General features: G+C 40.1%; 52 protein-coding genes and 1 tRNA gene (1 of these 53 running past the window's edge). 22 read left to right on the top strand and 31 right to left on the bottom strand.

The genetic code is table 11. From position 1 onward, the window contains the following. The 3 genes from CWB85_RS07335 to CWB85_RS07325 all read right to left on the bottom strand — a co-directional run. Positions 1–1,779 carry the 5' portion of a TonB-dependent receptor gene (locus CWB85_RS07335; RefSeq protein WP_016709344.1) on the bottom strand. Its footprint begins 1,194 nt before the window's first position, so only the first 1,779 of its 2,973 coding nucleotides appear in the window; its start codon is at positions 1,777–1,779; its stop codon lies off the left edge, out of view. A 279-nt stretch (positions 1,780–2,058) separates the two neighbouring features. Then, complete coding sequence (locus tag CWB85_RS07330) at positions 2,059–3,189, bottom strand: GGDEF domain-containing protein (RefSeq protein WP_138554544.1); 1,131 nt, start codon at positions 3,187–3,189, stop codon at positions 2,059–2,061. Positions 3,190–3,302: 113 nt separating this feature from the next. Then, positions 3,303–4,196 carry a TIGR01777 family oxidoreductase gene (locus CWB85_RS07325; RefSeq protein WP_016709346.1) on the bottom strand — a complete coding sequence of 298 codons (894 nt, stop codon included), beginning with the start codon at positions 4,194–4,196 and terminating at the stop codon, positions 3,303–3,305. 159 nt (positions 4,197–4,355) lie between these two features. On the opposite strand from CWB85_RS07325, the gene CWB85_RS07320 reads away from it, so the two are divergent. After that, the gene (locus CWB85_RS07320) at positions 4,356–5,396 is read left to right on the top strand and encodes an AI-2E family transporter (RefSeq protein WP_016709347.1); all 1,041 of its coding nucleotides are present in this window, start codon (positions 4,356–4,358) and stop codon (positions 5,394–5,396) included. Between the two features lie 44 nt (positions 5,397–5,440). Here CWB85_RS07320 and CWB85_RS07315 read toward each other — a convergent pair whose 3' ends face one another. The 5 genes from CWB85_RS07315 to CWB85_RS07295 all read right to left on the bottom strand — a co-directional run bounded on the left by CWB85_RS07315 (position 5,441) and on the right by CWB85_RS07295 (position 8,632). Further along, a complete protein-coding gene (locus CWB85_RS07315; RefSeq protein ID WP_138554543.1) occupies positions 5,441–5,854 on the bottom strand; it encodes a hypothetical protein in 414 nt (137 codons plus the stop codon). Continuing rightward, a complete protein-coding gene (locus CWB85_RS07310) occupies positions 5,841–7,178 on the bottom strand; it encodes an ATP-binding protein (RefSeq protein WP_016709349.1) in 1,338 nt (445 codons plus the stop codon). The genes CWB85_RS07315 and CWB85_RS07310 overlap by 14 nt, the downstream gene beginning before the upstream one ends. Further along, positions 7,172–7,846 carry a response regulator transcription factor gene (locus CWB85_RS07305; protein ID WP_016709350.1) on the bottom strand — a complete coding sequence of 225 codons (675 nt, stop codon included), beginning with the start codon at positions 7,844–7,846 and terminating at the stop codon, positions 7,172–7,174. Before CWB85_RS07305 ends, CWB85_RS07310 begins: the two co-directional genes overlap by 7 nt. A 3-nt stretch (positions 7,847–7,849) precedes the next feature. After that, a complete protein-coding gene (locus tag CWB85_RS07300) occupies positions 7,850–8,113 on the bottom strand; it encodes a PepSY domain-containing protein (protein WP_016709351.1) in 264 nt (87 codons plus the stop codon). A 216-nt stretch (positions 8,114–8,329) separates the two neighbouring features. Further along, the gene (locus tag CWB85_RS07295) at positions 8,330–8,632 is read right to left on the bottom strand and encodes a YciI family protein (protein ID WP_016709352.1); all 303 of its coding nucleotides are present in this window, start codon (positions 8,630–8,632) and stop codon (positions 8,330–8,332) included. 213 nt (positions 8,633–8,845) lie between these two features. On the opposite strand from CWB85_RS07295, the gene CWB85_RS07290 reads away from it, so the two are divergent. Beyond that, the gene (locus CWB85_RS07290; protein ID WP_016709353.1) at positions 8,846–10,270 is read left to right on the top strand and encodes a sodium-dependent transporter; all 1,425 of its coding nucleotides are present in this window, start codon (positions 8,846–8,848) and stop codon (positions 10,268–10,270) included. Positions 10,271–10,347: 77 nt separating this feature from the next. On the opposite strand, the gene CWB85_RS07285 is transcribed toward CWB85_RS07290, so the two are convergent. Continuing rightward, positions 10,348–10,989 (bottom strand): CPBP family intramembrane glutamic endopeptidase, encoded by a 642-nt coding sequence (locus CWB85_RS07285; protein WP_016709354.1) that lies wholly within the window; start codon positions 10,987–10,989, stop codon positions 10,348–10,350. Positions 10,990–11,049: 60 nt separating this feature from the next. Continuing rightward, complete coding sequence (locus CWB85_RS07280) at positions 11,050–11,643, bottom strand: inner membrane-spanning protein YciB (RefSeq protein WP_138554542.1); 594 nt, start codon at positions 11,641–11,643, stop codon at positions 11,050–11,052. Between the two features lie 175 nt (positions 11,644–11,818). Between CWB85_RS07280 and CWB85_RS07275 the strand changes: the two genes are divergently transcribed. Both CWB85_RS07275 and CWB85_RS07270 read left to right on the top strand, forming a co-directional pair. Then, positions 11,819–12,088, top strand: coding sequence for an HU family DNA-binding protein (locus CWB85_RS07275; RefSeq protein ID WP_016709356.1), 270 nt, complete (start codon positions 11,819–11,821; stop codon positions 12,086–12,088). 137 nt (positions 12,089–12,225) lie between these two features. After that, a complete protein-coding gene (locus CWB85_RS07270; RefSeq protein ID WP_138554541.1) occupies positions 12,226–12,804 on the top strand; it encodes a type 1 glutamine amidotransferase domain-containing protein in 579 nt (192 codons plus the stop codon). A gap of 35 nt (positions 12,805–12,839) precedes the next feature. Here the strand turns inward: CWB85_RS07270 and trpA are convergent, their stop codons facing one another. The 6 genes from trpA to CWB85_RS07240 are packed head-to-tail and all read right to left on the bottom strand — an operon-like array spanning position 12,840 to position 19,485. Next, positions 12,840–13,670 carry a tryptophan synthase subunit alpha gene (gene trpA / locus CWB85_RS07265; RefSeq protein WP_016709358.1) on the bottom strand — a complete coding sequence of 277 codons (831 nt, stop codon included), beginning with the start codon at positions 13,668–13,670 and terminating at the stop codon, positions 12,840–12,842. Continuing rightward, positions 13,667–14,851 carry a tryptophan synthase subunit beta gene (gene trpB, locus CWB85_RS07260; RefSeq protein WP_029216190.1) on the bottom strand — a complete coding sequence of 395 codons (1,185 nt, stop codon included), beginning with the start codon at positions 14,849–14,851 and terminating at the stop codon, positions 13,667–13,669. The genes trpA and trpB overlap by 4 nt, the downstream gene beginning before the upstream one ends. A gap of 7 nt (positions 14,852–14,858) precedes the next feature. Then, positions 14,859–16,223, bottom strand: a complete 1,365-nt coding sequence (trpCF, locus tag CWB85_RS07255; protein WP_138554540.1) for a bifunctional indole-3-glycerol-phosphate synthase TrpC/phosphoribosylanthranilate isomerase TrpF — start codon at positions 16,221–16,223, stop codon at positions 14,859–14,861. Next, complete coding sequence (gene trpD, locus CWB85_RS07250; RefSeq protein WP_138554552.1) at positions 16,216–17,244, bottom strand: anthranilate phosphoribosyltransferase; 1,029 nt, start codon at positions 17,242–17,244, stop codon at positions 16,216–16,218. Before trpD ends, trpCF begins: the two co-directional genes overlap by 8 nt. 53 nt (positions 17,245–17,297) lie before the next feature. After that, positions 17,298–17,915 carry an aminodeoxychorismate/anthranilate synthase component II gene (locus tag CWB85_RS07245; RefSeq protein WP_016709362.1) on the bottom strand — a complete coding sequence of 206 codons (618 nt, stop codon included), beginning with the start codon at positions 17,913–17,915 and terminating at the stop codon, positions 17,298–17,300. A 1-nt stretch (position 17,916) separates the two neighbouring features. Continuing rightward, positions 17,917–19,485 (bottom strand): anthranilate synthase component 1, encoded by a 1,569-nt coding sequence (locus CWB85_RS07240; RefSeq protein WP_016709363.1) that lies wholly within the window; start codon positions 19,483–19,485, stop codon positions 17,917–17,919. A gap of 420 nt (positions 19,486–19,905) precedes the next feature. On the opposite strand from CWB85_RS07240, the gene rnm reads away from it, so the two are divergent. The 5 genes from rnm to CWB85_RS07215 all read left to right on the top strand — a co-directional run bounded on the left by rnm (position 19,906) and on the right by CWB85_RS07215 (position 23,502). After that, positions 19,906–20,763, top strand: coding sequence for an RNase RNM (gene rnm, locus CWB85_RS07235; RefSeq protein ID WP_016709364.1), 858 nt, complete (start codon positions 19,906–19,908; stop codon positions 20,761–20,763). Continuing rightward, entirely contained in the window at positions 20,756–21,376 is a 621-nt protein-coding gene (locus CWB85_RS07230; protein WP_016709365.1) for an L-threonylcarbamoyladenylate synthase, read from the top strand. The genes rnm and CWB85_RS07230 overlap by 8 nt, the downstream gene beginning before the upstream one ends. A 12-nt stretch (positions 21,377–21,388) precedes the next feature. Continuing rightward, entirely contained in the window at positions 21,389–22,222 is an 834-nt protein-coding gene (locus CWB85_RS07225) for a segregation and condensation protein A (protein ID WP_138554539.1), read from the top strand. Positions 22,223–22,365: 143 nt separating this feature from the next. Further along, positions 22,366–22,920, top strand: a complete 555-nt coding sequence (locus CWB85_RS07220) for a cytochrome b (protein WP_016709366.1) — start codon at positions 22,366–22,368, stop codon at positions 22,918–22,920. 3 nt (positions 22,921–22,923) lie between these two features. Then, the gene (locus CWB85_RS07215) at positions 22,924–23,502 is read left to right on the top strand and encodes a YceI family protein (RefSeq protein WP_138554538.1); all 579 of its coding nucleotides are present in this window, start codon (positions 22,924–22,926) and stop codon (positions 23,500–23,502) included. Between the two features lie 36 nt (positions 23,503–23,538). On the opposite strand, the gene CWB85_RS07210 is transcribed toward CWB85_RS07215, so the two are convergent. Beyond that, positions 23,539–24,396 (bottom strand): TIGR02285 family protein, encoded by an 858-nt coding sequence (locus CWB85_RS07210; RefSeq protein WP_029216192.1) that lies wholly within the window; start codon positions 24,394–24,396, stop codon positions 23,539–23,541. Positions 24,397–24,524: 128 nt separating this feature from the next. Continuing rightward, positions 24,525–24,692: a hypothetical protein gene (locus CWB85_RS22470; RefSeq protein WP_016709369.1), complete on the bottom strand. Its 168-nt coding sequence runs from the start codon at positions 24,690–24,692 to the stop codon at positions 24,525–24,527. A gap of 416 nt (positions 24,693–25,108) precedes the next feature. Between CWB85_RS22470 and CWB85_RS07205 the strand changes: the two genes are divergently transcribed. The 6 genes from CWB85_RS07205 to icd all read left to right on the top strand — a co-directional run bounded on the left by CWB85_RS07205 (position 25,109) and on the right by icd (position 35,499). After that, positions 25,109–25,690 (top strand): dienelactone hydrolase family protein, encoded by a 582-nt coding sequence (locus tag CWB85_RS07205; protein WP_138554537.1) that lies wholly within the window; start codon positions 25,109–25,111, stop codon positions 25,688–25,690. A gap of 49 nt (positions 25,691–25,739) precedes the next feature. Further along, complete coding sequence (locus CWB85_RS07200) at positions 25,740–26,696, top strand: acetoacetate decarboxylase family protein (RefSeq protein WP_138554536.1); 957 nt, start codon at positions 25,740–25,742, stop codon at positions 26,694–26,696. A 10-nt stretch (positions 26,697–26,706) separates the two neighbouring features. After that, positions 26,707–28,941 (top strand): NAD(P)-binding protein, encoded by a 2,235-nt coding sequence (locus tag CWB85_RS07195; RefSeq protein ID WP_138554535.1) that lies wholly within the window; start codon positions 26,707–26,709, stop codon positions 28,939–28,941. A 118-nt stretch (positions 28,942–29,059) separates the two neighbouring features. After that, positions 29,060–31,330 carry a TonB-dependent receptor gene (locus tag CWB85_RS07190; RefSeq protein ID WP_138554534.1) on the top strand — a complete coding sequence of 757 codons (2,271 nt, stop codon included), beginning with the start codon at positions 29,060–29,062 and terminating at the stop codon, positions 31,328–31,330. A gap of 30 nt (positions 31,331–31,360) precedes the next feature. Then, positions 31,361–34,063: a 7TM diverse intracellular signaling domain-containing protein gene (locus tag CWB85_RS07185; protein ID WP_138554533.1), complete on the top strand. Its 2,703-nt coding sequence runs from the start codon at positions 31,361–31,363 to the stop codon at positions 34,061–34,063. Between the two features lie 176 nt (positions 34,064–34,239). Then, positions 34,240–35,499, top strand: a complete 1,260-nt coding sequence (gene icd, locus CWB85_RS07180; RefSeq protein ID WP_138554532.1) for an NADP-dependent isocitrate dehydrogenase — start codon at positions 34,240–34,242, stop codon at positions 35,497–35,499. A gap of 1 nt (position 35,500) precedes the next feature. Here the strand turns inward: icd and CWB85_RS07175 are convergent, their stop codons facing one another. Together CWB85_RS07175 and CWB85_RS07170 are read right to left on the bottom strand one after the other, a co-directional pair. Next, positions 35,501–35,950: a hypothetical protein gene (locus CWB85_RS07175; RefSeq protein WP_138554551.1), complete on the bottom strand. Its 450-nt coding sequence runs from the start codon at positions 35,948–35,950 to the stop codon at positions 35,501–35,503. A 300-nt stretch (positions 35,951–36,250) separates the two neighbouring features. Then, on the bottom strand, positions 36,251–36,994 hold the full coding sequence (locus CWB85_RS07170; protein WP_138554531.1) for a YciK family oxidoreductase: 744 nt from the start codon (positions 36,992–36,994) through the stop codon (positions 36,251–36,253). A gap of 230 nt (positions 36,995–37,224) precedes the next feature. On the opposite strand from CWB85_RS07170, the gene CWB85_RS07165 reads away from it, so the two are divergent. Then, positions 37,225–39,687: a VolA/Pla-1 family phospholipase gene (locus tag CWB85_RS07165; protein ID WP_138554530.1), complete on the top strand. Its 2,463-nt coding sequence runs from the start codon at positions 37,225–37,227 to the stop codon at positions 39,685–39,687. Positions 39,688–39,781: 94 nt separating this feature from the next. Then, a complete protein-coding gene (gene sohB, locus CWB85_RS07160; RefSeq protein WP_138554529.1) occupies positions 39,782–40,798 on the top strand; it encodes a protease SohB in 1,017 nt (338 codons plus the stop codon). A 76-nt stretch (positions 40,799–40,874) separates the two neighbouring features. On the opposite strand, the gene CWB85_RS07155 is transcribed toward sohB, so the two are convergent. Then, positions 40,875–42,206: a dicarboxylate/amino acid:cation symporter gene (locus CWB85_RS07155; protein ID WP_016709378.1), complete on the bottom strand. Its 1,332-nt coding sequence runs from the start codon at positions 42,204–42,206 to the stop codon at positions 40,875–40,877. A gap of 205 nt (positions 42,207–42,411) precedes the next feature. Between CWB85_RS07155 and CWB85_RS07150 the strand changes: the two genes are divergently transcribed. Both CWB85_RS07150 and topA read left to right on the top strand, forming a co-directional pair. Beyond that, positions 42,412–46,392: an Ig-like domain-containing protein gene (locus tag CWB85_RS07150; RefSeq protein WP_138554528.1), complete on the top strand. Its 3,981-nt coding sequence runs from the start codon at positions 42,412–42,414 to the stop codon at positions 46,390–46,392. Between the two features lie 249 nt (positions 46,393–46,641). Further along, on the top strand, positions 46,642–49,329 hold the full coding sequence (topA, locus tag CWB85_RS07145) for a type I DNA topoisomerase (RefSeq protein ID WP_016709380.1): 2,688 nt from the start codon (positions 46,642–46,644) through the stop codon (positions 49,327–49,329). Between the two features lie 128 nt (positions 49,330–49,457). On the opposite strand, the gene CWB85_RS07140 is transcribed toward topA, so the two are convergent. Then, entirely contained in the window at positions 49,458–49,700 is a 243-nt protein-coding gene (locus tag CWB85_RS07140; protein WP_016709381.1) for a hypothetical protein, read from the bottom strand. A 215-nt stretch (positions 49,701–49,915) separates the two neighbouring features. On the opposite strand from CWB85_RS07140, the gene CWB85_RS07135 reads away from it, so the two are divergent. After that, positions 49,916–50,464: a TIGR00645 family protein gene (locus CWB85_RS07135; protein ID WP_016709382.1), complete on the top strand. Its 549-nt coding sequence runs from the start codon at positions 49,916–49,918 to the stop codon at positions 50,462–50,464. Between the two features lie 104 nt (positions 50,465–50,568). Here the strand turns inward: CWB85_RS07135 and CWB85_RS07130 are convergent, their stop codons facing one another. From CWB85_RS07130 to CWB85_RS07120, 3 genes are all read right to left on the bottom strand, one after another. Beyond that, complete coding sequence (locus tag CWB85_RS07130) at positions 50,569–51,009, bottom strand: hypothetical protein (RefSeq protein WP_016709383.1); 441 nt, start codon at positions 51,007–51,009, stop codon at positions 50,569–50,571. A 193-nt stretch (positions 51,010–51,202) separates the two neighbouring features. Beyond that, positions 51,203–52,135 (bottom strand): M14 family metallopeptidase, encoded by a 933-nt coding sequence (locus tag CWB85_RS07125; protein WP_138554527.1) that lies wholly within the window; start codon positions 52,133–52,135, stop codon positions 51,203–51,205. Between the two features lie 101 nt (positions 52,136–52,236). Continuing rightward, the gene (locus CWB85_RS07120) at positions 52,237–52,803 is read right to left on the bottom strand and encodes a hypothetical protein (RefSeq protein WP_138554526.1); all 567 of its coding nucleotides are present in this window, start codon (positions 52,801–52,803) and stop codon (positions 52,237–52,239) included. 449 nt (positions 52,804–53,252) lie between these two features. Here CWB85_RS07120 and CWB85_RS07115 point away from each other — a divergent pair, with 449 nt between their 5' ends. After that, positions 53,253–54,527 (top strand): sensor domain-containing diguanylate cyclase, encoded by a 1,275-nt coding sequence (locus CWB85_RS07115; protein WP_138554525.1) that lies wholly within the window; start codon positions 53,253–53,255, stop codon positions 54,525–54,527. A gap of 55 nt (positions 54,528–54,582) precedes the next feature. Here the strand turns inward: CWB85_RS07115 and CWB85_RS07110 are convergent, their stop codons facing one another. From CWB85_RS07110 to CWB85_RS07085, 6 genes are read right to left on the bottom strand one after another with little or no spacing between them, the layout of a single operon-like run. After that, positions 54,583–55,284 (bottom strand): pseudouridine synthase, encoded by a 702-nt coding sequence (locus tag CWB85_RS07110; protein ID WP_138554524.1) that lies wholly within the window; start codon positions 55,282–55,284, stop codon positions 54,583–54,585. A 2-nt stretch (positions 55,285–55,286) separates the two neighbouring features. Next, a complete protein-coding gene (locus CWB85_RS07105) occupies positions 55,287–55,616 on the bottom strand; it encodes a TusE/DsrC/DsvC family sulfur relay protein (protein ID WP_016709387.1) in 330 nt (109 codons plus the stop codon). A 3-nt stretch (positions 55,617–55,619) separates the two neighbouring features. Further along, entirely contained in the window at positions 55,620–55,886 is a 267-nt protein-coding gene (locus tag CWB85_RS07100) for a DsrH/TusB family sulfur metabolism protein (protein WP_016709388.1), read from the bottom strand. Next, positions 55,883–56,239 carry a sulfurtransferase complex subunit TusC gene (gene tusC, locus CWB85_RS07095; protein WP_138554523.1) on the bottom strand — a complete coding sequence of 119 codons (357 nt, stop codon included), beginning with the start codon at positions 56,237–56,239 and terminating at the stop codon, positions 55,883–55,885. Before tusC ends, CWB85_RS07100 begins: the two co-directional genes overlap by 4 nt. After that, positions 56,236–56,589, bottom strand: coding sequence for a sulfurtransferase complex subunit TusD (gene tusD, locus CWB85_RS07090; RefSeq protein ID WP_016709390.1), 354 nt, complete (start codon positions 56,587–56,589; stop codon positions 56,236–56,238). The genes tusC and tusD overlap by 4 nt, the downstream gene beginning before the upstream one ends. Positions 56,590–56,644: 55 nt before the next feature. Continuing rightward, positions 56,645–57,310: a Bax inhibitor-1/YccA family protein gene (locus CWB85_RS07085; RefSeq protein WP_138554522.1), complete on the bottom strand. Its 666-nt coding sequence runs from the start codon at positions 57,308–57,310 to the stop codon at positions 56,645–56,647. Between the two features lie 253 nt (positions 57,311–57,563). Here CWB85_RS07085 and CWB85_RS07080 point away from each other — a divergent pair. Next, a tRNA-Ser gene (locus CWB85_RS07080) sits at positions 57,564–57,654 on the top strand. Positions 57,655–57,671 lie beyond the last annotated feature (17 nt).

Raw genomic sequence — 57,671 nt, 5'->3', positions numbered from 1 at the left:
TGTGTAATTGTACTGCACAAATGCTGCTTTGATATCTTCTTCAATTGTACGATTGGTTGCGTATGCACCATCAGCTGCAAAATTGAACCCATACTGCTCTGCCGCCCAATAACCAATTTGTGAAGCGCTGCCAGTAAAGCCTTGATCAAATGAGCCACTGGTATCGTAATCATCAAACTCAGCTAAGAAATTCGTCGGATCTAAATAGCCATCGGGTAATTCACCAGGGTTTTCAATGCCCCAGTTACCCATGGTATTACGAGTAAGTGATTGTAGTGAATGGCTTTCCATTGAGCGTGATTCAATACCAAAATCTATGCTGCCGTTATCCATTACATAATTACCATGTAGGCGGAATTCATCCACAGTTGATTCTTGACTGGCAAAGTTGGCATCAAGAATCGAAGTACCTACATCAGCTTGTTCTAGTGCACCGCTGCAATTAAGATTTGCACGGCTGCAGTCATCAAAATCAATCATCATTGAGGGTAAATCACGGCTGAAATCAACTTCTTGAGCAGCAACTACATTAGCCCCTAAACCTGCATTTACCCAACTACCGTATGGGGCATCAGGTTTACTGGTCGCTTTTGAGCTATGTGCATCAAACATAAAACTAAGTTGGTCACTAAAATAGTACTCAATATTTAAACCAATCGAATTATTCTCATTTACTTGGTTTTGTTCTTGTAACGCTAAACCTAAATCACGAGTTGATAAATCACGTCGCTCTTCGCGGTAATAAATTGGGGTTTTAACTTCGTTATCATCAAAGATTAAATGGGTTTTATAGTTATCCATCCAAATTGATTGTTCTGCACGGGCTTCAAATAACTCTTGCTGTGAGTAGGTGTAATCAAGCGTTGCGGTCAGTGAGTCGATAGGGCTGTACTGGAATGTTAATTGGGCATTGGTGCGAGTACGTTCACGGTCGGCGATGGTGTAACGTAAGTCCGAAGGCATTGAATAGTATTGACCCATTGCTGGGGCATTTTCTAACACTATGTCATCTGCAGCTTGAGGAATTGTGCCGTCATATTCAGTAGTACGCCACTCATTTACAAAAGCCCCTGTTGCTGAGCTATCTCGTTCTTGCATGCTGGCTGTGAGGGATACACCAAATTTTGCTTCTTCGTCTGTCCAACTAAATATCCCTGAAATTTCTGGCGTTATATCGTCACCTACACGATTCGTTGTATCGTGTTGTGCTTTAACACCAACATTGGCAACGAGGCCAGGGTTATCAAGTGGACGAGCAGTATTGATATTGATTGTTGCACCAATCCCCCCTGATGCAATACTGGCTTTACCGGTTTTATATACCTCTACAGACTTAACACTTTCGGATGCAAGGTTGGCAAAATCATAAGCGCGCGAATTTGGTGCTCCACCACCTGCTGGCAGGGAAGCGGCTGGCATAGTACGACCGTTTAATGTCACCATATTATAATCAGGACCAAAACCACGTACTGTTACCTTAGAGCCTTCGCCATTGCTGCGGTCAATTGATACCCCCGTGATCCGCTGTAAAGATTCTGCAAGGTTAGTATCAGGGAATTTACCTATGTCTTCTGAAGATATTGCATCTACAACGCCTGAAGAATAGCGTTTTAATTGAGTAGATTCTTTAATACTGCCTTTAAAACCAGTGATTTGAATTACTTCAAGATCCTCTTGCTGCTCAACCTCTGCTGCATAGGCCGATAGCGTAGTTGCTGCACCTAAAATCAAAGATAAGCTGGTCGCTAACTTTGTTTTCTTTAAAATATGACTCGACATTAGGTTTCCCTCGTACAGTTATCATTATTATTAACCACTTTTATCAAAAGCGATATTATTGTGTGTGGAAGCGCTTCCAGAAAGTGGTGTAACAATTTGTGAAAGCGCTTCCAGAGAAATCTAGTGCAATTTTCATGTTACGTCAACAAGTGTATTTAATTAATTGGAATAAAATTGTGTCTAAAATGTATCTTAATGATTTATTTAATTATTAATAATTTATAAAAATTGGCAGGGTGTCATAAATATGGGAAACGAAGTTTAACAGTCGATCAGCATCTAAATAGCCACAACCACCTGATTGCGGCCATTGTGTTTTGCTTGATATAAGCCTTTATCTGCTTTAGCTAGTAAATCATTGATATTACTGTCTCCTGTACGTTTGATAACACCAATACTGAGTGACAAAGAGATACTGTGTTGCTTATATATAAACGGTTGGTTTTTGATAGCAAGCCTGATCCGCTCTGATAATGCCTGTGCATTTTTTTCAGAAGTATTAGGGAGTAAAATTGCAAATTCTTCACCGCCAATCCTAGCTACAATGTCATGCTCACGTAACTGTGCTTGAATCTTTGTGGCAACCCATTTTAAAGCCTCATCGCCAGTCTCATGGCCAAATTGATCATTCACTTTTTTAAAAAAATCAATATCAATCATCAAAGCACACAATTCTTTTTGGTAACTATTGGCTTGTTCTAAATGCGTGGCGCTGAGGTTTAAAAATGCGCGTCGGTTAAGTAATCCTGTCAGTGGGTCTAAATTAGCTAAATCGGTTAAAACTTGCTCTGATTCTAAAAACATTAAAACCGGCCAGACTAACGCGGTGCAAGTGGAGATCACAATATGACTAATTAAGATTACTGCCAGCGCTTGCTGCGTATCGATCACTGATGTTGGTGCAGAAACTAAAAGTGCGGCTTGGCAAAACATTAATAGGGCATGTATCACAAAACAAATTTGTAGCAGTAAAAAATGGCTAACACGTCCCACATGTAACTTATTTAGCGCATAAGCGGCATAACAAAAGCTGCACGCAATGACTAACGTGGTATAAAGTTGAGCAAAGGACGTACTATAAAAAGGCATTAAAATTATGACAGATACCAGCAGCACGCCAATACAGGCTGTAAATTTGCTTTTCTCTGTGTTGTTGTATGCATGTATACCGAGTATTGCAGCCAAAGGCGCGATGATAATTAATAGGTCGGCTAGGTAATGAGAAATCAGATTTAAATCACTATACGCCCTTAATGAGGCTGTGACTTGAGCAAGCACAAAAATAAAACAAGAGCAGCACCAGTACAAGTAGGTTTTTTGTTTTTTGAGCCGATACAAAGACAACAAAAATGAACCAATGAGGGTATTAAGTATTATAGAAAGTATGATGATTGTAGGTAAATGCATCATGGTTGGTTTATCTTATCCATCAAATTTAATTGCCTTTATGGTTTATTGCTGCACTAATTATTATTTACTACATCAACAATAGCATGATAATGAAAAAGAGTTAACTACGCACTTTAGTTTACGAGTTGCTTGAGTGCTTGTGGCAATGTTGGATAAGTAAAGCTAAATTGCTGGAGTAGTACTTTTTTAGGCACAACAAATTGCCCATAAAGCAATAAATCAGCCATTTCCCCCATTACTAATTTAAGTAATAAACTAGGCATAGGTATAAATGCCGGGCGTGCGAGCGCTTTGCCTAATTGACGGCTAAACTCTTTATTACTGACAGGGTGAGGCGCGGTGGCATTAACTGCACCGCTAAGGGTTTTAGTCTCTAATACGAACAAGATAAGTCTAACCATGTCGTCAATATGGATCCATGACATACCTTGCTCACCACTGCCAATGGCTCCGCCTAAGCCTAATTTAAATGGCGGCAACATTTTTGCTAATGCACCTGCTTGTTTAGCTAATACAATCCCTGTGCGCAGTGTGCAGACGCGAGTACTTGTTGATTGAGCTGACAATGCAGCGTGCTCCCAAGCATCACATAGCTGATGGCTAAACTCAGGGTTTATAGCGGTAAAACTTTCATCTATCGGGGTGTCATCTTGACGGCCATAAAAGCCTATTGCACTACCTGAGATAAACGTATGGGGTGGGGTGTTGCACTGGTTTATTGCTGCGCTTATTTGATGAGTTAACTGAATACGACTATCTAGAAGTTGCTGCTTTTGTTTGTCGCTCCAGCGTTTATTGACAATTGGCTCACCAGCTAGGTTAATCACGCAATCAACTGTGTTAAAATCGACGTTAGCAAGTGAGTCTACTGCTAAAATGTTTGCACCGAGTAATTGGTTTGCTTTATCAGGACTTCGCGATAATACCGTTAGCTGATGATTTATAAGTAACAGCGGGCATAAATGGCTGCCTATTAAACCGGTGGCGCCAGTTATTAATATATGCATGATAGTGACCTTGTCAGAGACTGTGTGTATGTTATACGTACTGTAGACGGCTTTGATCACTTTGCCACAAGAGTAATCCTTTTTAATTTCAACGACACTCGCATCTTGAGGCCGTTTAGGTATACACTAAGTACAGTTTATATTTTCAAGGATCGTAGTTTGGCTAGTTTAACTGGGGTAAACCGAAGTTTAGTTATTTTTGCAGCGTTAGTTATTGTTTTAGCTGGAGTAAAGGCCGCGAGTGTGATCGTTATTCCGTTTGTCTTGGCAGCATTTATTGCCATTATTTGCAACCCATTATTGAGTTTTTTTGGCCGTTATAAAATCCCCAAAGGTTTGGCTATCATGTTGGTAATGCTGATGGTGGTTGGCATTGGCGTTAGTTTAGCCGGTTTGGTGGGGCAATCCTTAACTGATTTCTCACAGCAATTACCTCACTATAAAGCCCAGCTTAAAGAGCAGTTTATTTTACTGGTCGATATGGCTGCAAAGTACAATATTTTGATTAATAAAGAACAAATAATTGCGATGTTTGATCCGGGTAAGATCATTGATATGGCAACTGGAATGCTGACAGGGCTAGGTGGCGTAATGGCCAACCTATTTTTAATTATTTTAACTGTGGTGTTTATGTTATTTGAAGGCCCAATGCTCAGTCACAAAATACACATGGCACTTGATGATCCTGACCGCAAGATGCAACAAATTGACCGTTTTTTAGAATCAATTAATTCCTATCTAGCAATTAAAACTGTTGTTAGCTTAGGCACGGGTGTGCTGGCTGGCATCTTACTATGGCTGTTAGATATTGATTATTTTGTATTGTGGGCTGTGATGGCGTTTATGTTTAATTACATACCTAATATTGGTTCTATTATTGCCGCAATTCCCGCAGTATTATTGGCGTTGATCACGCAAGGCCCATTTGTTGCAAGTATGGTGGGAGTAGGTTACCTCACTATTAATACTGTAATGGGTAATATTGTCGAACCTAAATACATGGGTAAAGGTTTAGGGCTTTCAACATTAGTGGTATTTTTATCATTAATCTTTTGGGGGTGGCTGATGGGCACTGTTGGTATGTTGTTATCAGTACCTTTGACTATGATTGTTAAAATAGCGCTTGAAACTAGCGAAGAAGGGCGCTGGTTGGCTACATTACTGGGTAATGGTGAAAACCTAGAAGAAGAAAAAAGTTAATGATAATTAAAAGCCACGTTAGTTTACGTGGCTTTTAACATGAATTACTTTAAAGGTCGTTTTAAAACCGTTATATGCTGCTCTAAAATCTGTAGCTCGCAACGTTTATAGGCAATAGCAGCTTGGGTTGCGTTCGGGACTTTTTGTAAATAACGCCATTTGCAACTGTCTTCTAAGTATTTCTTTTGGCTTGTTATACTGCGTTTGAAAATCGGTAGTAGCTGTGTGTTACCGGTGTCTTCTTCAATCTTATTTAAATCTAATGTGATTTTATTGATCCACGTTTGCTGGATACGCGTTAAGGTCTCTAATTGTTTGTCTAAGCATTGGATATAACTTTTCGCTTCATCAGGGGTTGCTTGATCAACGAGACTACACGGCTCAGCTGCTAACGTTTTAGCTGCATTGAACATTAAAAGTAATGCCATGCCTGTTAATACTAGTTTATTTTTTGTCATTATAATTAAACTCTAAAATAAATTTTGCACCACCTAGCGTATCAGCATCTAAAATAGTCAATGTGCCGTGATACGACTTAACTAAATCAGACACAATTGCCATTCCCACTCCATGACCACTTTCGTAAGTATCTAAGCGTGTACCGCGGGTGAGTAATGACTCGCGTTTATCAACGGGGACACCAGGGCCATCATCACTGATTGTAATTGTAAGGGTGCGGTTTTGGATAACTTGTATATCGACCTGTGAACGACAGGCTTTACAAGCATTATCAATTAAATTACCCAACAGCTCGAGTAGATCTGTCTTATCCCCTAAGAAGTAATTTTTTTCTTTTACGTTACAGCTGAATATAATATCTTTATCGCGGTATACCTTACCCATTGCATTAAGAATTGAATCGAGCACAGGTTTGATAGTCGTTTGCTTTTTCCACGTATCGGAAGCACCGGTTGCTGCGCGCTTTAATTGATGCTCGATCATCACATTAATTCGATCTAGCTGCTCTTGTGCATCGGCGTCATTTGCTAATGGGCTTGACTTAAGTACGGCAAGAGGCGTTTTTAAGGCATGAGCTAAGTCACTGAGTGAAGCGCGGTAGCGTTCTTTTTGACGCTGTTGTGTTTCAAGCAATAAATTTAAATCGGCTTTTATTGTTTGTAGCTCAACAGGGTAGAGCCCTTTAATTTCTTGAATATCGCCGGATTCAATCGCTTTTATTTCTTTATCAAGGCGTTGCAGTGGTCGTGCACTCCACACAAAACCGATGGCCATTAATGCTGCAATGGCAACACCCATCACATACATCCAGTTTACAAGGGTTTGTTTAAAACCATCCATTAACCGCAGCAGCGCATCATTGCGTTTTAATAAAATAAAACGGGCGTGTTCGGATTGGTCAATATTATTCAAAATAACAGTTAAGCTTAATTGCCAGTACACATTATTTTTGTATTCCACTCGCCGAAAATCAGCAGCGCCGGCTTTGGTTTCTATTTCATCAGGCACAAAGTTTACGTTTACCGCAGACTCTGAGTGCCAAACTGGCTGCTCATCACGGTAAATCATCGCATAGGTATCAGAATTTAAACGATTTAGCTCTGGAGCTAAGATTGTGCTTGGCATAATAATACCGCGCTCGGTAAAATCGACTTCTGAAATGAGTGAATATAAATGGGCTTCGAGGGTTTTCTCGGTGGCTTCGACTAATGATGCATAGTACGCCTTACCAATCGAGAAAAACAAAATAGGTAAGGCGACTAATAAAACAAAGACAAGGATAAATCCTTGCCTTACTTTTAACGGTATTTGCGATGCTACCACTGACTTTTAAGCCTGTAACCACGTCCGCGCAGGGTCTCAACAGGGTTGAGTGTGCCATCAGGGTCCAGCTTTTTCCGCAAACGCAGTACGAATACTTCGATTACATTTGAGTCGAGATCAAAATCTTGGTCGTAGATGTGCTCTGTTAGCTCTGATTTAGAGATCACTTTTTGCGGGTTAACCATTAAATACTCAAGCACTTTGTATTCGTAAGCGGTAAGGCTAAGCTCTCTATCATCAACCCATACTTGCTGTGAACGAGTATGAATTTTAATTGGCCCTGCGGTCATTTCTGGGTTTGCTTTGCCTGCACTGCGACGGATCAGGGCATTACAACGGGCGATTAATTCTTCAACATGAAAGGGTTTTGTTAAATAATCATCAGCACCAGCATCAAGTCCTTCGACTTTATCTTGCCAACGATCACGTGCTGTTAAAATAAGAATTGGAATGGTGATCCCTTGGGCTCTCGCTTTATTAATAAGCTCAATACCGTCTATTTTTGGTAAACCTAAATCAACCACAGCCATGTCTAGCGGATATTCTGTGATGTGGAATAAGCCTGCTTCACCATCATGACAAAGATCAACACTGTAGCGTTCTTTTTCTAATGCATTACGCAGGTTATCTGCTAAGTGTAAATCGTCTTCAATTACTAAAATTCGCATTTATTAATCCTTTTTCACTTCGCCGGTTTTTTTATTGACATGCACGTCGACGACATGGCCGTCCGATTTTAATATTCTTACGGTATAGATATCGTTAAGTACGGTAATTTTAAGAGTTTTACCATCTTCGACTTTTTTAGCAAGCTCCACAGCTTGCTTTTTATTTATCTCAGTTTTATTAACTTGAGATGCAGCTTGGCTATTCGTCGAAAAAACACTCGAAGCTAACACAAGAATGGCGATGCTCAAAGCTAACACTGTACGCATGATGGGAAACTCCTAAACCAGATCTGGATAGTTTAATGAACCAAGTAGCTAAAATTCAAGTAAAACCACTAAATTCTATGATTCAATACAACGGATCTTATTCAACAACCCGTGAACAAACACTGAATTATTGTGCTTTAAATGCAAAGTGATTATATCAATTGAATTAACATCTTGATCGAATAAATATTTAAACTCTTGTGATTGCTGGTTTTCTTAACTAGGGAATACTTGTTTAAACGGTTTAACGACTGAATTATCATAAACGCCGCCGCTGACATAAGGATCTGCTGCAGCCCACTCTCGTGCCGCTTCTAATGAATCAAATTCAGCAATCACTAAAGAACCGGTAAAACCAGCTTCAGCGGGGTCAGCGCTATCAATTGCTGGTAACGGGCCAGCGGTAAATAATCGTCCTTGTTCATCTAATTCCTGTAAGCGTGCTAAATGAGCCGGGCGCGCCGCTTTTCTGTGTTCTAAACTATTTTCAACATCAGTTGAGTAAATCATATACAACATGGCGTATTCTCTAATATTAATAGTATGAAATTGTCCTGATACTAGCACAGCAGATTTAATTGGCGAGTAAATTACGATTAGTTTTCGCCGTGTGGTCAATCAATAAGCGGGTTTACAGCACTAAACTATTTTTAAACTGAATCTGCTTGAAAAGCTTACTGTAACACTGGTAGAGTCGCTTGAATGATACAAAATAATAATAAGGTTTTTTAAATGAGCGATACACGTGAGCATTTTAGCTCCCGCCTCGGATTCATATTAGCGGCTGCAGGTTCAGCGGTCGGTATTGGTAACTTGGTTGGGTTTCCTGTTTCGGCTACAAAAAATGGCGGCGGTGCATTTTTACTCGTTTATGCATTATTTGTCGTGTTTATTTGCTTACCCGTAATGATGGCTGAAATGGCGATGGGTCGCCAAGCGCAAAAAGATCCTCTTGGTTCATATAAATTATTATCAGGAAATGATAGTAAATGGAGTTTTGCAGGTTTTTTAGCGGTACTAACGCCTTTTATGATTGCTGTGTTTTACATGGTCATAACAGTATGGATTTTTGGTTATTTAAGCCAAGTCGCCGTTGGTAACTTAGATGTACTAGCCGATCCGAGTAGCTTTGGGGTATTTATTAATAGCTCTAGCGTATTTGGCTATATGGCTGCAGTGGCGATTATCGTTAACTTAATTTTAGTCGGCGGTGTTAAGCAAGGTATTGAAAAAGCCGCGAAGTTTTTAATGCCTGCGTTGTTTGTGTTGTTAATTGCGTTAGTGGTTTATGTGTTAACACTGGATAATGCGATAGCGGGTGTGAAGTATTATATTATTCCTGACTTTACTAAAATGAATGCCAGTGTATTAAACGGTGCACTTGCACAAGCGTTTTTCTCATTATCACTCGGTATGGGGATTTTGATGACATACGCATCTTATATCTCGAAAAAAGATGACATCGTGGGCAGTGCTAAAATGGTCGCCCTAACAGATTCATTGGTGGCATTTATCGCAGGTCTTATGGTGCTGCCAGCTATTTTTAGTTTCAATCCAGAGACTGATCCAAGTAAATTATCAGATTCTTCCGTGTCGATGATTTTTGAATTTTTGCCGAAAATCTTACTCGCGTTACAGGCTGATATCGGCTACATAGGCGCATCAATTGTAGCATTTATATTTTTCTTATTAGTCTTTTTTGCTGCTATCACGTCGTTAGTCTCGATTGTTGAAGTACCAACAGCCACGCTCAGCGACCGAAAAGGCATCAGCCGTAAAATGGCTTTGTTAATTTTAACCGGCAGCATTGGCCTGTTGACGATACTATGTACCATGTCATTTGGTATGGTCGAGGGCTTAACGTCATTCACTCATTATGGCAGCGGTTCAAAAAGTTTGTTTGATATTGTTTACGATGTTTTTTACGACACGATATTACCGCTGAATGGTTTAATGGTGTGTTTATTTGTAATGTATCGCTGGAAAAAAGTGCGATTAAGTGAAGAGCTCAGCCAAGGGTGTCCGGGTTATACGGGAAGTTTTACTGAAAAATACGTGAATTTATCACTCTCAACCTTCATTCCTGTGATTTTACTGCTGATATTTGTAAATACCGTTGCAACTAAGTTTTTTGCGATGAGTATCTTCGGCTTTTAATCACGCTTTATTGAGCTTCCCATAATAAAGCCGTGCTAAGTTTACCTGTGTAGTATTTAGCACGGCTTTTCATTTATCTAGGCGACGTTCGACGAATCTAAGTACTGCCCAATGCCTAAGGTAAACATCCATAACCCCCATAAGCTGTGTTCAATTACACATACAAAAGTAGAACGGCTTTGTGCGTAGGTAAATGAAAACAATAAGCCACCAATAAACGCTAGCAGTACTGCTACCCAGTTAGCGTAAACAATATGCGCTAATGCAAACACTGTGGCGCTGATCACGATGCGTAGGCTTTTTTTTGGCATGATGCGTTTATAGCGATGAAAAAAATAGGTGCGAAATATTAATTCTTGAGGCACTACAGATAATAACGGATACAAAAGCAGAAGCAGCAGCCAATCGTGGAATGAATTACGCGGTAGCAAAAACCAATTACCTTGATTGATGATGCCGTAAAATACCCCTGAGAAGAGCGCGCCTATAAAAAAGAAGCTAAATAGTCGGCGTTTGACCGCAGAAAATTCACCAAAGCTGGTGAGCCTAAAGCGTTTAAAGTGGGGATCGCTAAGTAGTAGCATGCCACAAACACTCATCAGTACAATAAGTGCGGGGATCAACCAATTAGCAAGGTGAGCGCGAAGATAAAAACCCAGTAAGGGCAGGCAAACAAATATCAGGGTAAATTCAAACCAGCGGTATTGATTGGCGTTCAAGGTCGTCTCAGCATGATTTTGTTTAATAGCCTATCAAGCTAAGACGACAGATTTATGACACTATGTAAATTTGCTATCGTCGGTTTTAGGCTGGTCTTCATCAGGTAAATATTTATAGAGCATGATGATACTGACAAAAATACTGACAAAGGTAATAGCCATCAGTCCAAACACTTTAAAGTTAACCCAAAAATCAAGAGAGAAACTATAAGCAATATAAATATTGAGTGCTGCAATAGCGGCTGTAATGGCAACCCATAGTAAGTTGAGTTTGTCCCACAGTGGTTCAGGTACGCTAATGGCTTGCTCTGCTTCAAAGGCATTATTTAACACTGAACTCAGTGCTTGCTTGACGAGGTTCTTGCCCATCAAGTAGCGGCTGCTCAATAAAGTTACAGACAACACCGCATAAATAATTGTGGCCTTCCATTTCACAAACTGCTCATCATGAAAAACGAGTGTGAGCGTGCCTAAAATGACGGCGATGGCAAAAAATAACCACTGACGCGCTGGTACTTTTCCTTTTTTAAAATAAGAATAGGCAACTTGAATAAGCGTGGTGCCCATCAATAGCGCTGTTGCCCAATAAATATCAACTAACTTAAAGACCGCAAAAAATAATACTAGCGGAATAAACTCGATTAATGCATGCATAGATAGCTCAAAATGTGAGAACAAAAAATAATTGCACAGGTTGTATCAACTTATTGTGTTGTTTACAAGGTTGACTTAGTGCTTACTAACCCTTAGCCTGCGTGCCTTTGTATTCAATCATTACCAAAATCCACTGAACAGTTATCGAATAAGTGGGGTTTTTAGGAGCATTTTTATGAATAAATCAGAGCTTATCAGTACCATGTCGGCGCGCAGTGAATTAACCAAGAAAGATTCCCAAGCAGCTTTATCAAGCATGTTAGCTGTGATCACCAAGTCACTTTCTGAAGGCGATCAAGTACAAATAAATGGTTTTGGCACATTTGCCTTGAGTTATTACCCGGCGCGCACAGGACGCAACCCACAAACAGGCGCAGCAATTGAAATAGAAGGAGCCAATAAGCCAGTGTTTAAAGCAGCGAAAGCATTGAAAGACGCCTTATAATGTAGAATCTTCGCACTTTGTTACTCAATTACAGAGTGCTTGTCATTTCCTAGCTATACCCCCTTTAATTTCAACATCTTATATTTGGCATGGTGTCTGCTTTTATATCCTTAAGCTTAATAAAATAAGGAGATATCATGTCTACATTACAAACTGGTAGCCAACTTAAAGGCAAAAAAATAGCAATTTTAGCAACTGACGGCTTTGAGCAAAGTGAGCTGTTTTCACCGCGAGATGCTTTATTAGACGCAGGCGCAACTGTTGAGGTTATTTCAATCAAAGAAGGTGAAATTACTGGTTGGGATGAAGATGTATGGGGCGATAAAGTGGCCGTGGATAAACTCGCCAGTGAGGCCAGTAGTGATGATTATGATGCATTGCTCTTACCTGGCGGTTTATTTAACCCGGATAGTTTGCGGATTGACAAAGATGCAAAAGCATTTGTTGATGGCTTTTTTGGAGCCGATAAAAACAAACCCGTCGCAGCGATTTGCCATGGACCATGGTTATTAGCAGAAATTAATAAATTGCGAGACCGCACAGTAACCTCTTTCCCAAGTATTAAAACTGATTTGATTAATGCTGGTGCTACGTGGGTCGACAAAGAAGTGAGTGTTGATAGAGGTTTAGTTACGAGCAGAAGCCCTGCGGATCTAGCTGCTTTTAATCGTAAATTCATAGAAGAAATTATTGAAGGTAAACACCAAGCACATTAGCTGAAAAGGGCGCATTGAGCGCCCTTTGGTTGTGCTTAGAGAGCTGTAGCTGCCTTCATTGCGGCTACAAATTCTTTTAAACCATTCAACATTGCTTGTGGGTTTTCCAGATGAGTTTCAATGATTTTAACCACAGCAGAGCCTGAGATGGCACCCGCAGCGCCCGCATTGAGCGCGGCTTTTACATCTTCTGGAGTCGAAATACCAAAGCCCAGTAACGCAGGTGCGCTGTGGTACTCTTTTAATTTAGTAACAATTGAAGATGCCGGCATCTGTGCTTTAGTTTCAGTGCCAGTAACGCCAGCTCGTGAAAGTAAATAGGTGTAACCGCGGCCGTAAGAGGCACATTCACGTAAGGTGTCATCAGGGGCGTTTGGTGTGGCGATGAAAATAGGGTCGATGCCGTTATTCATAGCCGCTTGACGAAACATTTTTGATTCATGCAGCGGCACGTCAGCGACTAAAATAGAATCAACACCAACCGCTTTTGCATCTTTGTAAAACGTCTCTAGGCCACGTTTAAACACTAAGTTTGAATACAGTAGTAAACCAATTGGAATATCGGCGTTATATTCACGTACTTGCTTAATAATATCAAAGCAATCTTGGGTATTAATATTGACATCTAGAGCGCGAATATTAGCCGCTTGAATAACGGGACCATCAGCGATTGGATCTGAAAATGGAATGCCGAGTTCTAATGCGTCAGCACCGCCATCTATTAAGCTTTTAATGATCTCAACGCTCAATTCTTTATTTGGATCACCAATTGTCACAAAGGGTACAAATGAGCCTTGGTTTTGCTCGCTCAAACTGGCAAACATTTTACCGTAGCGGTCTGTTTTTTGAGTAGTTGCTTGGCTCATAACTGCTCCTCCTTAGAAAGTACATCCATAACGTGTGCTAAATCTTTGTCACCACGACCACTTAAGTTCACCACTAAGATGGTGTCTTCAGTTTGCTGCTCAGCATATTTTAAGGCGTAGGCAAGGGCATGGCTTGATTCAAGCGCAGGTATAATGCCTTCGTTTTTAGCTAATAACTGGAAAGCTTCGAGTGCTTCAGTGTCAGTAATACCAACATACTGTGCGCGGCCTGTTTCATGTAAAAAGGCATGCTGCGGACCTACAGCAGGGTAATCAAGACCCGCTGAAACAGAGTATGACTCTTCTATTTGGCCATCATCATTTTGCATAATGTACGTATAAGTACCGTGTAAGATACCTTTTGTGCCCTTACAGATGGTTGCACCATGCTCATGGGTATCAAGGCCTTTACCAGCAGGCTCTACACCAATGAGCTTCACACTTGGCTCGTCAATAAAGTCAGTAAACATACCAATGGCATTGGAGCCACCACCCACACAGGCAAGTACCGCATCAGGTAGGCGACCTTCCGCTTTTAATACTTGTTGTTTGGCTTCTTCACCAATCATTTTTTGGAACTCACGTACCATGGTTGGGAAAGGGTGCGGACCTGCTGCTGTACCGAGTAGATAATGTGCTTCTTTATAATTTGCAGACCAATCACGTAGTGCTTCATTTACGGCATCTTTAAGTGTGCCTGAGCCTGCGGTAACAGGGATAACAGTCGCCCCCATTAATTTCATTCTGAACACATTTGGCTGCTGACGTTCGACATCTTTAGCCCCCATGTAAATACGACATTTCAAGCCAAGTAGTGCACATGCAAGTGCGGTTGCTACACCGTGTTGGCCTGCGCCAGTTTCAGCGATAACTTCTTTCTTACCCATACGTTTGGTTAACAAAGCTTGGCCTAACACTTGGTTTGTTTTATGAGCGCCGCCGTGCAGTAAATCTTCACGTTTTAAGTATAATTTTACTTTTGGGTTTTTAATCAAATTACGGGTTAATGTCAGTGGCGTAGGGCGGCCAGCATATTCATTAAGTAATTTTTCAAATTCAGCTTGAAAAGCAGGATCTGTTTGCGATTTATTAAATTCGTTTTCTAGTTGTTTTAGTGCTGGTACGAGCAATTCTGGGACAAACATGCCGCCAAATTCGCCGAAATAAGCTGGATTATTCATAGTAACCTCAATATTTACGGATGCTAATAAATGCATCATTTAATTTGTTTGGGCATTTTTTACCGGCGCTTTGCTCAACCCCAGAATTTAGGTCAAGTCCATGCGCGCCTTGGTATAATGCACCTTGAATATTGTCTGCGTTTAAGCCACCGGCGAGCATAAATGGTTGCTTCGCTTCTTTGAGAATGGCCCAATCAAAGGTTTTACCTGTGCCGCCTGCTTGGGTGTCGCTGTGGGTGTCGTATAAATGACGATCAATACCACTCATAGGCTCTGGCAAGCTGTCTTTAATTGCTTGTGCTTTCCAAATTTGACAGTTGTTTGGTAATAACGGCCGTAGTTGGTTTATATAAGTTTCGTCTTCTTGACCGTGTAATTGTACCGCAGCTAGCTTTAAGCTTGTTGCATGCTCTGCGACATTAGCAATGCTCTCATTTACAAATACACCGACATAAGCAAGTGGGGCGCTTTGGGTGATTTGTAAAGCACAATCAAGATCAACATAACGTGGCGATTTTGGGGCGAATATTAAACCGCCGAACACAGCACCACTTTCATAAGCGGCAATAGCGTCTTGACTACGAGTTAATCCACAGACCTTGTTCTCGCCCAAAATAACACTACGGCAGGCGCGCTCTAAATCACGTTCGGCCATTAGCGAGCTGCCAATTAAAAAGCCGTTACACAAAGGAGCTAAGCGTTTTACATCTTGATGGGTATAAATACCTGATTCTGAAATAACTACTTTATCATCAGGAATAAGCTTACGAAGCTTCTCAGTAGTGGCTAAGTTAGTACTTAAGTCACGTAAGTCACGGTTATTAATACCAATGATCTGAGCATCAAGGGCCAGAGCACGGTGTACTTCTTGCTCATTACTTACTTCGGTTAGAATGGCCATATTTAAGCTTTTAGCAACGTTCGCAAGCGATTGGTATTGGCTGTCATCAAGTACCGACAGCATTAATAAAATGGCATCGCCACCATAAATACGTGCCATATAAATTTGGTATTCATCAATAAAGAAATCTTTACAGATCAATGGCTGCTCAACTTGGCTACGAACAAACTCAAGATAATCAAAGCTGCCTTGGAAGTATTTTTCGTCGGTTAATACACTAATGCAACTAGCGTAGTTTTTATATACGCCGGTGATCTCAGCTAAATCAAACGGCTCACGAATAAGCCCCTTTGACGGTGAGGCTTTTTTACACTCTAAAATAAATTGTGTACCAGGTGCTGCAAGGGCTTGATAAAAATCACGATTTGTCGGTACAGCTTGATGTTTAAAGCTCTCAAGCGGGCGTTTGGCTTTGCGCTCAACGAGTTCTACTTTTTTATCAGCGACTATTTTGTCTAATACATTAGCCATTACTTACCTCGGTGTTAGCTTGTTCTTTGTTACTACTAGTGACAATGGCATTTAAAGTATTTAATGCACGGCCACTTTGTAAAACCTCTTTAACTTGCGTGGCGGCACTTTTTAAATCATCAGCTTTATTGGTTAAATAAAGTAATGCGGCTACGTTAACGATAATTGCAGCATTATGTGCGTCAGTGCCCGTACCCGCTAAAATAGCGCGACTTGCATTCGCGTTATATTCTGGCCCTTCACCGGCAAGTTGTTCAAGTGAATAGTTTGCAAGACCAAAATCTGCTGGGCTGATTGTATATTGACGGATCTCCCCGTTATTAAGCTCTGCAACTGTGGTTAAGCCGTGCAGGGCTATTTCATCAGTGCCTGAGCCATGTACCACCATTGCGCGCTTTGTACCTAATGTTTTTAATGTTTCTGCCATTGGTAGGCATAAGCTTTCATCGTAAACACCCAGCAGTTGCACATCTGGTGCCGCTGGATTGGCCAGTGGTCCTAATATGTTAAAAATAGTACGTGTTTTTAAGGTGGTACGTACTCCCATCGCATGACGGACACCACTGTGGTAGTGCGGTGCAAATAAAAAGGTAAACCCCGTTTGCTCTAAACAGTGTGTGGCATGTTCAGGGGTCATATCGATATTGATACCCAGTGCTTTGAGTAAATCGGCAGAACCAGAATTACTCGATACACTGCGGTTACCATGTTTGACCATATTAATACCGCATGCTGCGGCAACGATGGCTGCAGTGGTGCTTATATTTATGGTGTTAGACCCATCGCCTCCGGTGCCACAACTATCGACAAGTTGTGTTAAGTTGGTAACAAAAGGCACGGCATTGGCACGCATTGATGCCGCAGCGCCGGCGATCTCATCGCTCACTTCGCCTTTTATTTTTAATGCGACTAAAATGGCGGCAAGTTCGATATCATTAACGTTACCTTGCATAATGGCATCGAATAATTGTTGGCTTTGACTAAAGCTTAATGATGTTTGCGTTAATAACACATCAATCATTGAGCCAATGCTCGCCTCACTGGCTGATTGTTGGTTTACTGGCATACTGTCCTCTACTGCTGTGCATTGGCTAAAAATTGCATACTTTGTTGAAGTAGCGCGGCGCCATTTGGCGTCAAAATAGACTCAGGATGAAATTGATACCCAAGCGCTTTATCATCGTGGTGATAAATCGCCATCGGGATCGCTTCATAATGGGCAATCACGCTAACACTGTCAGGCACTTTAGTGGCCATTAAAGAGTGATAACGTGCCACTGGCATACGTTCGCCCATGCCAGCAAATACTGGATGATCACCCAATTCAATAATGGATGACTTACCATGAACTGTCTCACCCGCATGACCGATAATTCCGCCGTAGCTTTGTGTTAACGCTTGCTGACCTAGGCAAATTCCCAGCATTGGGAAGCGGCCTTTACATAATTCAATCAAGGCCATTAAACAGCCTGCCGCAGAGGGTGTGCCAGGACCTGGTGAAAGTACTAAAATGACCGGCTTAGTTTCACCACACATTTTGTCAAAAATAACCTGTGCATCTATGTTGTTACGATATACCACTAAATCGCTGCCTAACATAGAAAGTTCATCGACTAAGTTATAACTAAATGAATCAAAATTATCTAAAAAGTAAATTTTAACGTCCGTTAGCTTAGTATTAGTTACGCTCATTTTAGTGTCCTTGATACGTCGATTGAATGGCTGTGATCACCGCTTGTGCTTTAGCGCGGGTTTCGTTTGCTTCAGATTGTGGATCTGAGTCATACACAACTCCGGCACCGGCTTGTACATAAGCGATGTTATTTTTGACAAAGGCTGAGCGAATAACAATACAGCTATCCATTGCACCGTCACCGGTTAAATAACCAACAGCGCCACCGTAACTGCCACGGCGTTTACCTTCGGTTTGACGTACCAACTCTGCGGCACTGACTTTGGGGGCACCGACTAATGTGCCCATATTCATACAGGCTTGATAAGCGTGCAGGGCATCCAGTTCTGGCTTTAATGTGCCAACAACACGTGATACTAAATGCATTACTTGTGAATAACGGTCTACTTTTAATAACTCTTTAGCGTGACGAGTACCGGGTACGCTAATACGAGCAACGTCGTTACGGGCTAGATCAACCAGCATTAAATGTTCTGCACGCTCTTTTTGATCGTTACGCAATTCAAGTTCAATTCGGCTGTCTAAATCAGGATTGATCTGACCATTAGCAAATTTACCACGAGGGCGGGTGCCTGCAATTGGATAGACTTCAACTTGCTGCGAATCAGCGCAAAACTTTAACGCTGATTCAGGCGATGCGCCAAATAATGCAAACTCGCTATCACGCATATAAAACATATACGGACTTGGATTTTGTTTTTTAAGTTGGCTGTATGCATGAAGTGGGTTTGCACACGCTAAAGAAAATGTCCGTGATGGCACGACCTGAAAAATATCACCGTCAACAATATGCTTTTTCAAGGTATTAACTTGCTGACAATAGTCTTCATCACTAATATCCACAGTTACTTCGCTGCTGCCTGTGCTTTGGTTTGCTGTAAAGCTATCCGCCTCATCACATAATGCATTTAAACGTTCGAGCTTTTTACCTACTTCAAAACAGTTTGCATGTACATCTGGACCATTAAATACATTGCCAATTAATTCGGTCGTTTTGGCTTGATGATCAATCACGACTAAAGTTTCAGCTAAGTAGAATACATAATCAGGGCAACTGTTTTCACCATCAGGCACCTCGCTTAACTGCTCAAAATTAGCCACCATGTCATAAGCAAAAACCCCGCCTAAAAATAGCGAAAACGGGTTTTCGGTGGTACTGCTAATATTATTGATACAGCAACGCAGTGCACTAAAGGCATTATCGGCAATGAGTTTTGATGCTTCGTCAATGTTGCTGTCAGTACCTTGGTATTCAATACTTAGGGTTAAACCGTCTAATTGCGTATGGCAATTGTCGAGTTTAGTTTGCAAGTAGGGCAGTAACTGTAAGCCATTGTTAGACTGCGCCGTTACTGTGACGGTTTTACCTGTACAGATAATTTTCAGGGCACAATCGACCAAAATCAAACTTTTAACACTGTCTTTAGAGTCTATTTCAGCTGACTCTAAAAGCAGTGAATTGTCTTTATCAAGTAGCCCATATAATGCTAGTGGGCTGTGGATATATTCTCGCACTTCGGTGATGCTGGTAACTTCACCTGGTGTTGTTGTTATATGACTAAAAATCAAACCTCATTCCCTCAAAAAATAAACCCCGCAAGCGATGCTGTGCGGGGTTTGAATAACGATACCTATGTTTTAGATAGACCATTACCGTCCCGCTATACCAGGCGCCACCACCAATGATGTGTAAGAGTTGCTACGTTATTCATGTTTGTTACCCTAAAATTTAAATATAAAAAAACCCGCCATAAGCGGGTTTTGAATGTGTTAGACACGACAATTCGCCACCCTTAATTTAAGAGTGCCACCACCAAATAGTGTTTTGGATTGAATTGATCATTGTTTTTGTTCTTTATGTGTCTTAAGTGGCTACAGTAAACCGTATCAACGGCGTTAGTGTCAAGTATTTATTTAAAACAATTTATTAAAAAATTTTGTTATACTTAATAACAACTTTCGCACATTTAATATGAGCAGTCTTCTCTTTTGATAAAATACGATTTACATAGCCACACCACACATTCGGACGGGCAACTGAGTGTTGAGCAGTTATTATTGCGTGCAGTTGAAAAAAACATCGATGTGTTTGCGATCACCGATCATGACACTACTGCAGCAATCAAACCTGCTCATGCTTATATCCAAAGCCAAGCATTGCCGCTTAAACTGATCAACGGAGTGGAGATCTCCACTAAGTGGGAAAGTTTTGAGATCCATATAGTAGCACTGAACGTAGATATTGATGAGCCAACCTTGGCTGATTTATTAACTATACAACAACAAAAACGCGCAGACAGAGCAATAGAAATAGGTCGTCGCTTAGAGAAAAACGGCTTTGATGGCATTTATCAGCAAGCGCAAGAACTTGCACAAGATGCACAAATAACGCGTGCTCATTATGCTCGGGCACTCATTGCTCGCGGTGTGGCTACGACAATTCCTGGGGTATTTAAAAAATACCTTGGACGGGCAAAAACAGGCTATGTGCCAAGTGATTGGTGTGATATGCAAACCGCAATTGCCGCTATCCATGCTGCAGGCGGCGTTGCCGTTATTGCTCACCCTGGCCGTTATCAAATGTCGAATAAATGGCTGCGTAAATTATTAAGTCAATTTAAAGCGGCGGGAGGGGATGCAATGGAAGTTGCACAGCCACAACAAGCGCCGAGTGAACGCCAGTTTTTAGGCGAATTGAGCCGCGAATACGATTTGTTGTGTTCGCAAGGATCTGATTTTCATTTTCCTACTAGTTGGCTAGAATTAGGAAAAAACTTATACCTGCCAAAAGATTGCCGAGGTGTTTGGCAAACTTGGGAAGGGCAGACAGGAGACACACATGAGTGATTTTTTTCATATTCATCCGGATAATCCGCAACCACGATTGATCAAACAAGCGGTGGATATTATTAAACAAGGCGGCGTGGTGGTATACCCAACGGATTCTGGCTATGCGATTGGTTGTAATTTAGGAAACAAGCAAGCGAAAGAGCGCATAGAACGTATTCGTGGCATTGAAAAACACCATAACTTTACTTTGGTATGTCGTGATTTATCTGAGTTATCGACGTATGCACGAGTAGATAATCAATTGTTTAGATTAATTAAAAACAATACACCAGGGCCATATACCTTTATATTCAAAGGCACAAAAGAAGTACCGAAACGATTATTAAACGACAAGAAAAAGACCATTGGTATTCGTGTTATTGAGCACCCAATCACGTGCGCCTTGTTAGCGGAATTAGGCGAGCCACTGATGTCGTGTTCATTAATTTTACCGGGTGAGCAGTTCACTGAATCGGATCCCGATGAAATTCGCGATCGCATAGGCCCTTTGGTGGATTTAATTATCCATGGTGGCTATTTAGCTGAGCAAGCAACCACAGTTATTGATTTATCTGAAGATACTGTTGAAGTGCTTCGCGTAGGCTGTGGCGATACCACCCCATTTGAATAATCGTATTAAACCATGAGTGAGCACCAAACTAAACAGGTAGCTCAAACCCAAGAGCTGGCGCAGCAAAAGCTGCCGCTGGCTTTTTTGCATGGTAAGGAAGTCACCGATACACCTGAAGATCTATATATCCCACCTGATGCGCTGGAAGTTATTTTAGAAACCTTCGAAGGCCCACTTGATCTATTACTTTATTTAATTAAAAAACATAAGCTTGATATTTTAGAGCTGTCTATTTTTAGCATTACCGAGCAATATGTTCATTATGTGGAAATGATGAGTGAGTTTCAGTTAGAACTGGCTGGTGAATATTTAGTGATGGCTGCCTTATTGGCGCAAATTAAATCACGCTTGCTGCTTCCTAAGCATGAAGAGCTTGAAGAAGAAGAGGACCCTCGGGCCGAGTTAATACGCCGCTTACAAGAGTATGAACAATTTAAGCTGGCCGCAGAAAACCTTGACGATATTCCCCGTGTTGGTCGTGATATATTTATTGCACAGGCGCTGGTACCAGAGCAGGATGAGCAAGCGCAATTGTTACCTGATGTTGATTTAAAAGACTTATTATTTGCTCTTAGTGATGTAATGGCACGGGCAAAAACCTTTGAACACCATCAAATAACCGCAGAAGCGTTGTCAACTAGAGAGCGTATGAGCCTTATTTTAGCCAAACTCTCTAGCGCGGGTACACAATTAGTTTTTAGTGAGCTTTTTACCTTAGAAGAAGGACGCAGTGGTGTTGTTGTTAGTTTCATCGCCATGCTAGAACTGATTAAAGAAAACCTGATCACCTGTTTGCAAGTTGATCCAACAACGCAAATATACATAGCTTTAGTAGAAAATAACTAAACACGTATCTACTCAAATCTGTTTTTCCTGACTAACTTTTAGCACAGTTGTGCGTATACGCACAAAACTTGTTTATTTATTGCTGTTTTCTTTTATTTAGGGAGGGGCTATGCTGTTGTTAATGAATAGCGGAGTTAGTAGGTATGTTTAGAAACACAAAATCTTCGTACGGTATTGTCGCCATAGCATTACATTGGTTAATGGCTGCAATGGTAATAGGTTTGTTTGGTCTTGGTTTGTACATGGTTGAACTGACTTACTATGATAGTTGGTACAAAGGTTCATTAGATTTACATAAAAGCGTCGGAATTACGCTGGTAGCGTTATTAATATTTCGCTTCGCTTGGCGTGCGCTGGGCACGCAACCGGAACCTTTATCAAACAGTGATCCGCTGTTAAATAAAGTGGCGCATGCAGCACATTTATTACTATATGTGTTGCTTTGTATCATTGTTGTTTCAGGGTATTTGATTTCTACTGCGGATGGTCGTTCGATTGAGGTGTTTACGCTATTTAGTATTCCCGCAATTAATTTATCAGTAGCTAATCAAGCAGATATTGCAGGTAAAATTCACTACTATGTGGCCTGTAGCTTAATAGGCCTTGTGGTATTACATGCACTTGGGGCGTTAAAACATCATTTTATCGATAAAGATAAAACCTTAATTAGAATGATCAAACCACAAAAGGATGATTAAAAAATGAAAAAATTACTTTTATCAGCAGCTGTTACAGCAACAATGTTTGCAGCTTCGGCTACACACGCTGCAGAGTATGTTATTGATACCCAAGGTGCACATGCATTTGTGAACTTTAAAATTAAACATTTAGGCTACAGCTGGCTGCATGGCCGTTTTAATACCTTTGATGGCAGTTTTAGTTATGATTCAGCCAACCCGAATGCGTCACAAATCATGGTAACCATTGATACTAAAAGTATTGATTCTAACCACGCCGAGCGTGATAAACATTTACGCGGTGGTGACTTTTTAAATGTTGATAAGTTTCCTACAGCGACCTTTAAAAGTACGTCAATCAAATTTGATGATGATGGCGATGAAGCTGACGTGACAGGTGAACTTACTCTACATGGCGTTACAAAAACAATTACCTTTGAAATTGATAAAATTGGTGAAGGTAAAGATCCATGGGGGGGCTACCGTGTTGGTTTTGAAGGCGAAACTAGCTTGAAATTAGCTGACTTTGGTATTGATTATAACCTAGGTCCAGCGTCTACCCATGTTGATATTGGTTTATACATTGAAGGTATACGTAAGTAGTACGCTTTGTTAGTTATTATACATTGATAAAACGCCTCACTGAGTTGAGGCGCTTTTGCTTATTTTCAGCCGTTGTTCGAGTAATGGTTTGAGATTGTCCGGCAACCAACGCAATAATATCTCCTGATAAGCTGCCTGCTGCTTTACTTGCTCAAGTGCTGTATTCAATATCTTTACTTGCTCAATACCTTGTTTATTATTAGTACAACCTATATAACCATAACTTAGCTCAGGAGCCTCTGTTAGGGGCAATTGTATTAACTCATCATCAAAGCCCATTGATTTTGCTAAATAGTAATGTTCACTTGGGTAACCTAATAAAATATCAATCCGTTTTTTCTTCAGCATATAAGTTAAGCTGGCTAAAGTATCTCGCCCAGGACGAATAATAATTGACGCATCGGCGCTATTATTGATTATCGCATCAATTGCATCCCCATATGAGCGGCTCATCGAAATCCCCAATGCTAGTTTATATTGATTCAGCAAGGCGTCGAGTGATACCGGTTGATTAAGATCTAACTTGAGTTGCTGCGCAAGTTCTTTATGGATCGCAACAGAGGGGGAAAGTCCAACAGTGGACGTTTGCTGACTAAATTGGATATGTTGCCTACGGTGTGGGCTTTGATAGAGTGACAACATGCAGTAAGTATAATTCGGGTTTGCCAGTTCTTGGATAGTTCGACTCGAAGGTAAAATAGTGCGCTTGAAAGTATAAGCAGGCAGTTGTTGCTCAAGTAAAGTAACAATACTTTCATCACGGCCAGTACCGGCGTATTGATCATTAAAAATATAGTATGGGGCAAAATCAGCGACAACCCAGTTGATTGTTTTGGTGTATACAGGACTACTGATCAACAATAATGAAACCGTAAAAATAAGCGCAGACTGCATTAAATCAACCGCATATAAATGAATAATAAGGTTAAGTGTAGCAGTTGTGATATAAAGGGGGAGTAAAAATGCAAAACGCCAGCATCTGCTGGCGTCACTTAATTGCAATCATGCAAAACACTATTTGCTTAGTTGGCTTTTAGCCATTTAACAAATTGACGTGCGTCACTTGCTTTTGTGAACAAGGTGTTTTTTAAACCTTGCGTATCAGAAAAAATAACACGTTGTTTATTTACTGAAATTGATTGCACAGGATGTGCGATTTGGATCATCGACCCATTGTAACTATAAGACATAATAAAACTCACTTTTTTCTTGTTATCTTTAATGTGCGCTAACTTCTTTATTAGCTTTTAAAGCACAATTAGATAGACCATGTTGTGTTTAGCTTCATTACAGTGTTGACGATCTTTATGACATTTATGCGACTATTAAAAAATATGCCGTAGTCTGAATTGGGGTTCTCGCCGTACAATAACTTAGCTCTATAATATACGTTTTGCGGGGCTTACTGGATCAGGGTAAAGAGGTTAACCGCGAGGCTTTTTTAGGACCAAGAAGCGACTTTACCCCAGCGCTTTTGTTTAAGCAAGCATTTTTAAAATTTATTTCTAGTCATGTGCATTTAACTGTTGTATTTTATTTAGGTAAATAATCGAGGTGGCTACGTTCCTTATTGGCTACCGTTACCTAGAAATAATAAGAAGTTGTTATGCAGTATATAGTTGCGAGTGATATTTTTGGTAAAACAGCACATTTAAGTCACTTCACGCGACAATTGCAGGGCGCCAGTACGATGGTGGACCCTTATCAAGGGCAATTGCAAGCGGTAATGAGTGAGCAACAACAATATGATGTGTTTATGACAAAGTGTGGACATGATCACTATCATAAAAAACTTAATATTATTGTTTCCCGTATTGCAAAGCCGACCACAATAATAGGTTTTAGTGCTGGGGGAGCTGCCGCATGGCGAAGTCAAGCTGCAGTAAAAAATCCCCTTATAAAAAAATTAATCGCTTTTTATCCTAATCAAGTTCGCCATCACTTAGATTTAGTTGCGAATGTGCAATGTGAATTTATTTTTGCAAAGCAAGAAGCTCACTTTGATGTCGATCCAATTGCAACTCGCTTAGCACAACAAGCAAATGTGACATGTCAGTTAGTCGAACACGGTCATGGTTTTATGAATCCACTGTCAAAATGTTTCGATAGCGTTGCATATCAACAATATAGTAAATATTTAAGTGTCGAAAATAATCGTTTATTAATTACTGAATTTCCTACCATGTAATAAAACTTGGCTATAATTACATTTTAAGCTTATAAAATAATTATAAATTATGGCATCACACCACCCGTTTTATAGTCACTTTTTATCTAACCCGGTAGCTAAACCACCTTGTCGCATGAGTAATGCAAACATGTACGGTTTTTTTGTAAAAATTGACCCACTGAAAGTGCAGCACTTTATTGATTCAACACTTAATCTTGTTGCAACTGATGAGTTATATTTTCAAGGACTCGGTGAATACGCTTTACTGACGTTTACCGATATAGAAAAAATAGCCTCGTTAACTCCGCCTTTTAGTGAACAGGGGTGGATGCAAGAAACCGATATCATTATTTGGTTGCCGATTGCGCAAGTTGAAAAGCAAGACAATGACGAAGGTATTTCGCACCTTTATTGGTATCCTGCATTTATTTGCGTAAATAATGTTTATGCATTGATAAATGGGCGAGAAACATGGGGATACAACAAATATTTATGTGATTACCAAATGCCTAGCTCAGTTGATAAGCCCACTGATTTCTCAGTATCACTTGAGTGTTTTAAGCATTTTTCGACGACTTCAAAATTACAATCATATCAATTGTTTTCTGTGACTAAAAACGCGGCTACGCAGCCTGAAAGTATGTTAGCTGCGTTAGAAGATTTTGGTGAGCAGGTCGCAAATCTACTTGATGGTGATCATCTGGGAATTGATTTTTCATTGCTAAAACAGTTGTTAAATGGTTTTGTAAATCCACAAATGGATCAAATACTCTTTAAACAGTTTCCTGATGGTAACGCTGATAAAGCCGTTTACCAAGCTGTGTTACATTCTCCTTCCGAAATAAAAAGAATCCATCAGTTTAAACTGCTCAGTGGTGATTATCAGTTATATTTGCAGCAATTAGATAGCTTCCCTTTAGCACAGATGTTTGGCTTACAGCTAGGTTCTCAAGCTGTGCATTTACCGTTTTATATCAAAATGGACTTTGATCAACTGCAGGCAACACAATTACTCCCAGCGTAAAGGCATCGGTATGACACAAGAAAAAATAGCCATTATTGGTGGCGGCGTTGCGGCTATGACCGCTGCGTTATACCTTACAGAACAAGCTAATTGGCAGCAACAGCGGCAAATAACGATTTATCAGCAGGGGTGGCGTTTAGGTGGAAAAGGGGCCAGCGGCCGCAATGCTGAAAAGGGACAGCGTATTGAAGAGCATGGTTTACATGTATGGTTTGGCGCTTATGTGAATAGCTTTAAAACCATTGAAACCGTTTATGATAAATTACAGCGCCCATCAACATGTGCGTTGAGTACCTGGCAGCAAGCATTTACACCTCATAGTTTTATTGCTCTGCAAGAGCATATTGATCAACAGTGGCAAACTTGGCCCATAAATTTCCCTGTGTTAGCGGGTGATCCTGCTAACGGAAGTCTCGATATTACTGTTTGGGATTTTGTGAAAATGACCCTTGCGTGGTTAAAAGAGTGGATCCCACAAGTTGAATTAGCGGCTGGTGTGCACGCTAAAAACACGCAATTAACCACAAAAAAACCGCGTGATAAGTTTTTATTACAACATTTTCACCAGCAAATTCACGCCTTGGTTGCAGATAATAGTGCTGCGTGGCGAACCTTTACAGATGATATACAAAATCTAAATCAGGATATTACTTCTACACCCAGTTTATTGGTTGAGAAACTTAACCACTTTGTTCAAAGCAGTAATACACTGCTGCCGCAGTTGACAGAGAAAAAAGACAGCTTAGTTATTTGGTATATTGTTAGAAAACTAAAACGCTGGCTCAGTCAAGAAATCATCGAATTATTGGACGATAACGCACAGCTGAGGCGCATTTATATTTGTGCTGATCTTGCAATAGCAATGCTTGTTGGCCTGATCAAAGATAAAGTGTACCGAGATGGTTTTGCCGTAATTAACAAGTATGACTTTCGTCAATGGTTATTAAAAAATGGTGCAAATAAACAATATAGTGTGGATTCTGCACCTGTACGAGGCTTTTATGATTTAGTCTTTGCTTATCCGCAAGGGGATTTTACGAAGCCGAATGTAGAAGCGGGAGTAGCGGCGCTTGCAATGCTGAGAATTGCATTGTGCTACCGTGGCGGCGTAATGTGGAAAATGCAAGCGGGTATGGGAGACGTTATTTTTGCGCCATTGTATGAGTTGTTAAAACAAAGAGGCGTAAAGTTTGAGTTCTTTCATCAACTGCAACAACTCACCCCAGGGGTTGATAGTAAAGGTCAACACTGTGTTGAATCGGTGCTATTACAGCAGCAAGTGAGCCTAAATACATGTGCAGAATACCAGCCACTTGTTGATGTTAAAAACTTACCCTGTTGGCCCAGCGAGCCGCTTTACCAACAAATAAACTCAGCAGAAGCTGAATTATTGCAACAACATAATATAAACTTAGAATCATTTTGGAGTGATTGGCCTGCGCGTTATAAAGCACATTTTGGTACAGAACTTGAGACTAAAACACTGCAGTTTAATGAAGACTTTGACCGGCTGATTCTCGGGGTGTCAGTTGCATCTCTTGAGCATGTCTGCCCGCAGCTTTTAGCGATCGACGCAAACTTTGCTGCACAAGCAGAAAAAGTACGAACCGTTGCTACACAGGCGAGTCAACTTTGGTTAACTAAAACAGATCAGCAATTAGGCTGGCAATACATGCCGCCAAGTGAGGAAGGGCCAATTTTGAGTAGCTTTAGTGAACCATTTGATACCTGGGCTGCAATGCAAAATTTAGTCGAAAAAGAGCAGTGGTCACTAAATAATACGCCGCAGAATATAGCCTATTTTTGCAGCGCGTTTCCATGCAAGGAATACCCGCCACAAAGTGAGTACACCTTTCCTGCAACCGCTAAAGCACAAGTTAAAGAAAATTTAACCCAATTGGTGACTACTAATATGCAGCCGTTATGGCCGTTAGCCTATAACAATAATGCTTTTGATTGGTCTGTTTTGTATGCGGATAATACCACTGGTCACGCTCGCTTAGATCAACAATATTGGCGGGTAAATGTTGACCCAAGTGAGCGCTATGTACTGTCGGTCACAGGTTCAAGCCAATACCGTTTAGCAACGGATGGTACGCAGTTTAGTAATTTGTTGATCACTGGTGATTGGATAAAAACAGGTGTTAATGCAGGTTGTGTAGAAGCAGCAGTAATGGCAGGCATGCAAACCGCACGAACACTGTGTGGATATCCACAGCATATTAGTGGGGAAGATGCGTTTTAGTTGTCGTGAAACAATAGATTGGATTCGCTATTTAGGCGACTTTAATCAATAAATTAGTCTATAATCACAAATAATTACAGTATGTTTACATATGTTCAGTGTTAAGGTCCATTCTCTTATGAAAAGCCACACTCATGCTTTTTCAAATAGTATTTTATTACTGTGCTCATCGAGCTTTGTTTTATCTTCGGTTGTGCAGGCACAAAATGATGAAGCAACGATTACGCAAAGTAGCCTCGAAGTGATTGAGGTGTATGCCCAAAAGCGTGCGCAAGCGATTGAAGACGTCAGTATTGCAGTCAGTCAGGTAAAAGGAGATACCCTAAAAAATCAACACTACAAGGATTCAACTGAGTTATCTGTTTTTGCACCAAATTTAAAAATTAGCCAAAATGCTGCTGAAGGCACACCACCGGCGGTTAATATTCGCGGAGTTGGCTTAGTTGATTACAACACTGCTAATACGTCACCGGTGGCGATTTATGTCGATGATGTCGCTGTAGGTTCAGCAAGTAACCAAATCGTGAACTTTTTTGATATTGAGCAGGTTGATATTCTACGTGGCCCGCAGGGGACTATATTTGGCCGTAATGCAACAGGCGGCGCTATTTTGATCCGTACCAAGCGCCCCGAATTCACTGAGACGGGTTACCTAACAGCAGGGGTAGCAAATAACCATGCATTTAACATTGATGCGATGTATAACAATCAATTAAGTGATTCTACTGCATTTCGTGTTGCTATCAATCATCAAGATTATCAATACTCAACTCGCAACGCTTTTGACCAAGCACCGACTGCGGGAATGGAACAAACCAGTGCCCGGTTATCACTATTAAGTGATTTTGATAACCTGCAATTGTTATTGCAAGGTCATATAGAAGATTGGCAAGGTATTGTCCAGCCGGTGGGTAATATTGGTATCATTGCAGATCCTTTAACTGGTGAGCGTTGTAGTGCGAGCCAAGCGGGTTCAACAAAGTGTTTTGACAATTTTGGTTTTAATGACGCAAGTGATGATTTTTATACTGTAAAGGTCAATAATGACTCCCCTCACAAAACGGATGGTAAAGGGGTCAGCGCACACCTCAATTGGCAAGTTAATGATCGTAATGAAGTTGTCTCTATTAGCAGTTATAACCAGCTAAAGCGCTCCCATGCGTTTAATTGTGATGGTTCGCCAGCACAGTTGTGTGAGGGTAGTTTAGGGCTTGATACTGATTTGTTTAGCCAAGAACTTCGCCTGCAAACACAATGGGATGGGCATACTTTAACCAGTGGCCTGTACATTGCGGACGAATCTATCCAACAAAATAATGTAAATGATATTCTTCGTGATCTGCGGGGTATACTCGCTACTGACTTAACTGCTACTTTCTTTTACGATAATCAAATTGATACGCAAAATATAGCTGCTTTTAGCCAGTTAGATTACCAACTTAATGCTGACTGGATGATTAGTGCGGGCTTACGGTATTCGTACGAATCACTTGATTATGATTCAGTTGCACACTTAAATGTTGTCATAGATACTGCGGATTTAGCGGGCAGTTTAGTGCCGTATTATCATGTACAAGGACAGCAATCCGACAATGGCTTCTCGGGTCAAATTGCAATTAACTACCTCATTAGTGATTCAACTCACAGTTATTATCGTTTTGCCAATGGCGCCAAAAGTGGTGGTTATAATGGGGGGTTTTTATCGTCTCCTGAGCAAGCGGAACTAGCCGATTATGGTAAAGAGCGTCTCAATGCCCATGAAGTTGGCACTAAATCATGGTGGCCAGAGCAAGGTATACGGTTTAATTGGGCTGCTTTTTATTATGATTATAATGATCAGCAAGTATTTATGAATCAACCTTCTAAATCGGCGCAAAAACCACCTGTACAACTTCTTGAAAATGTTGGTGACTCAATAATTTATGGTTTAGAAGCTGAATTTGATTATCAAGCAACGGATACGTTGTCGATGCGGCTTGCACTGGGTTATATTCCTCATGCTGAATTTGAAGAATTTGAAGATCCATTAGGTAACAGTTTAACTGATAACCGCTTACCCTTTACTTCAAAATGGAATGCCAGTGTGGGCGTTGAGTATCAGTTAGAGCTAGCTGGTAACCCTTTAACTACCCAATTACTTGTTGATTACCAGTCCGAATATTATTTTGATCAAAATCAAAACCCGTATGCTATGCAAGATGGGTACAGTATCGTAAATGGGAATATTCGCTATCAAGTTGATAATTTTAGCTTTGTAGTTTGGGGGAAAAATTTATTTGATACAGAGTACAGTAATTTAAAATTTGATTTAAGTTCATTTCTTGGCATGCTAGAAGACTTTAAAGGGGAAGGTCGCCGTTATGGTCTTGATGTTAGCTATCAGTTTTAGAAACGTGCTTGCAAAGCAAAGGTCTACTTTATGTTGTTAAAGGTGGTATATAGTTTATGGAGTGTCATTTTTCTTAGCCTATTAACAACTTTTGGTTTTGAAGCGCGAGCAGCAACAGCACCTGACGTATTTATTTATACTGAACAACAGCAAGATGTTAATCTGTTTCAAGTGGGCACATTACTCGCTGCAAGTAATGATGGGTTTCCTCGCTCAAGTGCTCAGATAACCAGTTGGCTTGCTAATCAGCAGCCACAATCTGATACCACTTACTTTGGTGGCAGCTATTGGTTAGTGATAGAGCTTGAGAACCAAACTCAGTTAGATGAACTAGTGCTGTTTCCATACAACACGCTAGTGTCTCGGATTGAAACCCGCGTCTATGATATGACTGAGCCCACAACGGCTTTTGCTCGCTATTTGAGTGGCGGTGTTGAAAAAAACGAATTCGCCTTTCATTACGGAAATAAAATAACACTCAGCCCCAACAAGCGTTATTTTATGATCACTAAATATGAAAGCGACTATTTTTATACGCCACCAAAACTAGTGCTAAAACCCTATACAGACTTTTTTTCACAGATCACCGTAGAAAACATGGTGATGATGCTGTGCTTTGGTGTTGGCATCGCACTGGGCTTGTATAACCTTTTAATTTACTTCGGTGCTCGTGATGTTACCCATCTTTATTATGCGTTGTTTACAGCCTGTTGGGTGTTTGGCTGGAGTCAGTTTTTTCATATACCAGATCAAATCTTTGGTTATTACAGCGCCCATTTACATTGGGTTGGCTTTGTTTTAATTCCACTTACGAACATTCTATTTTTTAATAGCCTGCTTAAACTCAAAGAAAGTTTTCCGCACTTATCATACGCTTCTTTTATATTAGCTGCGATATCAACCGCTGGTGTGCCTGTTGCGATCATATGGCCTGGCTTTGGCTTTGTTTGGGCCACCATAGTCACCGGAGCGACTTTATGCTTTGGTTTATACATAGGCATACGCAGTTGGATGAGTGGTTTTAAGCCGGCACGCTTTTTTGTGTTTGCCTACCTTGCAATGGCTATTCCTAATATGGTTGGTAACCTCACTAATTTAGGTGTATTTCCACAAATTACGATTGATTTATACTTGCTTGGTTTGATCGGTACAGCCCTGGACGCCATGTTATTGGCTTTTGCCGTCGCGAATAAATTTAGTATATTGCACGACGAAAATGTTGAGCTGACAAAAAATCTAGAGCATAAAGTTCAATTACGTACTCAAGAGTTACAACAACTAGCTGAAGAATTGCGTGATGCAAGTGAAGCTAAAAGCCGGTTTTTAGCGAACATGAGCCATGAAATTCGCACCCCAATGACCTCAATTATTGGTTATGCAGATGGTATTATACTTGGCGATATTAAACCGCATGAGCGCAATCATGGTATACGGGTTATTTTACAAAATAGTCGTCATGTATTGGGTTTAATTAATGACATATTAGATATGTCAAAAATTGAAGCAAATCGTCTTGAAATAGACTTAGTTGAGACTGATCTATTTGCAACAATTGCCCATATTGAATCATTATTAGGCAAGCAAATACGTGATAAAGGCCTTAAATTTAAAGTCGATTATCAATTCCCACTTCCTGACTGGATAGTGTCTGATCCAACACGATTACGGCAAATACTCCTTAACTTAACAGCCAACGCGTTAAAGTTTACGACTGTAGGACATATTCAATTGTTGGTCAGCTGTACCGAAGAGCAGCTAGTAATTAAAGTCAAAGATACCGGCATTGGTATGACAGATGCTGAGCAGGCAGATCTGTTTACGCCATTTTATCAGGCAGATTCATCGATTTCTCGAAAATATGGCGGAACCGGGCTTGGCTTAAATATTTCAAAAAGTTTAGCTGAAAAGTTAGATGGCAATATTACCGTTCATTCTCATGTTGGTAGTGGCAGTGAATTTAGTCTTAATATGGCATTGTACACACCGGAGCGTGTACGTTGGATCACGAGTTTTGAAGAAATATGTGTTAGTACAGTAAAAGAGTTACCGAGCCAGTGCCAACGAAACTTAGTGGGTGAAGTTCTGGTTGCCGAGGATCACCCAGAAAATCGTGAGCTTATTAAGCGTATTTTGGAACGAATGGGGTTAACGGTTACTGCAGTCGAAAACGGCCAAGATGCAGTGCAAGCGACTTTAGATCATCAATTTGATTTAATATTACTCGATATTCAAATGCCAATAATGGATGGCGAACAAGCTATACATATTATGCAGGCAACGGGTCTAACAACCCCGATTGTGGCGTTAACAGCTAATACCATGCAACATGAAATTGAGCGCTATTTAAAACAGGGTTTTATTGATCACATAGGCAAACCCATTGACCGCAGTGAGTTTAGTCAAAAAATTGCGAGTTATTTAGATATTGAGATGCATGAAGAAGTAAAGCTTCCGGAACATGAATTTGAAGCACTCAAACGAGTCTATATTGGTGGTTTAAAAGCACAGCGAGATACACTGAGTGAGCAGTACGCACAAGGTAATATTGATGGTTTTACGCAAAGCGTACACATGTTAAAAGGGACCGCAGGTATGTTTGATTGCGATGCTTTATATCAACACGCTTTGAAGTTAGATAAAGCCTTGAAAGCAGACAGTATTACGCTTGACAGTCAATTGGTCTCTAATGTGCTAACTGAAATCGATGATATATTATGTCATACCCCTTCATAAGCAGCATTGTTCAGCGTAAATCACTTGCCAATACACCGAGTAAGGTTATGCACAAAAGGAGTAATGCATCCATTATTTTATTGTTGAATAATAACTATAACTGCTACAAGCACGACATCACAGTGTAACCATGCTTTAATCGTGCTAAATACTCAATAACAGAATATGGCACAAGTATGAGTTATCAACATCTTGAAATTCCACCACAGGGTGAGCAAATAACGATTGATAACAAAGGTGTTTGGCAGATACCAAAGCAACCCATCATCGCTTATATTGATGGTGATGGAGTAGGCCAGGATATTTCACCATGCATGCGTAACGTTGTTAATCAAGCAGTGCACATATGTTATCAAGGCCAGCGTAAAATTCATTGGATGGAAGTGTTTAATGGGGAAAAAGCCGCGCAGTTATATGATGGTGATTGGTTTCCTCAGGAGACAATTCATGCCGTTCGTCAATTTAAAATCGCAATCAAAGGGCCGCTAACAACGCCTATAGGAGGTGGTTTTCGCTCACTGAATGTTGCTTTACGTCATGAAATGGATTTGTTTGTTAATATGCGCCCAATCAAGGGTTACAAAGCACTGCCTTCGCCGTTAAAACATCCAGAAAACACTGATATTGTCGTCATTCGTGATAGCTCTGAGGATGTCTATTCAGGGATAGAATGGCAAGCGGGCAGTGTGGAAGCTGAAAAAATGTTGGACTTTTTATGTCATGAGATGGGAGTGACGCGATTACGATTTGATCAGCATTGTGGAATAGGGATAAAAAATATTTCCAAAGAAGGTTCAGAGCGATTAGTTCGGTATGCGTTAAACTATGCAATTGAGCAAAATAGTCGTTCAGTTACTTTAGTTCATAAAGGTAATGTCTTGAAATTTACTGACGGTGCATTTAAACGGTGGGGGTTTGCCTTGGCTGAACGAGAATTCGCGGCGCAAGCACATAGTAATGGACGTTGGTTAGAAATACCTCGCACAGGCCAATCACCACTTATTATAAAAGAAGTGATTGCTGATAACATGTTACAGCAAGCACTCATGACGCCAGAACAATTTGATGTTGTTGTTACGACAAATCAAAATGGTGATTATTTAGCGGATATGCTGACTGCACAAGTGGGCGGTATTGGTATTATGCCAGCAGCAAACTTGAATAATGAAGTGGCTTTTTTTGAACCCACGCATGGTACGTTTGCACGGATCGCAGGACAAAATAGTGCAAACCCCACCAGTAGTATCTTAAGCGCTGTGATGATGCTGCGTTTTATGGATTGGCACGAAGCTGCACAAGCAATTGACAATGCGTTAGCACAGACATTAGGTGCGGGTGAAGTGACGTTTGATTTACAGCAGGAGCTGCAAAACTCGACTATCCTCAGTTGTAGTGATTTTACACAAAGGATAATCGAGTGTTTAAGTTATTCATAATTTATGCTGCATTAGCGTTTTTAAGCGCACTGCGGTACGTACAAGGGCGATTAGTTAGTTCAGCAGCACGTTGATAAATCGCTTTTGCACCTTCTTCATCACTGGGTGTTCCGCTTAAAGTATCCATCAAAGCCACAACAATAATTGCAGGAACTTGACAGCAATATTCATCTAGTACTGCGGTTGTTGTTTGCGCATCAACATGGCAATGCGGATGATTGTGCTCAACTTGGTAGGCATGCAGTAGTGTTTGAACATCCAAGCTATCATCCTCAAGGTGTTTGTTTTTACGACATTGACAGCCAAACTCGTCAACTAATGTTGCTAATGCTTGATAAACATCATCGCAATCAAGCGTTGTTTTTTGACAAAGTTGCTGTTCAATAAAAATGTGTAAATGACCATCGATGAATAGTCCGTCTTGTTGGGTAAAGCGAGCTGTAGTTTGCATCATAGTGTTGCCTCTTAATTGTTGTGATTGATTCATTTAGTATGAATTCACTTTAGTACTAAGCTCACTATTTATGAAATTGTTGTTTTCAATAACTGATATTGATTTAATCAATAATAAAATAAAGAGGCTGATCCTTGCACTGCTATTTTGTATTGGATGTGTGCAACAAAGCGCCGCTCAGTATGAAGTCTGTTTGCATGGAACGTTTACGAGCGATGACTGTTCGAGTAAACAGCAATGCCAGTGAGTGTCTAGAAACTGGCATTGTTGAATGAGTGATTAAACTAAAAAATTTGTTTATTTTGTTTGTGCATCTAATGACTGACCATTCACATCTTTAGAATCGTCACTCATTAAATATAAATAAGTTGGCATTAAATCTTCAGGACAGGCTAATTTGTCACGGTCTTCGCCAGGATATACACTTGCACGCATTGCCGTGTGGGTAGCTCCTGGGTTGATACAATTTATGCGAATATTCGTTTTACCTACTTCACACGCCCATGTTTGCATCATACCTTCAACGGCAAATTTGGAAATAGCATACGCTCCCCAGAATTCACGGCCTTGTCGACCGACACCAGAAGACGTAAAGATAATTGATGCAGAAGGTGATTTTCGTAACACAGGAAACATGTACTTTGTAAGCATTGCTTGAGCTGTCACATTTACTTTCATGATGTTATCAAACGTTGATGAACAAAAATGCTCTAGTGGTCCTAATGCACCAATAATTCCGGCATTGTTAAGTAATCCATCAAGTTTACCGAACTGTTGTTCAATAGTAGCCCCAAGATCACGATAATTCTGCTTGCTAGCACCTTTTAAATCCATCGGTACTATGGCCGGTTTTGGACCGCCTAATGCCACTATTTCATCATAAACGGCTTCGAGTTTGCTGGTGGTTTTACCAAGTAAGATAACGGTTGCGCCATGTTTTGCATACGTTATTGCCGCAACACGGCCAATGCCATCGCCAGCCCCTGTGATCAGGATAACTTTGTCTTGTAGGGCATTTTCAGCCGCTTTATAAGTTTGCATAATAAAGGTCCAAAATAATCAATTTCAATGATTTTAACATAGCAAAACACCAAGTTATCGAATTTATTGCAAAATAAGGTGGCGAAATTTGAAAGTTTACGTTAACTTTAACTGGTCTAATGTCTTATTAATAATCTAATTACAATATTTTAACCAAAAATTACGCTATAACTTAAAAGAACTTAATTAAACACACACATAAAAAAAAGATTACGTGCGGAGCAAACAACATGAAAAAAATGCTACTCTCACTCGCAATTACAGCGGCTCTTGCTGGTTGCGGCGGCGGTGAAACGTTAGAAGATGTTAAAAATGACACACCACCGGTTATACCCGCTGCGACAGTGAAATTTGACCCTGCAAATGGGGTTATTTCGGTGCCAAATGATTTATTAATGAGCGGCACAAAAGATGGCACTATTAATATACCTGGTGAATTAGATGCCAATGGTACCTCAGTGCCACGAGCTGCCTATGCTGATCCATCACTGGCGTTAGGAGCACTTGATGGCTGGTCAAGCCAAGTACCCTACAAAATCGATTTAACATTTCCTACCGATGTCAGTTCAACTGCAACGCCGCAACCTAAATTGAGTTTAGATGAAGCGTCTGCTTCAGCACCGGGTGCTGTACGTATTTTTGAAGTAGTAATGGGCGCAAGTTTAACCGATGCAGATTGCTCGCAAGTTCCTGCAGGCGTGGCTTGCAAGTTACTCGGCGAACTTACCTTTGGTGTTGACTTTATAACCAAAGGTAGTGGTGATGCTATTGCAATTATTCCGTTAAAACCGTTTAAAGCTGGTAGCTCTTATATAAATGTATTAACGACTAGTTTAAAAGATTCAGTCGGGCGCTCTATCGAGCCGTCATCAACTTATGCATTGGTGAAACAAGAAGCGCCATTAATTACGGAATCTCAACTTGCTTTGCAAGGGGTGATAAATAGCTACGAAAATGTAATTACTTCAAGTGGAGCAATCGCTAAAGATGAAATTATATTCTCAGCAGCAATGACGATTCAATCTGTTGGCCCAGTGCTAGGCACCATAAAATCACTGCTAGCGGCGAGCCTACAAAATCCAGCTCTACCAACACCTATGGTTCAAATTCCAGAACAACCGATGTTAACGGTAGCGCAAGTTTTCGAATCGCAAGGAATGACGGGTTTATCTCCTGCATTTTCAGGCGTGCAGTATCAAAAAGGCAGTGTCACGTTACCTATGTACTTATCTCAACCAAAAGGGAAAGAAGTTTCAGATTTGGCGGATACTTATTGGCAAGGTATGTGCGATAACGCTGCGGCGGTGTTAGCTTATAAGGCATCAGAGGGTGAGAATTTTCCAACTGAACCCGTTAGCATTAACGATGCAACTTGTGCCGCACTCAGTGATGGGCGTCTGCGTGACTTAGGGTTAGATACAACCAAGCATTTAACTAAATATAACTCAATTCCTAAAGTACAAAGCTTAGAGCCTGTGCCTGTACAAGTTACTAAACCGATTCTAGCTGTGATCAATAACGTAAGAGCGCAATTAGAAATGCCGGCAATAGAAATGCCAGCCGGTGGTTGGCCTGTTGTGATTATGCAACACGGTATAACGTCTAAAAAAGAAGACATGTTAGCATTAACGGCAAGTTTAGCTATACAAGGGTTTGCAACAGTAGCAATTGACCACCCTGTACACGGTGAGCGTGGTATTGATGTTGATGATGATGGGGTTGATGATTTCAATGCGTCAACTGGGTCTGTTTTAGCGTATATGAATTTGCAATCACTGCTTGTAGCACGGGATAATTTAAGACAATCTTCTGCTGATTTACTCGGTCTTCGTTTAGGTTTAAACCTGACTAATGATACGTCTTTAAATACACAAGATGTGTCGTTTATCGGTCATTCTTTAGGTTCAATTGTTGCCCCAGCTTTTATTGCGCAAGCTAATAACCCGCTTGATGAGCAAGTGGATGGCCTATTTAAAGTTAATACAGTGGCCCTTGCAAGTGGTGGCGGAGGTATTGCTAGTTTCTTATTAGAGTCTGCGTCTTTTGGTCCATTCGTACAAGGTTCAGTACTATTGGCTGCTGGAACAACTGAGTCTGCTGAATTCGCGACTTATTTACAAACTGATGCAGTTTCTAACTGTGGAGTGTTCGCAGCAAACCAACAAGCGTATGTAAGCTGTGCATACCCAGAATACATTGCCTCGCTTACGATGGCAGGAGAAACAGCAAAAATAGCAAATATCCAAGGGGTGATGACTCAGTTCTCATTTGCGGCACAAACGGTACTTGATAGTGGTGACCCAACTAATTACGCGGCTGCTGTTAAAGCACTTGCTACGCCTGTATATATGAATGTTGTAGTTGGTGATGGTGAAGGTAATAAACCTGATCAAGTAATTCCGCCGATGACGGTTAATAATCCTATTGCAGGTTCATTACCATTAGCTAACTTAATGGGCTTAACAACGGTAACCCAATCACAAGCGCCAACGGGTGAGGGCATGAGTTACCTAGTGAAATTTACCAAAGGACATCACAGTTCAGTGCTCACACCTGCACCAAATGAAGCGGCAGGCTCAACTGTAGAAGCGAGCGGGGCAGCGACAACTGAAATGCAATTACAAATTGCCAGTTACTTAGCAACCCGGGGTCTAGCATTATCAATTAATAACACTGATATTGTGACGGACTAATTTTCCAACCTGTTAAAAAATACAAAGCCACTGAAAAGTGGCTTTTTTTTGTTTGAATGGTAAATTAGGTTAAATTTTTATTTGGAGAATACAATTGGAATTTTTATATGAGTACGGCCTGTTTTTTGCCAAAACGGTGACTTTTGTGATTGCTGTTGCTGCTATTATTTTAATCAGTGTAGCTGCAGCGGCAAAGCCTAAAAGTAAAAAAGGGGAAATTCAGATTGATGATATATCAGAGCAACTTGATGATTTAAAAAATAATTTTATCGAAAGTACGTTATCTAAAAAAGCATTAAAAGAGCATCATAAATCACAAAAAAACTTGGCTAAAAAAACAGCTGAAACTGATAGCAAACCGCGGTTATATGTTATCGACTTTAATGGCAGTGTGGATGCGCATGAAGTTGACAGCTTGCGCGAAGAGATCACTGCAATCATCTCAATTGCTGATCCTAAGCAAGATAAAGTGCTGGTTAGATTAGAAAGCGGTGGCGGTGTGGTTCATGGTTACGGTCTGGCTGCATCACAACTGCAACGTTTGAAAGATAAGGGGATTTACCTTAGCGTTTCAATAGATAAAGTGGCAGCCAGTGGGGGTTACATGATGGCATGTGTAGCGGACGAAATCGTTGCTGCCCCGTTTGCAATTGTGGGCTCAATTGGTGTGATAGCGCAAATTCCAAACTTTAATAAAATTCTTAAGAAAAATGATGTTGATTTTGAACAGATCACCGCAGGTGAGTTTAAACGCACATTAACACTATTTGGTGAAAACACTGATAAAGCGCGTGAGAAATTTAAGGATGAAATAGAACAAACTCATGATTTATTTAAACAGTTTGTTAGTAGTCAACGACCTAGTTTGGACATCGATCTAGTTGCAACAGGTGAACATTGGTTTGCAACTCAAGCAATTGGGAAAGGGCTCGTTGATAAAATTCAAACCAGCGATGACACATTATTAAGTCATCAAGACGAGCGACAAATCTATAAAGTAAAATATAAAGTTAAGAAGAGCCTAAGTGATAAATTTGCTTTGGGCTTGAGTAATACGATGAACCAAACAGGCATCTCATTACTTTCTCGTTTTAAAGGATTAAACCCATAAAGGTTAGCTCGCACTTTTAAGTAATAAAAAACCCGCAAATGTGCGGGTTTTTTATTACAAAGATACACAAGCAATACTAGTCAGTTGATTTATGGTAGTCCTCTAAATCTTTTGCTGCATCAGGGTCGTTAAATACATCCTCATCCAATTGACCTTCAGATTTAGCAACGACACATGTAACCATACAGTCACCAGTTACATTAACTGCAGTACGTGTCATATCAAGTAATCTGTCAACCCCGATAATAATTGCAATCCCTTCAACAGGTAAACCAACTTGATTAAGTACCATAGCAAGCATGATCAAGCCTACGCCTGGAACCCCGGCAGTGCCAACAGAGGCAAGCGTTGCAGTTAAAATGACCATCAAGTAATCAGAAATTGTTAAATCAACACTGAACACTTGGGCAATAAACACCGTCGCAACACCTTGCATGATTGCAGTGCCGTCCATATTGATGGTCGCACCTAGCGGTATTGTAAATGAAGCAACTGAGTTTTTTGCACCTAATTTTTTGGTGGCAGTTTCTAATGTGATAGGCATAGTTGCACTTGAGCTGGAAGTACTAAAGCCAAACAGGCATGCATGCTTCATTTTCTTTAAAAATATAATCGGGTTTAAGCCTGTTAGTAACTTTAACAAAATGGTGTAGTTCACAAATGCATGAATAGCTAGCGCAGCCATTACTACGCCAAAGTACTTTGCAAGGCTAACAATCAAATCGACTTCTATAGTGGTAAATAGTTTAGCCATTAAAAAGAACACGCCATAAGGGGCAACGTTCATTAATAGCGTCACTAATTTTAAGATCACGGTATTTAAATCTTCAAAAACGACAGCAACACGTTTACCTGCGCTACCGCTCAGTGCCATGGCGATACCAAATAATAAGGAAAATACTATCACCTGCAACATGTTACCACTGGCCATTGCATCGATTGGATTGGTTGGAAACATATCAATAATGACTTGTGCAAGCGTTGGCGCTTCTTTTGCGTTATATGCGGCATCACTTGGTAAATTAATACCTTCACCTGGGTTCACTAGTAAGGCTAAAGTAATTGCAACTGTTATCGCAATAGCAGTCGTAATGAGGTAAAGGCAGATTGATTTACCACCTAATCGTCCTAACTTTTTTGGGTCACTTAAACTACAAGTACCACAAACAAGTGAAACAAAGACTAATGGTACAACTAGCATTTTCAAACTGGCGATAAATATTTGTCCACCAATATGAAATAAACCATCAACAAAAAAGCCTTTAATTGGCAAAGAGAATAATCCAAGTGGGATTAGATAATCGTCTTCGCCAGCTAATATTGCTTGGAAAATAAAGCCTACTGCAACACCCAAAAACATACCAATCATGATACGGGTGGTTAAACTCATTGAACGGATTTTCGACATAGTAACAATCTATTTTTTATAAATTTGCCATAGCCTACCAGCATGCAGATTTTTATACAGAAAAAAACGATAAATATGAAAAAAAAATCGTAAATAAAAAAACCATAAAAAAGTAATAAAAGTTGTGATTTTAAAGCTTGTTATAGGTTAATATTGAGTAAATTTTAGATTTACATTATTAATAACAAACGCTAGGGAGAGGGCAATGCCTTTAATGCGATGGCTCAGTGTCATAATGTTAAGTTTTTTAATCACGGCGTGTGGTGGCGGTGGAACACTTGAAAAGGAAGGTGGTGAACTGGGTGGCGACACTGATGTTGCAACTTATACCTTAACGATTAGCGCTATTTCTGAAGTCACAGGTGAAGCAGCTAATAAGGTTTCAGCAAACCAGCGTTTAGAGTTAGCAGCTAAACTATTAAAAGATGGTGCAGCAGTCCCTGGAAGTAGAGTAACGTTTACTACAGATGGAGATTATGGTGTATTTAATCCTGTATCTGGCACCGCTGAGACGGATGCTGATGGTATAGCAAGAGTATTTCTTAGTGTTGGTAGCACGGCTGGTGCTGGAACAGTAAGTGCTTCAGTCACACTCGACGGCACAAGTGTCGCAAGTGCTGAACCTTTTACATTTACATCGACAGGTGAGCTGGATAATACATCACAAGGTGATTACTCTATTACTTTACAAGGCTATGCACAAGATACAGGCGTTGCATCGAATACAGTAACAAATTCAGCAGCACTTGATTTAAGGGCTACGTTAAAGCGTAATGGAGAGATTGTTGCTGGTAAGCGTATAACTTTTCAATTAGCCGATAATATAGGTCTGTTGTCGCCATCTTCTGCACTTACTCAGAATGATGGGATAGCTACTGTGGAATTATCTGCAGGTTCAGATGCGGGGGCTGGTCAAGTTAGTGCCGTATACACCATTGAAGGTGTCTCTTATTCTGGTACTTTTGACTTTCAGTCAACAGGAGGTCAAGATAATGTGTCAAATGAATACATCTTGATATTAAATGGAGTTTCTACAAATACGGGGGCACCATCTAATCTAGTTACCCCAAATGATCCTATAACCCTTCAAGCCAATTTACAGCATAATGGTGAGCCCCTAAGTGGTGAAAAAGTGACGTTTACTTTATCTGATAGCATTGGTGAACTTGATCCCCCTTCTGGCACTGCATTAACGAATTCTCAAGGAATTGCTTCAATTTCATTACTCGCTGGCGATGTAGAAGGCGCAGGTGAAGTTGTGTTTAGCTATACTGTTGACGATGATACATATGTCTCTGCACCTTTCACATTTGAAGCTCAAGTGCAAAGTGAAGTAGTCACAGAAGTGAATGTAAATGTTTTAGCTAGTAATGATCTAGTAACTAGAAGTATAGATTATTTGAACCCAGCACGCGCGCAAGCCACGGTTACTGTAAACGGCCAACCTGCTGCATTTAAGTTTGTTACATTTAACCTTACAGGTTTTGGGATACTTAACCCTTCAAATGGCACAGCCATGACGAATGAGCAAGGAATTGCTGAAATTGATTTATTAACTGGTACAACTCAAGGGGCTGGGAGTATTACCGCAACTTATGTTAATGACAAAAAAATATCAACTACCTCTACGGAGTTTGTATATGAAACAGCAGGGGATTCACCTGCGCAAAATGGTGATACTGATTATGCGCTTTCAATTAGCTTAATATCAACACAGACATTGACTGAAACGAATTCTGTGAGTGCAGATAATAGTGCGCAAGTAAAAGCCTTAGTATTAGATAGTGAAGGTAACCCTGTTACAAATCAAGTTGTCAACTTCTCGTCTACGTTAGGACGTTTACTGCCAAGTCTTGGAACTGCTTTAACTGACACCTCGGGTATTGCAACATTAAATTTGACGGCAGGCTCTATTGAAGGGGCCGGTATTGTCACGGCACAGTTTGATAATCAGCAAGCGACTATTGGTTTTTATACCCGTGGTGATGTAGCTGATTCGACTCAAAATACAGCTGATATATCATTTAAGTTATTAAAAAATTGCTTAGATGGTTTTACAAATAGTAGAGATGCTACTTTATGTGATGAAGTAACAAGCTTCTCAAGTGAAGAATCCGGTGTGTTATATGTACAAGCACTCAAGAACGGTTCTAATACACCTCTAGAGCAAGTATTAGTAACAGCGACCACAACTATTGGTTCGATATCGCCTACTACGGGAACAGCCATAACAGATGCTAATGGTGTTGCATTATTAGACATTATACCGGGTCGAGATGTTGGAGCCGGTGAAGTTACTGTTTCTGTTTTAACCAGTAGTTTAACAAAGGCATTCCAAATCGCTGCCGTTGATGTAGAGATTGAGATTTCTTCTAATTTGGCTGACTCAGATCTATTATCTGCTGGTTCAACGGCTCTGATCTCAGTTGAAATCAACAAAGAGGGGGCATTGTTTACTTCACCATTACTCGTTGAGTTTAGCTCGGGTTGTGTTGATGCTGGTCTAGCAGTGATTGATGCAAGAGTTACCAGTATTGGTGGCGTGGCACAATCTACATACCGAGCTACAGGCTGCGTAGGCGCTGACCAAATTACCGCATCGGTAATCACCGGTGGCACTACAGTCTCTGATAATATTGTTGTAAATGTATCTAAATCTAATATTGGTTCTATTGAGTTTTTGGATTCATCGGAATCAGTTATTGCTTTAAAAGGAACTGGTGGTGCAAATCGTAAAGAGACATCCACTTTGCGGTTTAAGCTTGTTGATAATAATGGTAATCCAATCCCATCGAAAACCGTCAACTTTGAACTATCAACAACTGTTGGAGGTGTAAAACTGAGTCAAAGCTCCGGTTTTACCAATGCTGAAGGCATAGTACAAACAGTGGTCCAATCTGGCGTATACCCACAGCCTGTTAAAGTTATTGCATCAAGCGAAGAAGTGTTTGAAGGGCAAACTTTAAAAGTTATAAAACAATCTGATGAACTTGCTATTAGTACAGGTGTAGCTGATCAGAATAGTTTTAGTACAGCTTTAAGTGCTCATAACGTTCATGCACTTGATTTGGATGGAACTCAAGTTGAAGTGACAGCTCGTTTAGCAGATCATTTCGGTAATCCTGTGCCTGATGGTACGGTGGTAAGTTTTATCGCTGAAGGAGGGATGATTGCGCCTAACTGTCAGACAAGTAACGGTAATTGTTCAGTGACCTGGGAAAGTAGTAACCCACGACCTTTCACTAATAGTTATTACCAAAATACCATTATGGAAAAGTGTGATAGAGGGCTTCCATGTCCGATGGGAATTTTAAATGACGATTATAGTATTGATCTACCGTTAGGTGGACGTGCAACTATTTTATCTTATGCGCTTGGTGAAGAGTCTTATAATGATAAGAATGGTAATGGTTTATTTGACTCGACCGATTTTTTTGCTGAAATAAATGATAGGCCAGAAGCGTTTATAGATAATAACAGCGATAATACATACGGTGGCGAAGATTGCGCCATTGGTTCAGGTCCTTGTTCAGCTGAAAACTCTGATGGCGATGAGTTTGAAGAATTCATTGATTACAATAGCGATGGAACATGGACTACTGGAAATGGTGTTTACGATGGTTTACTCTGTACTGAAGCTGATGATACAGCAGGTATCTGTAAGCGAGGTTTAATACATATATTTAATAACTCTGAAATCGTGATGTCTAATGATGATGCCGCTTTCCGGGTAGTAACATTTGCTCCAGATTGCTCATTAATTCCAGGTGTTAACGCTTCAGAAGTGCGTTTAAATAGTAATTCATTGAGCCCTCTACTTAGAAAGAATCAAAGCGATGCAACCAGTGATTTGATGTGTCAGGTGGATAGTGTTGATTTTAGAGGCGGAACAACAGAAGCGGTTGATTTAACTGTTTATATTGCAGATATTTATAATAACCCAATGCCAGTAGGTACTGTAGTATCTATTTCGACAGATAATGGAGTGCTCTCAGGCGCTGATGAAGATTATATTTTTCCAAATACGACTTCGATTGTGCCTATTTCTTTATCATTTGTTATTTTAGATGAACAAGATGACTCTCGAAATGATAAAACACAAGGTGCAATTACAGTTAAAGTTGCAGCTCCTAATGGGTTAATTAGCACGACATCCATTTCGGTACTGGATGATCCAGCACCTTAATTTAATTTTGTATTAAAAATGCCAACCATAAGGTTGGCATTTTTGTTGCTATTCTATATATTCCACTGCAAATACCAAAAAACATCGTTTTGTCTAAATTAACGGCAATAATTGTTTAATTAATCATTAAAAATAGAAAAGTTTGTATTAAAAGCTTGTAACAATTGGTGTTTGTAGATATACCTATAAATATTCGCGCTCGTAAATGAGCAAAACACATTTAAAATACTTGGTTAGAAATAGGCAACTATGGGCAAATCGCTAGTAATTGTAGAGTCTCCTGCTAAGGCTAAAACAATTAATAAATATTTAGGAAACGATTTTATCGTCAAGTCCTCTATTGGGCATGTACGAGATCTTCCTACCTCCGGTTCAGGCAAAACCAAAACGGCTGCTGTAAAAACGCCTGCAGAAGTGCGTAAAATGGCACCAGAAGAAAAGGCTGCATACAAAAAACAGCGTGATTATACGAACTTAGTTGCTCGAATGGGGATTGATCCAGAAAAAGGCTGGGAACCTCATTATGAAATATTGCCAGGTAAAGAAAAGGTTGTTCAAGAATTACAAAAGCTTGCTGAAAATGCTGACCAAATCTACCTCGCAACGGATTTGGATAGAGAGGGAGAAGCAATCGCGTGGCATCTGCAAGAAATCATTGGTGGAGAGCCTGAGAAGTACAAGCGCGTAGTATTCAACGAGATCACTAAAAATGCCATTCAGGCAGCTTTTGAAGCGCCAGGAGAGCTAAATACCGACATGGTCTATGCCCAACAGACCCGTCGCTTTTTAGACCGTGTGGTTGGCTTTATGGTTTCACCGTTACTTTGGGCTAAAGTTGCCCGTGGTTTATCAGCAGGGCGCGTACAGTCAGTAGCTGTGCGTTTATTGGTAGAACGCGAGCGCGAGATCAAAGCATTCATTCCGGAAGAGTTCTGGGATATTCATGCAGACGTTAAAAATAGTGAGTCTACCTTACGCCTAGAAGTGGTTAAGCAAAACGATAAAGCGTTTAAACCAGTTAATAAAACACAAGCTATGGCTGCAACTGCAGTCTTAGAGAATGCTGAATATAAAGTTGTTAGTGTTGAAGAAAAGCCGAGTAAGAGCCGTCCAAGTGCGCCTTTTATTACTTCAACCATGCAACAAGCTGCCAGTACACGCTTAGGTTATGGTGTTAAGAAGACCATGATGTTAGCACAACGATTGTATGAAGCTGGTTACATAACTTATATGCGTACAGATTCGACAAATTTGTCCAAAGATGCTGTTGCAATGTGCCGTGACTACGTAAGTGAACAATATGGCAATAAGTATTTACCAAAAGAGGCTGTTAATTATAGCTCGAAAGGAAATGCACAAGAGGCGCATGAAGCAATTCGTCCTTCTAGTGTGAGTGTATTGTCTGGTCATTTAGAAGGTGTAGATCCGGATGCTAAGAAACTTTATGAATTAATTTGGCGTCAATTTGTTGCATGTCAAATGGTTGCTGCAGAATATGACTTAACAACTTTGACTGTAACAGCTGATGATTTTCAATTAAAGGCAAAAGGGCGTGTGCTACGCTTTGATGGTTGGACAAGAGTACAACCTGCTGTGCGTAAAAAGAATGAAGAAGATCAATCATTACCAGCAATAAAAGAAGGTGAGGTATTAAGCCTGATTGAGCTTGAACCTAAACAGCACTTTACTAAGCCGCCTGCGCGTTTTAGTGAAGCCAGTTTAGTAAAAGAGCTTGAAAAACGTGGTATTGGTCGTCCCTCTACTTATGCTTCTATTATCTCAACGATCCAAGATCGCGGCTATGTACGCGTTGAAAACCGTCGCTTCTTTGCAGAAAAAATGGGTGAAATTGTTACCGATCGATTAGTTGAGAACTTCACTGATCTGATGAACTTTGACTTCACTGCAAAAATGGAAGGTCGTTTAGATGATATCGCAGAAGGCGAACGTGTTTGGACTCAAGTGCTCGATAAGTTTTACGCTGATTTCTCTACTCAACTGACAATAGCCAGTGGTGAAGAAGATGAAGGAGGAATGCGTAAAAATGAAATGGTTGAAACAGACATTGATTGCCCAACATGCGGTAGAAAAATGGGGATTCGTACTGCGTCGACAGGGGTGTTTCTAGGTTGTACTGGTTATAATTTACCTCCTAAAGAGCGCTGCACGACTACGATGAATCTAGTGGCTGGCGACGAAGCAGTGGCTGCCGATGTTGAAGATGTTGAAACAGAAACATTAATGCAAATGAAGCGTTGCCCAATCTGTGAAACAGCGATGGATTCATACCTGATTGATGAAACTAGAAAACTTCATGTTTGCGGTAATAATCCCGCATGTAAAGGCTATGTCGTCGATGAGGGTACATTTAAAATAAAAGGCTATGATGGCCCTATCATTGAGTGCGATAAATGTTCAGCAGATATGCAATTAAAGTCTGGACGTTTTGGTAAATATTTTGGCTGTAGTAATGAGGAATGTAAAAATACTAGAAAATTACTACGTAGTGGTGAAGCTGCGCCGCCAAAAGAAGATCCTGTGCAGTTACCTGAGCTTGAATGTGAGAAATCTGATGCATACTTCGTGCTCCGTGATGGTGCTGCGGGTATTTTCTTAGCAGCCAATACGTTCCCTAAATCACGTGAAACTCGCGCTCCCAAAGTTGAAGAGTTACAGCGTTTTCGAGATCGTATTTCTCCTAAATTCTATTATCTTGCGGATGCGCCAGCAAAAGACCCTGATGGCAACTTAGCGGTTGTCCGTTATAGCCGTAAGAATAAAGAACAGTATGTAATGACCGAGGTTGACGGCAAAGCAACGGGTTGGACTGCACATTACAATGCTGGTAAATGGGTTGAAGAGGCGAAGAAAAAAGCCGCACCGAAAAAGAAAGCGGCACCTAAAAAAGCAGCTAAGGCGAAAAAGGACGCTGAGTAAAATTAATCGTAACTATTTTACACGGATAGGCGCTTAAGTATTAGTCGCTTGCCTTAGTCAAAAAAACCGGAACGCACATCATTGTGTCGTTCCGGTTTTTTATAAATTTCGCAGTGGCAAATTTAATTTTAAATTTTTACGTCAGTAACTTTTTTGTAGCCTTCAGACTCAAGCTCATCATTAACGCACTTTAAAACGTATGGCTTAAGCTCTTCATTGCTGATGTCGTCGTCTTTAGCCCAGTTTAAACACATTTCTGTGTATTCTTTAATTGTTTCAGCTGAAGCGTCAACAGCATCATCTGCAACTGCAAATGTTGTATAAACAGCAAATAGAGGTGCGACGATAAGTGTTAGCAATGCTTTTTTCATTCGTTCATTCCTAAAAAAGTAATAACAATTGTTTTTGATAATTAAAACAAGAGTGATCCAATCAGCAATACGCTGTTGGTAAGTGGATTTTTAAACGAATTGATAATAAAAGATAACGAAATATTTTTATCGTAAAGACAAATAAAGTGTAATAAAAATAATGAACTCAATTTTATTAATGTTATCTTAGTAGGATAACTATATTAGGAACTTATATGTCTCAAAGCCAACCACCAGAAATTGCACCGCGTGTTGCATCTAAATTAGAAAAATTTGTAGAAAGCTTTATTTTTCGTGCCCGCTGGTTACTGGCACCTTTTTTTATAGGGTTGTTAGTTGCGATAATCCTGTTGTTGTTAAAGTTTTTTAAATATTTGTATCACATGGCGCTTAATACATTCAGTGCCACTAATGAGCAGTTATTAGTAGGGATTTTAACCTTGGTTGATACGGCTCTGCTCGCTGGTTTATTGTTGATCATAATTTTTAGTGGTTATGAGAATTTTGTTTCAAAGCTGAATATCGGTAATCATGAAGATCGCCCAGCATGGATGGGGAAAGTGGGGTTTTCTGGTTTAAAAATGAAATTGATCAGTGCGATAGTTGCAATATCTGCGGTAGAGCTGTTAAAAGTATTTATTAGCTCACCTAGTCACACCAGCGATGAGTTAATGTGGAAGGTGGTCATCCATGTTACTTTTGTAATATCAGGTGTACTGTTTGCGTTAACTGATTTTATTAATAGCAAAACGCACAATCACTAAATAGGCAGCGAGACAAAGGCTCGCTGCTTGTTTAAGTTGTTAAAACGTAGGTGCGGCGATTAATTATCCGGCCTTAGAATTACATATACTTTGCCACATCACTTTTAGGCTTGGCTCTTTTGCATACATAGTAATTGCATCGCTTTCTCGGTCATCGTTTTATTAACAAATGCTTTAGCTTGAGCTAAGCTGTTAAAAAGGCACGGACGAATATCCATATTTAGCCCCGCATTATCGAGAATGCGTTGCATTTGATTGATTACGATTGATGAGTCAAAAATATAGGCGCTGGCAATGCAGCCTTTATGTACCATGGCAGACGTAAGCAAGGTAAGTTGTTGCTCTGCTTGTGGTGTGGCAGCTAAAAGCGTTTGTGAATTGCTAATGTATCCCCATGGTTTATTTGCAAACTGCGCTACCTGTGTGAGTAAGCTATTAGCAAATGCAGAGACTAAACTGGCATTAACATTACCAGAGAAATCAGCAATGATGATATTTTGTTCACATTGTAAACTAACCTGGCCATATTTATTGATAAATTTCAACGTGCTTCCTTGTGAGAAAATTTAAGAGCGCGAATTTTATACAATTAAAACATGAAGTCTAGTTTTTTATTTATATTTTATAAATTTGCATTGAACAGTTTCTTTTAGAGTGAAATTTGACTTGATTATGTGTATTTTCTGGCCTGCTCTGTTATTACACAGGCCAAAAATTTGTTTCTAGGTCATTAGAACATTACAGATTATTAGCAATGTCAATGCTAAGTAAGTGATCTAATCCCCCTGTAATGGCTGCAACTTGCGCTAAAATACATTCTTCATCAGTTGCTGTTGGACTGTCTGGGTAGACTTCTGTCGTGGTAACATACTGCGCGTCAGTAAAGCCCATGCATAAACCAAGCTCTCTAGCTGAATAATTGATCACTCCAAACTGTTCAAGTGGTACACCAATTAATTGGTTATTCTCATCACTTGGCGCGATGTGTGTTACTTGAGCAACGCTATCAATGATCGCTTTTTGAAACTCAGGCATTGGTTTCGTGCTATCAGCGACAAGGTAAAAACCATCAGGAATATTCCAGTTTGTATTGGTTTTACCATCACGGGCGGCTAAAGCTGGACGAAACTCACTGTTATCGGAATCGGTTGTCTCATGTAAGTCAATATGAACATGTGGTTTTATATTATGGTCGTTCATATACTGAATCAGCGCTGCAGATTCAGGGGCAGGGCTGTCAGCATGAAAAGAGCGATTTGGGTCTATAGCTGCCGGATCCCAGCGATTAATCGTTTCATAACCCCATGGACTGATACAAGGAGCAATAATCAGGTTAAAATGCTCCGCATACTGTGCAGCTTTTGTTTTTACAAACCGTAATGCGCCATGCACACCGCTGGTTTCATAGCCATGCACTCCACCCGTTACTAACACTGTGGGTTTAGTTTCTTGCCAACATTTAGATTTGATAACATAAAGAGGGTAACGCTGTGGATCAACATCAAGCGCGCCATATTGCTCAATGTCAAATTGCTGTTTAAGTTCGTCGACTAAGGTGAGCACTTGAGACTGATAGCACCGTTTAATCGTTTGTTTACTAAGCCACTGTTGTTTGTTTTCAGCATTCCATGGAGTGCCTTGAGTGCCAATTGGGTAGTTACTTTCGCTCATAGAACCTTCATATTTTTCAATAAAGGCTTAGCTTAGCTTTGTGCTGACTTAGCTGCAACCGCAGGGATATAATTTAATTGCCATCATTGAGATAAACAGGGTCATACGTACTCATATAAGCTTGCATGTTTACGCTTATGGGCCTCAAATAAGTAAGCCCTGAGCTGCTCTCGCCCTTGATGTATCTGCGTAATTTTTGCTGCAATACCCTGATCACTGACCCGAACAGGTTCAATCTCTATGCTGATTTTTTTCTTATTTGGTAAAATAAACTTTAACTGTTGGGAAGTTTTTCTTAGCTGCTTTTTTGACAGTGGCTTTAAAAATAGTCCAGTGCTTGAGATGGACTCTATTTTGAAATCGTGGTTTTGAATTTCCAAATTATCCCAGCGCCAGCAACGTTTTACGCCTTGGGTATCAATCACTTCAGGGGCATTTAAATAGGGTGTTAATGTGCCTAATTCATTTACTTTAAGTTCAAGTGGGAACCATAGCTGATAATGAGCGACCTCTGCGAGTAGCGTCAATTTAGCTTGGCTTAGTAAATGGGCGATACCGGAGGGGATCTCACTGTGTAAAGTGAGCGTATGTTCACAATTTAATTGCGCAGGACTATTTGTTTGATATAAGTCCACTATATAATTGAGTTCTTCCTTCGAAATATCCATGTAACACCTCAATCCATTAAAGCGGTAATTTATTCATAAACTAAGCAAATTTAATGCCGAGTTTTGGCTCTCTTCAAAAAAACATTACGATAGTTAACTATTAATGTGTATGAAAATTAATAGTTGCTCAGTACAGATAACGGCAAGTTTACATAATTCTTTAATAATTTAATATGACTACGTTATTAGTAAGGCATCATTATGAGTTATTAAACTTTTACTGATGTGTGATCAGTTGCCTCAGGAAAACTGTATGTAATATCATAAATAGCTGGATATAACCGTTTAAAAAAAGTATTTTAAAGTTGTATTTTGTTTACATCTCACATTAACGCTCATTGTAAACGTTGTTCTTTGTTAATTTTTCACGCTGTTGATTTCTGACACTTTGCCATGTAAAAATCCTTCACGTGAATTATCTTTATATCATTTCCTCGGGCATCAATTAAATGGTTAAATTAGTCACCGATCATTCATCACACAGCCAACTTTTCGTTGATTTTTTGCAGCGTTACGCAATATATAATGATGAGCAGTTAGAGGTCATGAGCTCTCAAATGACAAGTACTTTACGGCTGGATGCATACTGTCTATTTGAAACTATTCAGCAAAGCCTTTTGCAACAAGACACGTTCTATCAGGATTTTGATGATCTGCTTTTAAAACTTACCAACAGTAATCAAATAGCAAACGCGGATCAATGTTTGCTGTTACAACTGCTAAGGCAATGGGGCAAAGAATGGTCATTTGCTTTGTCTATGGCAACAAAAAAGCACGGGCAAGCTGACATTAAAAATAATGTGCATAGAGCGACAGAATCTACATCATTAGAAATAAGTAAATATGCTAACTTGTTCGCTCAGGTGCCCATTCCATTGTGTAATGTATGTACGCTTACGGGTAATATAATTAGCGTGAATCAGCGGTTTATAGATGTTTTTGGTTATGATATTGACGATACCCCCACGTTAGCAGCATGGTGGTTAAACGCCTATCCAGATCCTCAGTATCGTGCGCAGGTGCAACAACAATGGCAACAGGCGATGATTGATGCGCGTATCAACAATACCGATATAGAGCCACAAGATTACCAAGTTAGTTGTAAAAATGGTGAGCAAATTACCATGGAAATATCAGGGACCATCATAGGGAATGAATTTTTAGCCATTTTTAAAGATGCTACGCAGCGCTTAGCGGCTGAAGATATTCTTCGTGATATGGCATTTTTAGATTCATTAACCCAGATTGCGAACCGCCGCTGCTTTGATGATACCTTAAACAAGCAACTTGAATTAATGTCTAAACAATTAAAGCCTCTATCGATGATTTTGCTTGATATCGATTATTTTAAGCAATATAACGATAACTATGGCCATGTTAAAGGCGATCAATGTTTATACCAAATTGCTCAATGTATTGCGTCTTTACTAACTAATAAACAGGATTTTGTAGCGCGTTTTGGGGGCGAGGAATTTGTTGTGTTAATGCCAAACAGCAACTCAACGCAGGCGCTTAATACTGCATTACAGATCCAACAAGCAATTACTCAATTAGCTATTAAACATGAATATGCTGAACTGGGTTATATTAGCTTAAGTATGGGTATTAAAACGCTCTATAATCTAAGCGATGAAGGGCACCTTTATTTTGTTGATGCTGCTGATAAGGCCTTGTATCAAGCAAAAAGAAAAGGGCGAAATGCGATTGTCGTTAGTAAAGATTAATACCACGATTAACCAACAACTGGCCGTATACAATCAACGTTATTTCCTCAGCTTATTATTCACCATCGATAACTCTATACTCACCGCTGGCTATCCCTTTTAATGTATAGTCACCAATTCGATAGCGGATCAAACGTAAAGTTGGGTGATTGATGTGAGCGGTCATTCGCCTTACTTGGCGATTTCTCCCTTCAGTGAGGGTAATACTTAGCCAACTAGTTGGAATGTTTTTTCGCTCTCTGACAGCTGGTATACGCGGCCATATAGTTGGCTCAGTAATACGCTTCACTTCAGCGGGTAGGGTAAGACCATCTTTAAGTTCAACACCTTGGCATAGGCGTTTAATAGCTTCATCAGAAGGCTCACCTTCCACTTGCACCCAGTAAGTCTTGCTGGTTTTTTTATTTGGTGCGGTTAAGGTGTTTTGTAACTTGCCACAATTAGTCAGTAATAAGAGACCTTCACTGTCTCTGTCTAATCGTCCAGCAGCGTAGACATCTTTGATGGTAATAAAGTCAGCCAAGGTTTGTCGGTTTTGCTCGTCAGTAAACTGGCACAGCACATCAAAGGGCTTATTGAATAACACCACTTTACGTTCACTAGCGGCAATTGCTGGTTTTATTTCACGTTTTACTGAGCTATTGATTTTTTTTGTGGTAACGCCGCTGCGATTATAACTACGGCCACTGTTACGACGTTTAGTTGTATTATTTTTCGGCGTGTTTTTTTTAGGTCCGTTGTTTTTAATAACAGTCATGATTAAATACACCGCGCAGGTTTTGGCAAACCGGCGATTTTAGTTGCTTGCTTTGCAGGTCCTTTGGGAAATAATTTATAAAGGTAAATACTATTGCCTTTATCTTCCCCCAAGGCTTTTGCCATTGCTTTTACTAACATTCTTATTGCAGGGCTGGTGTTGTACTCTAAATAAAAATTACGTACAAAGTGGATCACTTCCCAATGTTGGCTGGTTAATTCGATACTTTCCTGGGCAGCAATAATTGGGGCTAATTCTTCACTCCATAATAGATGATCAAGTAGGTAGCCCTGTTTATCAGTGTCGATAATTTTATTATTAAATTCAAGCATGTGTTACCACGTAATAGAGTGAGAAGTTGCTAATGTTAATGCGACAAAGTCGTCATAATTCAGTGAGTGATCTGGTTCAGAGATAGTAATACCTCGAGATTGCGCATCATCAGCAAGTATTAATAAGTGTGTTGAAAGTTGCCTAAATTGGCGAATGGCAAAACAGGCGTCACTTAGCAAAAGCACCTGATCAGTTACTTGAATAAGATTAACCAATTGATCAGTATTGTAATAGCTAAGTGGCTTAGAGAATATATGCAAAGTACTCATAGGGTCACTATTTGTTGTTGTTGGCTAATAAGGTGGTGTTGCTGCTGATAATTAAGCGTTTTTACCTCAATGAGTAAGTGACTCTTTTCAAGCCCATATTCAAGTAATGATTTTTCACATACATAAATATTTTCAACATCGTATATTTCTAATGTTTTGATGGTTTTAAAATAGTTTTTTAAACCAATATGCTCAGGTTGCTGCTGTTTTTTTAATGCAAGAACTGCAGGACCTGTGAATAACCAACTAATATTTTGCTCTACAGCTGCAAAAATTAAGGTCATATCAAGTGCATCACGAATATGTAAGTCATCAAAAGGACTATGTTGACTTAATACCAGAACGTTGATCATTTAAATTGCACCCATTTGTCTGCATCACTTGCTAACATGGCAAATTCTGCCAGGCCAGCGACTGTAAAGACACCCGTATTGTTTATATCTAAACCACGCTTTTCAGCGGCAGTTACACACAGCATTAAATTGACACCCTGCTTATGTAATTGTTGCCAGAGTGAATTGATTGGTAATTCATCAGATGCTAGGTTTAACTGCTCGCTGGCATGAAACACCCCGTGTTGATATAAAAATAGCGCATCAATTTGATGACCTAGATTTAAACAAGCATGAGCAAATTTAATTAATCGCTGTGTGGCGTCATGATCGGATGGTGCGCTGTGCAAAGAAAGTACAAATCGTGCCAAAATTTTTCCAATAAAAAAGCCCCTAAAGAGGGGCTATTTTAGCAGAACTATTTAATTAGTCATTATTTGCGCCAAGAAGAGCAAGTAATGAAGTAAATAAGTTATAAACGCTTAAGTATAAAGAAACAGTTGCACGAATGTAGTTCGTTTCGCCACCGTTAATGATGCGGCTTGTATCGAATAAGATAAGCCCCGACATGATTAATACAACAGCTGCATTTAGCACCATAAACATTAATGAGCTGTCAAGGAAGATATTGACGATGCTGGCGATGATCACAACGATAAGACCGACAGTTAAAAAACCACCCATGAATGAGAAGTCTTTTTTAGTATTAAGTGCGTAAGCAGATAAACCAAAGAATATTAATGCAGTAGAGCCTAACGCTTGCATAATAAGCATTGGGCCATTAGCCATTGCAGCGTAATGGTTAAGCAATGGACCAAGGCCTGCACCCATTAAACCAGTGAAAGCGAATACCCACGCAACGCCCGATGCACTGTCAGCTTTTTTGTTTACAACAAACAATAGGCCAAAAGAAATAAGCGTGAAAACTAATCCCATAAAATAAGGAAGTTGTAATGCCATTGAAATACCAGCCGTCACAGCACTAAATGCTAATGTCATAGCCAATAAAAAATAAGTATTTTTTAATACCTTGTTTGTTTCAATGGTCGACATAACCGGTTTAGCGGTATTGTACGAGTGATTAAATGCCATTTTAGAGCTCCTTTAAGTGAAACTTGTTGTAGTTCCGATAATTAACTAGAGTTAGACTATCAAGACTTGTATATTTGGGCAAATGTTTGTAGTTCAATAGACCATTAAATAAATATAAAAGTTCCAGTTTGTACAATTATTCAGCTTGCCTGTGTGAAGAGTATGCAAATTAATTGTTTTTTAAGCACTTAAACTTTTTTTTGAAAAAAAAGCTTCACAAAGACCACTGCCTTCTCTATTATGCAGGCCGTGCGGAGAGATGGCAGAGTGGTCGAATGCACCGGTCTTGAAAACCGGCAGGGGTTTATAGCCCCTCTAGGGTTCAAATCCCTATCTCTCCACCAATATTAAAAACCGCTTA

Source organism: Pseudoalteromonas sp. S1727 (assembly GCF_005886375.1).
In the GTDB taxonomy this organism is placed as follows: domain Bacteria; phylum Pseudomonadota; class Gammaproteobacteria; order Enterobacterales; family Alteromonadaceae; genus Pseudoalteromonas; species Pseudoalteromonas haloplanktis.
This window is presented reverse-complemented; position numbering and strand designations above follow the sequence as displayed.

Excerpts from the sequence above, each read along its gene's own strand:
- CWB85_RS07330 (WP_138554544.1), bottom strand. The coding sequence starts at position 3,189 with ATGATGCATTTACCTACAATCATCATACTTTCTATAATACTTAATACC.
- CWB85_RS07325 (WP_016709346.1), bottom strand. The coding sequence starts at position 4,196 with ATGCATATATTAATAACTGGCGCCACCGGTTTAATAGGCAGCCATTTA.
- CWB85_RS07315 (WP_138554543.1), bottom strand. The coding sequence starts at position 5,854 with ATGACAAAAAATAAACTAGTATTAACAGGCATGGCATTACTTTTAATG.
- CWB85_RS07305 (WP_016709350.1), bottom strand. The coding sequence starts at position 7,846 with ATGCGAATTTTAGTAATTGAAGACGATTTACACTTAGCAGATAACCTG.
- CWB85_RS07300 (WP_016709351.1), bottom strand. The coding sequence starts at position 8,113 with ATGCGTACAGTGTTAGCTTTGAGCATCGCCATTCTTGTGTTAGCTTCG.
- CWB85_RS07295 (WP_016709352.1), bottom strand. The coding sequence starts at position 8,632 with ATGTTGTATATGATTTACTCAACTGATGTTGAAAATAGTTTAGAACAC.
- CWB85_RS07290 (WP_016709353.1), top strand. The coding sequence starts at position 8,846 with ATGAGCGATACACGTGAGCATTTTAGCTCCCGCCTCGGATTCATATTA.
- CWB85_RS07280 (WP_138554542.1), bottom strand. The coding sequence starts at position 11,643 with ATGCATGCATTAATCGAGTTTATTCCGCTAGTATTATTTTTTGCGGTC.
- CWB85_RS07275 (WP_016709356.1), top strand. The coding sequence starts at position 11,819 with ATGAATAAATCAGAGCTTATCAGTACCATGTCGGCGCGCAGTGAATTA.
- CWB85_RS07270 (WP_138554541.1), top strand. The coding sequence starts at position 12,226 with ATGTCTACATTACAAACTGGTAGCCAACTTAAAGGCAAAAAAATAGCA.
- trpA (WP_016709358.1), bottom strand. The coding sequence starts at position 13,670 with ATGAGCCAAGCAACTACTCAAAAAACAGACCGCTACGGTAAAATGTTT.
- trpB (WP_029216190.1), bottom strand. The coding sequence starts at position 14,851 with ATGAATAATCCAGCTTATTTCGGCGAATTTGGCGGCATGTTTGTCCCA.
- trpCF (WP_138554540.1), bottom strand. The coding sequence starts at position 16,223 with ATGGCTAATGTATTAGACAAAATAGTCGCTGATAAAAAAGTAGAACTC.
- trpD (WP_138554552.1), bottom strand. The coding sequence starts at position 17,244 with ATGATTGATGTGTTATTAACGCAAACATCATTAAGCTTTAGTCAAAGC.
- CWB85_RS07245 (WP_016709362.1), bottom strand. The coding sequence starts at position 17,915 with ATGAGCGTAACTAATACTAAGCTAACGGACGTTAAAATTTACTTTTTA.
- CWB85_RS07230 (WP_016709365.1), top strand. The coding sequence starts at position 20,756 with ATGAGTGATTTTTTTCATATTCATCCGGATAATCCGCAACCACGATTG.
- CWB85_RS07225 (WP_138554539.1), top strand. The coding sequence starts at position 21,389 with ATGAGTGAGCACCAAACTAAACAGGTAGCTCAAACCCAAGAGCTGGCG.
- CWB85_RS07220 (WP_016709366.1), top strand. The coding sequence starts at position 22,366 with ATGTTTAGAAACACAAAATCTTCGTACGGTATTGTCGCCATAGCATTA.
- CWB85_RS07215 (WP_138554538.1), top strand. The coding sequence starts at position 22,924 with ATGAAAAAATTACTTTTATCAGCAGCTGTTACAGCAACAATGTTTGCA.
- CWB85_RS07210 (WP_029216192.1), bottom strand. The coding sequence starts at position 24,396 with ATGCAGTCTGCGCTTATTTTTACGGTTTCATTATTGTTGATCAGTAGT.
- CWB85_RS22470 (WP_016709369.1), bottom strand. The coding sequence starts at position 24,692 with ATGTCTTATAGTTACAATGGGTCGATGATCCAAATCGCACATCCTGTG.
- CWB85_RS07205 (WP_138554537.1), top strand. The coding sequence starts at position 25,109 with ATGCAGTATATAGTTGCGAGTGATATTTTTGGTAAAACAGCACATTTA.
- CWB85_RS07200 (WP_138554536.1), top strand. The coding sequence starts at position 25,740 with ATGGCATCACACCACCCGTTTTATAGTCACTTTTTATCTAACCCGGTA.
- CWB85_RS07195 (WP_138554535.1), top strand. The coding sequence starts at position 26,707 with ATGACACAAGAAAAAATAGCCATTATTGGTGGCGGCGTTGCGGCTATG.
- CWB85_RS07190 (WP_138554534.1), top strand. The coding sequence starts at position 29,060 with ATGAAAAGCCACACTCATGCTTTTTCAAATAGTATTTTATTACTGTGC.
- CWB85_RS07185 (WP_138554533.1), top strand. The coding sequence starts at position 31,361 with ATGTTGTTAAAGGTGGTATATAGTTTATGGAGTGTCATTTTTCTTAGC.
- icd (WP_138554532.1), top strand. The coding sequence starts at position 34,240 with ATGAGTTATCAACATCTTGAAATTCCACCACAGGGTGAGCAAATAACG.
- CWB85_RS07175 (WP_138554551.1), bottom strand. The coding sequence starts at position 35,950 with ATGCAAACTACAGCTCGCTTTACCCAACAAGACGGACTATTCATCGAT.
- CWB85_RS07170 (WP_138554531.1), bottom strand. The coding sequence starts at position 36,994 with ATGCAAACTTATAAAGCGGCTGAAAATGCCCTACAAGACAAAGTTATC.
- CWB85_RS07165 (WP_138554530.1), top strand. The coding sequence starts at position 37,225 with ATGAAAAAAATGCTACTCTCACTCGCAATTACAGCGGCTCTTGCTGGT.
- CWB85_RS07155 (WP_016709378.1), bottom strand. The coding sequence starts at position 42,206 with ATGTCGAAAATCCGTTCAATGAGTTTAACCACCCGTATCATGATTGGT.
- CWB85_RS07150 (WP_138554528.1), top strand. The coding sequence starts at position 42,412 with ATGCCTTTAATGCGATGGCTCAGTGTCATAATGTTAAGTTTTTTAATC.
- topA (WP_016709380.1), top strand. The coding sequence starts at position 46,642 with ATGGGCAAATCGCTAGTAATTGTAGAGTCTCCTGCTAAGGCTAAAACA.
- CWB85_RS07140 (WP_016709381.1), bottom strand. The coding sequence starts at position 49,700 with ATGAAAAAAGCATTGCTAACACTTATCGTCGCACCTCTATTTGCTGTT.
- CWB85_RS07135 (WP_016709382.1), top strand. The coding sequence starts at position 49,916 with ATGTCTCAAAGCCAACCACCAGAAATTGCACCGCGTGTTGCATCTAAA.
- CWB85_RS07125 (WP_138554527.1), bottom strand. The coding sequence starts at position 52,135 with ATGAGCGAAAGTAACTACCCAATTGGCACTCAAGGCACTCCATGGAAT.
- CWB85_RS07120 (WP_138554526.1), bottom strand. The coding sequence starts at position 52,803 with ATGGATATTTCGAAGGAAGAACTCAATTATATAGTGGACTTATATCAA.
- CWB85_RS07115 (WP_138554525.1), top strand. The coding sequence starts at position 53,253 with ATGGTTAAATTAGTCACCGATCATTCATCACACAGCCAACTTTTCGTT.
- CWB85_RS07110 (WP_138554524.1), bottom strand. The coding sequence starts at position 55,284 with ATGACTGTTATTAAAAACAACGGACCTAAAAAAAACACGCCGAAAAAT.
- CWB85_RS07105 (WP_016709387.1), bottom strand. The coding sequence starts at position 55,616 with ATGCTTGAATTTAATAATAAAATTATCGACACTGATAAACAGGGCTAC.
- CWB85_RS07100 (WP_016709388.1), bottom strand. The coding sequence starts at position 55,886 with ATGAGTACTTTGCATATATTCTCTAAGCCACTTAGCTATTACAATACT.
- tusC (WP_138554523.1), bottom strand. The coding sequence starts at position 56,239 with ATGATCAACGTTCTGGTATTAAGTCAACATAGTCCTTTTGATGACTTA.
- CWB85_RS07085 (WP_138554522.1), bottom strand. The coding sequence starts at position 57,310 with ATGGCATTTAATCACTCGTACAATACCGCTAAACCGGTTATGTCGACC.